The organism is Enterobacter sp. 198 (assembly GCF_009025585.1).
Lineage (GTDB): Bacteria > Pseudomonadota > Gammaproteobacteria > Enterobacterales > Enterobacteriaceae > Enterobacter > Enterobacter ludwigii.
In genome coordinates this window covers 173,015-229,947 of sequence record NZ_WCIM01000011.1, presented here as the reverse complement: position 1 = coordinate 229,947, position 56,933 = coordinate 173,015, and the positions used below count along the sequence as shown (strand labels likewise).

Below are 56,933 nucleotides of genomic sequence, written 5' to 3'. Positions count from 1 at the left end.
ATGTGTGTACGTGGCTATCGGCCAGAAAGCGTCCACCATTTCTAACGTGGTTCGTAAACTGGAAGAGCACGGCGCGCTGTCTAACACCATCGTTGTTGTGGCGACCGCTTCTGAATCTGCTGCACTGCAATACCTGGCACCATACGCCGGTTGCGCAATGGGCGAATACTTCCGTGACCGCGGTGAAGATGCGCTGATCGTATACGATGACCTGTCTAAACAGGCCGTTGCATATCGTCAGGTTTCCCTGCTGCTCCGTCGTCCACCTGGACGTGAAGCGTTCCCTGGCGACGTATTCTACCTCCACTCTCGTCTGCTGGAGCGTGCTTCCCGCGTTAACGCGGAATACGTCGAGAACTTCACCAAAGGTGAAGTGAAGGGTAAAACCGGCTCTCTGACCGCGCTGCCAATCATTGAAACCCAGGCGGGTGACGTTTCTGCGTTCGTTCCGACCAACGTAATCTCCATTACCGATGGTCAGATCTTCCTGGAAACCAACCTGTTTAACTCCGGTATTCGTCCGGCAGTTAACCCGGGTATCTCCGTATCCCGTGTGGGTGGTGCTGCTCAGACCAAGATCATCAAGAAACTGTCCGGTGGTATTCGTACCGCGCTGGCACAGTATCGTGAACTGGCTGCGTTCTCTCAGTTCGCATCCGATCTGGACGAAGCAACCCGTAAACAGCTGAGCCACGGTCAGAAAGTGACCGAGCTGCTGAAGCAAAAACAGTACGCACCAATGTCTGTTGCTCAGCAGGGCCTGGTTCTGTTCGCGGCTGAACGCGGTTACCTCGAAGATGTGGAACTGGCGAAAATCGGTAGCTTCGAAGCCGCTCTGCTGGCTTACGTCGACCGTGATCACGCTCCGCTGATGCAAGAGATCAACCAGACCGGTGGCTATAACGACGAAATCGAAGGTAAGCTGAAAGCTATCCTCGATTCCTTCAAAGCAACCCAATCCTGGTAATCGTCCGGCGGCTTGTCTCAGGACAAGCCGCCTGGCATTGAGGAGAAGCTCATGGCCGGCGCAAAAGAGATACGTAGTAAGATCGCAAGCGTCCAGAACACGCAAAAGATCACTAAAGCGATGGAGATGGTCGCCGCTTCCAAAATGCGTAAATCGCAGGATCGCATGGCGGCCAGCCGTCCTTATGCAGAAACCATGCGCAAAGTGATTGGTCACCTTGCAAACGGTAATCTGGAATATAAGCACCCTTACCTGGAAGAACGCGACGTTAAGCGCGTGGGCTACCTGGTGGTGTCGACCGACCGTGGTCTGTGTGGCGGCTTGAACATTAACCTGTTCAAAAAACTGCTGGCGGATATGAAAGCATGGTCTGAAAAAGGCGTTCAGTGCGATATCGCAATGATCGGCTCTAAAGGCGTCTCTTTCTTTAACTCCGTTGGTGGCAACATTGTCGCTCAGGTGACGGGTATGGGTGATAACCCTTCCCTGTCCGAGCTGATCGGCCCGGTTAAAGTGATGTTGCAGGCTTATGATGAAGGCCGTCTGGACAGACTGTACGTTGTCAGCAACAAATTTATTAACACCATGTCTCAGGTTCCAACGCTCACTCAGATGCTGCCTTTACCGGCATCAGAAGATGACGAGCTGAAGCAAAAATCCTGGGATTACCTGTATGAACCCGATCCGAAACCGCTGTTGGATACCCTGCTGCGTCGTTACGTTGAATCTCAGGTTTATCAGGGCGTTGTAGAAAACCTGGCCAGCGAGCAGGCCGCACGAATGGTGGCGATGAAAGCCGCGACCGATAATGGCGGCAGCCTGATTAAAGAGCTGCAGTTGGTTTACAACAAAGCTCGTCAGGCCAGCATTACTCAGGAACTCACCGAGATCGTCTCGGGGGCCGCCGCGGTTTAACCAGGTTTACGAATTACGTAGAGGATTCAAGATGGCTACTGGAAAGATTGTCCAGGTAATCGGCGCCGTGGTGGACGTCGAGTTCCCTCAGGACGCCGTACCACGCGTGTACGACGCGCTTGAGGTACAGAATGGTAACGAGAGCCTGGTGCTGGAAGTTCAGCAGCAGCTCGGCGGCGGTATCGTGCGTACCATCGCGATGGGTTCTTCCGACGGTCTGCGTCGTGGTCTGGAAGTTAAAGACCTTGAGCACCCGATCGAAGTCCCGGTAGGTAAAGCAACACTGGGTCGTATCATGAACGTATTGGGTCAACCAATCGACATGAAAGGCGACATCGGTGAAGAAGAGCGTTGGGCTATCCACCGCGCAGCACCTTCCTACGAAGAGCTGTCCAGCTCTCAGGAACTGCTGGAAACCGGCATCAAAGTTATCGACCTGATGTGTCCGTTTGCGAAGGGCGGTAAAGTTGGTCTGTTCGGTGGTGCGGGTGTAGGTAAAACCGTAAACATGATGGAGCTGATCCGTAACATCGCGATCGAGCACTCCGGTTACTCCGTATTTGCGGGCGTAGGTGAACGTACTCGTGAGGGTAACGACTTCTACCACGAAATGACCGACTCCAACGTTCTGGACAAAGTATCCCTGGTTTACGGTCAGATGAACGAGCCACCAGGAAACCGTCTGCGCGTTGCGCTGACTGGCCTGACTATGGCTGAGAAGTTCCGTGACGAAGGCCGTGACGTTCTGCTGTTCGTTGATAACATCTATCGTTACACCCTGGCCGGTACTGAAGTATCTGCACTGCTGGGTCGTATGCCTTCAGCGGTAGGTTATCAGCCGACGCTGGCGGAAGAGATGGGTGTTCTTCAGGAACGTATCACCTCTACCAAAACCGGTTCTATCACCTCCGTTCAGGCGGTATACGTACCTGCGGATGACTTGACTGACCCATCCCCAGCCACCACCTTTGCGCACCTTGACGCAACCGTGGTACTGAGCCGTCAGATCGCGTCTCTGGGTATCTACCCGGCCGTTGACCCGCTGGACTCCACCAGCCGTCAGCTGGATCCACTGGTTGTGGGTCAGGAACACTACGACACCGCGCGTGGCGTACAGTCCCTGCTGCAGCGTTACCAGGAACTGAAAGACATCATCGCCATCCTGGGTATGGATGAGCTGTCTGAAGAAGACAAACTGGTGGTAGCACGTGCGCGTAAGATCCAGCGCTTCCTGTCCCAGCCGTTCTTCGTTGCGGAAGTATTCACCGGTTCTCCGGGTAAATACGTTTCCCTGAAAGACACCATCCGTGGCTTTAAAGGCATCATGGAAGGCGAATACGATCACCTGCCGGAGCAGGCGTTCTACATGGTTGGTTCCATCGACGAAGCCGTGGAAAAAGCCAAAAAACTTTAACGCCTTAATCGGAGGGTGATATGGCAATGACTTACCACCTGGACGTCGTCAGCGCAGAGCAACAAATGTTCTCTGGTCTGGTCGAGAAAATCCAGGTAACGGGTAGTGAAGGTGAACTGGGTATTTTCCCGGGTCACGCACCGCTGCTCACCGCCATTAAGCCTGGTATGATCCGCATCGTTAAACAGTTCGGTCATGAAGAGTTTATCTATCTGTCCGGCGGCATTCTTGAAGTGCAGCCTGGCAGCGTGACCGTTCTGGCCGATACCGCTATTCGTGGCCAGGATCTCGACGAAGCACGAGCCCTGGAATCGAAGCGTAAGGCTGAAGAGCACATTAGCAGCTCTCATGGTGACGTGGATTACGCTCAGGCGTCTGCGGAGCTGGCCAAAGCGATCGCGAAACTGCGCGTTATCGAGTTGACCAAAAAAGCGATGTAACACCGGCTTGAAAAGCACAAAGCCAGTCTGGTTTCCAGGCTGGCTTTTTTTATGGTTTCGTATCACACCGATCTTTATTCATGATCCAAAAGAATAGCTAAGCTATTGTGTGTGCTAGCGACTTATCGCGAGAAGGCTATTTTCCAGAGAAAAAGGGGTTTACTCTGCCCCTAAAAATCGCCTCAAATAGCCATTATTGGCTGATGTTGAACGTTTTACCACCATTCCATTTTATGACGCAAAATATGTAGAATTTTCAACGTCAACGGGTTTAACTTCTTACTCAAATTACAGTCAGGACGCGTATGTTGAACAATACAATGAGCGTGGTCATCCTTGCCGCCGGTAAAGGTACCCGCATGTATTCCGATCTTCCAAAGGTACTGCACACGCTGGCAGGAAAGCCGATGGTGCAGCATGTCATTGATGCCGCTAATGAACTGGGTGCCCGTCAGGTCCATCTGGTCTATGGTCACGGCGGCGATCTGCTTAAAAAGACGCTGAACGATGACAAACTCAACTGGGTGCTTCAGGCAGAACAGTTGGGGACCGGACACGCCATGCAGCAGGCCGCCCCGTTCTTTGCGGATGACGAAGATATTCTGATGCTTTACGGCGACGTCCCGCTGATCTCTGTCGACACCCTTGCCCGCCTGCGTGAAGCTAAACCGCAGGGTGGCATCGGGTTGTTAACCGTCGTGCTTGACGATCCGACCGGCTATGGCCGCATTACCCGCGAAAACGGTAACGTAACGGGTATCGTTGAGCATAAAGATGCCAGCGACGCACAGCGTCAGATTCAGGAGATCAACACCGGTATCCTGATTGCCAATGGCGCGGACCTGAAGCGCTGGCTGTCGAAGCTCACCAACAATAATGCGCAGGGTGAGTACTACATCACCGACATCATCGCGATGGCCTATCAGGAAGGGCGTGAGATTGCGGCGGTTCATCCGGCACGCATTAGCGAAACCGAAGGGGTGAATAACCGCCTTCAGCTTTCCCGCCTGGAACGCGTTTATCAGTCCGAACAGGCTGAAAAACTGCTCCTGGCAGGCGTTATGCTGCGCGACCCGGCGCGTTTCGATCTGCGCGGGACCTTATCTCACGGGCGCGACGTTGAAATCGATACTAACGTTATCTTTGAAGGCAACGTCACGCTTGGCCACCGCGTCAAAATTGGTGCCGGTTGTGTTATCAAAAACAGCGTCATCGGTGATGACTGCGACATTAGCCCGTACAGTGTGGTTGAAGATGCACATCTGGACGCGGCATGCACCATTGGGCCGTTCGCACGTCTGCGCCCTGGCGCTGAATTGCTCGAAGGCGCCCATGTTGGCAACTTCGTTGAGATGAAAAAAGCGCGTCTGGGCAAAGGTTCCAAAGCCGGCCATTTAACCTACCTGGGCGATGCAGAAATTGGCGATAACGTGAACATTGGTGCAGGAACAATCACCTGCAACTATGACGGTGCCAACAAGTTTAAAACCATCATCGGTGATGATGTGTTTGTCGGTTCTGATACACAACTGGTGGCACCGGTGACGGTCGGGAACGGGGTAACCATTGCCGCCGGGACGACCGTGACGCGCGATGTTGCCGACAATGAGCTGGTGCTGAGCCGCGTGCCGCAGGTTCACAAGCAGGGCTGGAAACGCCCGGTGAAGAAAAAGTAACGACCTGCACCCTGCTCTCTCCCGCGAGGAGAGAGCTCGTTCGGTGCGGTGTTTTTTGCCCTCGCCCCTTTGGGGAGAGGGATGGGGTGAGGGGATAACATAATCCTCCCCCCAAAGGCAGTACTTATAACAATAACCCCACTCTCTACAAGGCTCGGGGTGCCCGGAAAGGGCAAATACAGGTCAGCGACAACGCATGGCATAACGCCATAATCAGGAAATTAAACTATGTGTGGAATTGTTGGCGCAGTTGCGCAGCGTGATATTGCTGAAATCCTTCTCGAAGGTTTACGTCGTCTGGAATACCGTGGTTACGACTCTGCCGGTCTGGCAGTTGTGGATGCAGAAGGGCATATGACCCGTCTGCGTCGTCTCGGTAAAGTGCAGATGCTGGCCCAGGCTGCGGAAGATCATCCGCTGCACGGTGGTACGGGTATTGCGCACACCCGCTGGGCGACCCACGGCGAACCGTCTGAAGGCAATGCGCACCCGCATGTGTCCGAACACATCGTGGTCGTGCATAACGGCATTATCGAAAACCACGAACCGCTGCGCGAAGAACTTAAAGCGCGCGGCTATACCTTCGTCTCTGAAACCGACACCGAAGTTATTGCTCACCTGGTTCACTGGGAGCTGGAGCAGGGCGGTACACTGCGTGAAGCGGTGCTGCGCGCGATCCCTCAGCTGCGCGGTGCGTACGGTACGGTAATCATGGATTCACGCGATCCGTCCACGCTGCTGGCCGCACGTTCCGGTAGCCCAATGGTTATCGGTCTGGGCATGGGCGAGAACTTTATCGCCTCTGACCAGCTGGCACTTCTGCCGGTTACCCGTCGCTTTATCTTCCTGGAAGAGGGTGATATCGCGGAAGTGACGCGTCGCAGCGTGACGGTATTCGATACCAAAGGCGAGCAGGTGAAACGCCCGGAGATCGAATCCAATCTGCAGTACGACGCAGGCGACAAAGGCGCTTACCGTCACTACATGCAGAAAGAAATTTACGAGCAGCCGAACGCCATCAAAAACACCCTGACCGGGCGCATCAGCCACGGCGAGGTGGACCTGAGCGAACTGGGTGCCAACGCCAATGAGCTGCTCGGTAAGGTTGAGCATATTCAGATCGTGGCCTGCGGTACCTCCTACAACTCCGGTATGGTCTCACGCTACTGGTTTGAATCCCTGGCCGGTGTTCCGTGTGACGTGGAAATCGCTTCAGAATTCCGCTACCGCAAATCCGCGGTGCGTCGTAATAGCCTGATGATCACCCTTTCCCAGTCTGGCGAAACGGCGGACACCCTGGCGGCGCTGCGTCTCTCTAAAGAGCTGGGTTATCTGGGCTCTCTGGCCATCTGTAACGTGCCGGGTTCTTCGCTGGTTCGTGAATCCGATCTGGCGCTGATGACCAACGCGGGTACGGAAATCGGCGTGGCCTCCACCAAAGCGTTTACCACTCAGCTGACCGTTCTGCTGATGCTGGTGGCGAAACTGGCGCGTCTGAAAGGTCAGGATGCGTCTGTTGAGCATGACATCGTTCATGGCCTGCAGGCGCTGCCAAGCCGTATTGAGCAGATGCTGTCTCAGGACAAACGCATTGAAGCGCTGGCGGAGGATTTCTCTGACAAACATCACGCCCTGTTCCTCGGCCGTGGCGATCAGTATCCAATTGCGCTGGAAGGCGCGTTGAAGCTGAAAGAGATCTCCTACATCCACGCGGAAGCTTACGCAGCAGGCGAGCTGAAACACGGCCCGCTGGCGCTGATTGACGCAGACATGCCGGTCATTGTTGTGGCACCTAACAACGAACTGCTGGAAAAACTGAAGTCCAATATCGAAGAAGTCCGCGCCCGCGGTGGTGTACTGTACGTCTTCGCCGATAAAGACGCCGGCTTTGCGAGCAGCGGCAATATGCACATCATCGAGATGCCGCATGTGGAAGAGGTGATTGCCCCTATCTTCTACACCGTTCCGCTGCAGTTGCTGGCCTATCACGTCGCGCTGATCAAAGGCACTGACGTTGACCAGCCACGTAACCTGGCGAAATCGGTCACCGTAGAATAATCCCCTCAGGCTCCACCTTCGGGTGGAGCTTTTTTACCCTTCCTGGTTTGTTTTTAATCAACCCATCCGCATTTTTATTTATGACAATCTGTCATCTTCAGCTACTTTTTTCAGTGTCACATAAAGAAAATATTTCTGAAAACTTGCTGTCACGTAAGTGGTTAACTAGATGATAATTAAATGAATTTTTATTGATATTTAAGTTAAATTTCCATTGTCATAAAACTGTCATAATTCGTACATTTATCTGTCACCTGTTTGTCCTATTTTGCTCATCGTAGCCACTAAACAACGATTTACGAAAATCTTGCAGGAGACATTATGAAAGTTATGCGTACCACTGTCGCAACTGTTGTCGCCGCGACCTTATCTCTGAGCGCGTTCTCTGTATTTGCAGAAGCAAGCCTGACTGGCGCTGGTGCAACCTTCCCTGCGCCGGTGTATGCCAAATGGGCGGATACCTACCAGAAAGAAACCGGTAACAAGGTTAACTATCAGGGTATCGGCTCCTCCGGTGGCGTAAAACAAATTACCGCGAATACCGTTGATTTCGGCGCATCAGACGCTCCACTGTCTGATGACAAACTGGCGCAGGAAGGCCTGTTCCAGTTCCCGACCGTTATCGGTGGTGTTGTGCTGGCCGTTAACATTCCAGGCCTGAAATCAGGCGAGCTGGTCCTGGACGGCAAAACCCTGGGTGACATCTACCTCGGTAAAATCAAAAAATGGGATGACGAAGCCATCACCAAACTGAACCCGGGTGTCAAACTGCCTTCGCAGAACATCGCAGTGGTTCGTCGTGCAGATGGTTCCGGTACCTCTTTCGTTTTCACCAGCTACCTGGCGAAAGTGAACGAAGAGTGGAAATCTAAAGTCGGTTCCGGCTCTACCGTTAACTGGCCAACCGGTCTGGGTGGTAAAGGCAACGACGGTATCGCCGCGTTCGTACAGCGTCTGCCTGGTTCTATCGGCTATGTAGAGTATGCGTATGCTAAGCAGAACAACCTGTCCTACACCAAACTGGTTTCTGCCGATGGCAAGCCAGTCAGCCCGACTGAAGAGAACTTTGCTAACGCTGCAAAAGGCGCTGACTGGAGCAAATCCTTCGCTCAGGATCTGACTAACCAGAAAGGCGATGGTGCGTGGCCAATCACCTCTACCACCTTCATTCTGGTTCACAAAGAGCAGAAGAAACCTGAGCAGGGCGCTGAAGTGTTGAAGTTCTTCGACTGGGCGTACAAAAACGGCGGCAAACAGGCTAACGCGCTGGATTACGCCACCCTGCCGGACAACGTGGTTGAGCAGATTCGCGCTGCATGGAAAACCAACGTGAAAGACAGCAGCGGTAAAGCATTGTATTAATTTAGTATTCTGACGAAAATGGCGGGTGGCGCTCGCGCTACCCGCCGATTTCGTAAACGCGTTTAACAGAAGAGTGATTTATGGCTGCAACAAAGCCTGCATTTAACCCTCCGGGTAAAAAAGGTGACATGATTTTCAGCGCGCTGGTCAAACTGGCTGCGCTGATTGTGCTATTGCTGCTGGGCGGCATTATCGTGTCCCTGATTTTCTCCTCCTGGCCGAGCATCCAGAAATTCGGTTTCTCCTTCCTGTGGACCAAAGAGTGGGATGCGCCGAACGATATCTACGGTGCGCTGGTGCCGATTTACGGCACGCTGGTGACGTCGTTTATCGCCCTGCTGATTGCGGTGCCGGTGAGCTTTGGTATTGCCCTGTTCCTGACGGAACTGGCGCCGGGCTGGCTGCGTCGTCCACTGGGTATCGCCATTGAACTGCTGGCCGCTATTCCAAGTATCGTGTACGGCATGTGGGGCCTGTTTATCTTTGCTCCCCTGTTCGCAACGTACTTCCAGGAACCGGTGGGGAATGTTCTCTCCGCCATTCCGTTTGTCGGCACCCTGTTCTCTGGCCCGGCTTTCGGTATCGGTATTCTGGCTGCGGGGGTGATCCTCGCCATTATGATTATTCCGTACATTGCGGCGGTAATGCGCGATGTCTTCGAACAAACGCCGGTGATGATGAAAGAGTCGGCCTACGGCATCGGCTGCACCACCTGGGAAGTTATCTGGCGCATCGTCCTTCCGTTCACCAAAAATGGGGTGATTGGCGGCGTCATGCTGGGGTTAGGCCGTGCTTTGGGTGAAACCATGGCGGTGACCTTTATTATCGGTAACACCTACCAGCTCGATAGCGCCTCCCTCTACATGCCGGGCAACAGTATTACTTCCGCACTGGCGAATGAATTTGCCGAAGCGGAATCCGGGCTGCACGTCGCGGCGCTGATGGAACTGGGCCTGATCCTGTTTGTGATTACCTTCATTGTGCTGGCGATCTCCAAGCTAATGATCCTGCGTCTCGCAAAAAATGAGGGGGCACGCTAATGGCAACTCTCGAAATGCAAAGCACCACTGCGCTGGCGGAATCCCGTCGCAAAATGCAGGCGAAGCGTCGTTTCAAAAACCGCGTTGCGTTGACGCTCTCAATGGCAACGATGGCGTTCGGTCTGTTCTGGCTGGTCTGGATCCTGTTCTCGACCGTTGTACGCGGCATCGACGGGATGTCGCTGTCACTGTTCACCGAGATGACGCCGCCGCCAAATACGGCGGGCGGCGGCCTGGCGAATGCCCTGGCGGGAAGCGGTTTGCTGATCCTCTGGGCGACGGTAGTTGGTACACCGCTTGGCATTATGGCGGGGATTTATCTGGCGGAGTACGGGCGTAAATCCTGGCTGGCAGAGGTGATTCGTTTCATTAACGACATCCTGCTGTCTGCGCCGTCTATCGTGGTCGGTCTGTTTGTTTACACCATTGTGGTGGCGCAAATGGAACACTTCTCCGGCTGGGCAGGTGTGATTGCGCTGGCGCTGCTGCAGGTACCTATCGTCATTCGTACCACCGAGAACATGCTGAAACTGGTGCCGGATAGCCTGCGTGAAGCGGCTTACGCGCTGGGCACGCCGAAGTGGAAAATGATCTCCGCGATTACGCTGAAAGCCTCCGTATCGGGGATCATGACCGGTATCCTGCTGGCCATTGCCCGTATTGCAGGCGAAACGGCACCGCTGCTGTTTACTGCCCTCTCCAACCAGTTCTGGAGTACGGACATGATGCAGCCGATCGCCAACCTGCCGGTGACGATTTTTAAATTTGCGATGAGCCCATTCGCGGAATGGCAGCAGCTGGCCTGGGCCGGGGTGCTGATCATTACCCTTTGCGTACTGTTGCTGAACATTCTGGCGCGCGTCATTTTCGCGAAGCAGAAACACGGTTAAATTTTTACGGCGCGGCAGATCGCGGCGCCGAATGAGGAAATGAGTCAATGAGTATGGTTGATACTGCCCCGGGTAAGATTCAGGTTCGTGATTTGAACTTCTACTACGGCAAATTCCATGCCCTGAAGAACATCAACCTGGATATCGCCAGGAACCAGGTCACGGCATTTATCGGTCCGTCTGGCTGTGGCAAATCCACGCTGCTGCGTACCTTTAACAAAATGTATTCGCTCTATCCGGAGCAGCGTGCCGAAGGTGAAATCATCCTGGATGGCGATAACATTCTGACCAACAGCCAGGATATCGCCCTGCTGCGTGCGAAAGTCGGGATGGTGTTCCAGAAACCGACGCCGTTCCCGATGTCCATCTATGACAACATCGCCTTTGGCGTACGTCTGTTTGAAAAGCTCTCCCGTACGGATATGGATGAGCGCGTTCAGTGGGCTTTGACCAAGGCCGCATTATGGAACGAAACCAAAGATAAGTTGCACCAGAGCGGTTACTCTCTCTCCGGTGGTCAGCAGCAGCGTCTGTGCATTGCGCGTGGTATCGCCATTCGCCCGGAAGTGTTGTTGCTGGATGAGCCGTGTTCAGCTCTGGACCCGATCTCAACCGGCCGTATTGAAGAGTTGATCACCGAGCTGAAGCAGGATTACACCGTGGTTATCGTGACCCACAACATGCAGCAGGCTGCGCGTTGTTCCGATTACACGGCGTTTATGTACCTGGGCGAGTTGATTGAGTTCAGTAATACGGACGATCTGTTCACCAAGCCCGCTAAAAAGCAAACAGAAGACTATATCACCGGTCGTTACGGTTGATTCAGGAGCGCGCTATGGACAATCTCAATCTTAACAAACACATTTCAGGCCAGTTCAACGCAGAGCTGGAAAGTATTCGCACTCAGGTGATGACCATGGGTGGCATGGTTGAGCAGCAGCTTTCCGATGCCATTACCGCGATGCACAACCAGGACAGCGAGCTGGCGAAGCGCGTTATCGAAGGTGATAAAAACGTCAATATGATGGAAGTCGCCATTGATGAAGCCTGCGTGCGTATTATCGCCAAGCGTCAGCCAACGGCGAGCGACCTGCGTCTGGTTATGGCGATCATCAAAACCATCGCCGAGCTGGAGCGTATTGGTGACGTTGCAGATAAAATCTGCCGCACCGCGCTGGAGAAATTCTCTCAGCAGCACCAGCCACTGCTGGTGAGCCTCGAGTCGCTGGGTCGTCATACCGTGCAGATGCTGCATGACGTACTGGATGCCTTTGCGCGTATGGATCTGGACGAAGCGGTACGTATCTACCGTGAAGACAAAAAGGTCGACCAGGAGTATGAAGGCATCGTGCGTCAGCTGATGACCTACATGATGGAAGACTCCCGTACGATCCCAAGCGTCCTGACCGCGCTGTTCTGCGCGCGCTCAATTGAGCGTATCGGTGACCGTTGCCAGAACATTTGCGAATACATCTTCTACTTCGTGAAAGGACAGGATTTCCGTCACGTTGGCGGCGATGAGCTGGACAAGCTGCTGGCGGGTAAAGATCCGAAAGAGTGATGCGCTAACATGCCCGGTGCTGCTGTGCTTACCGGGCCTGTGAACCTTATAGGCCGGATAAGCGTCAGTGCTATCCGGCTTTTTTTCAGCGAGTAATATTCCACCCGCGAGCCTTCCACAATTCTGGCAGCTGCGCCAGATCGGTGAAGGTCGTCACTTTTGGATGATCGATCGGTTTGTTGTGCGGATCGGCGCAGAAGTAAAACACCTCCATACCCGCATCAATCCCCGACTGCGCTCCCGCAGAAGAGTCATCCACCAGAATGCAGTTCGCCACGTTAACATTCATCGCTTTTGCTGCATGGAACATCAACGCCGGGTCTGGCTTCCAGCGCTGGATATCGTAGCCGCTGAACAGTTTTTCCGGGAAGTGGTGCAACATTTCAAGCTTACCCAGCGAGTGCTGCATTTTGCTGACCGGACCGTTCGAGACCACGCAGATGGGCACCGTCATCGCATCCAGAAGCGCATTCGCCCCGGCAATGACCTCCAGCTCGGAGTCGAAGAGGCGTGCGACCTCGGCGCGGTAGACCGGCTCCAGATCTGCTTTTGCCAGATCCACACCGTGCTCTTCGTTAATGATGTCGATGATCTCGTAGAGCTTCACGCCTTTAAAGCGTTTAAACACCTCTTCGAGATCCAGCGTAATGCCAAATTCCCTGAACATGGTCACATACGCGCGGGAACAAATGACCTCACTGTCGACCAGCGTACCGTCGCAGTCGAAAAATACCGCTTCAATTCCGGACATGCCTTTCCCTTTTTACAAGTTTAACGTTTACGTACGGCAGTTTAATGAGACGCAATCGTTGCCGTATAAGCAAAATCAATGAAAAAATGTCTCTCGTAACCGCCACTATTGTCGCATTTTGGTATAGGATAGCGACGAATTTTCCCTCCTTGTTCGGAAATTGATGATGAGTCAACAACACACTACCCAGACATCTGGTCAGGGTCTGCTTGAGCGCGTGTTTAAACTGCGTGAGCACGGCACAACGGCACGCACCGAAGTGATCGCCGGTTTCACCACCTTCCTGACGATGGTCTATATCGTTTTTGTTAACCCACAAATTCTGGGCGTTGCTGGCATGGACACCAGCGCCGTCTTCGTGACCACCTGTCTGATCGCTGCGCTGGGCAGTATCCTGATGGGTGTGTTCGCTAACCTGCCCGTGGCGCTGGCCCCGGCAATGGGTCTAAACGCTTTCTTCGCGTTCGTGGTCGTCCAGGCGATGGGTCTGCCATGGCAGGTCGGCATGGGCGCTATCTTCTGGGGCGCGGTTGGCCTGCTGTTGCTGACCATTTTCCGCGTACGTTACTGGATGATAGCCAATATTCCGGTGAGCCTGCGCGTGGGCATTACCAGCGGTATTGGTCTGTTTATCGGCATGATGGGTCTGAAAAACGCAGGCGTTATCGTGGCTAACCCGGACACGCTGGTGAGCATCGGTCACCTGACCTCGCACAACGTGCTGCTGGGCGTGCTGGGCTTCTTTATCATCGCTATCCTGGCTTCGCGCAATATTCATGCGGCCGTGCTGGTTTCCATCGTGGTCACCACGCTACTGGGCTGGATGCTGGGCGATGTGCAGTACAAAGGGATTGTCTCCGCGCCACCGAGCGTATCTACCGTCATTGGGCACGTCGATCTGGCAGGCTCCCTGAACCTGGGTCTGGCGGGCGTGATTTTCTCCTTCATGCTGGTTAACCTGTTTGACTCCTCCGGTACGCTGATTGGCGTGACCGACAAAGCCGGCCTGGCGGATGAGAATGGGAAATTCCCGCGCATGAAGCAGGCGCTGTTCGTTGACAGTGTCTCCTCTGTCACCGGCGCGTTTATCGGTACATCGTCTGTTACCGCTTACATTGAATCCTCTTCAGGTGTCTCTGTGGGTGGCCGTACCGGTCTGACGGCGGTTGTGGTGGGTATCCTGTTCCTGCTGGTGATCTTCCTGTCGCCGCTGGCGGGCATGGTGCCTCCGTATGCGGCAGCCGGCGCGCTGATCTACGTGGGGGTGTTAATGACCTCCAGCCTGTCGCGCGTGAAGTGGGATGATTTAACCGAAGCGGTGCCTGCGTTTATTACCGCGGTGATGATGCCGTTCAGCTTCTCGATCACCGAAGGTATCGCGCTGGGCTTTATCTCCTACTGCGTCATGAAGATTGGTACCGGTCGCTTCCGCGACCTCAGCCCGTGCGTCATCATTGTGGCGCTGCTGTTTGTGCTGAAGATTGTTTTTATTGATGCCAAATAAACAGAAAGCCCTTTTCGTCGAAAAGGGCTTTTGTGTTTGCGCCCTCTCCCTGTGGGAGAGGGCCAGAGTGAGGGTGTCAGGCTACGTTTAAGCTTTCACTCGCTTAATATAATCACCAAACGCGGTGAGCTGGCCAGAAAGATGGTCACGCGTACTTTGATCTACCACTTCACCCGTCTGCGGGTCGACCTTGTTCTGAATCACGCCCCCCATAAATTCCGGTTTGTTCATTACCATCGCATCCAGGAAGACCAGGATCTGACGCAGATGGTACTGGCAGCGTGCCCCGCCAATCGCGCCCATAGAGCTGGTCTGGATCAGCACCGGTTTACCCGACAGCGGTTGCTCCGGGAGACGGGATAACCAGTCAATGGCATTCTTCAGACCACCCGGGACGGAGTAGTTATATTCAGGCGTAACAATCACCACGCCGTCGGCCTGGCGGATCTGCTCTGCAAGCGCTTCTACGCTCTGTGGAAACCCTTCTTCCTGCTGCACATCCGCGTCGTAAAGCGGAATGTCGCCAATCGATGGCAGGGCGCTAATGTCCATACCTGCCGGTGCCAGCTGAGGCAGCGTGCGGGCAACCATCCCGTTAAATGAACCTTTGCGCAGGCTTCCCAGTAACGTAACAACTTTCAACGTATCAGACATGATTACTCCTGTTTCATCATGATGACCCTGAATGGATCAGCTAAGGGTATATGCTTTTTCTGCCGGTAAACTGGTTAATCTCATCAGGCGCGCGGCGGGTTCGTTGGCTCGCTCGGGCACATCCGGAAGGCTACTCCATCCGTGTTGACTGTCAAATTCCCAGATTTTCAATCGTTCGATGGCGGGGGTCACCGCGATGGACCAAATCAGTACGTCTTCGGCATCGCTGAGCGCCTCTACCAGCGTGGCTTTAGCGGAACGCAGACGTCCGGAGCCTGGAAGCAATTGCAGCAGGCTGGCGTCGTCTGATGCACAGCCACAGAGTTTTCGAATGCTCTGGCGTAAGGTAATGAGCTGAGCTCTGGCCTCGATGGGATCGTTCTGGTTACGCACCCACAGCTTTTCATTGCTGGAAAGCGGGTAGTCATCGTGCGGGTTCGCGCCGTGGAAGCCGCGGGTTGCGTGCTGAAGCTCCATGTCCAGGCCGCAATCCCCTTCAGTAGTGAGCGCGACGCCAATGATATTGCCCGTGTAGGCAATGGAGAAACGCGGCAGCTCCGGGTCGGCAAAGACCGGGCGGCCTTCAGGTTGGGTGAGGATATCCGGCAGTTCACTGGTGCCGTACAGCATGAACATCAGCTCAGCGAGAAGCGCGCGGGATGCCAAAAACCGCGTCCGGCGATGCTCCGGCAGTTTACGTGTTTCCTGGTGACACGCGGATGAAATTCTGGCCGATACGAGATGTCCCTCTGTCAGTATCCCTCTTGCAAAGTGCGTTGCCATTTTTCGCTCCTTGATAATGGTCGTATTCGGTTAAACGGTTACATGATTATCGCTTAACTTGCCTTCTGTTTTAATCAGTAAATGGGAGTAAGAGAAGCCTGAGGACCCAACTTTACATTTTCTTAGGCAAAAATAAGCGCTGGAGCGGCATATAGCGCTTTGATTGTCTCACGGAGCCAGAGGATTTTCGGATTATGGCTGTTTCGTTTATGCCAGATCAGCGTGAAAGGAACGGTCAGTTTTTCAGCCTGGGCTTCATCAATGGGAATGGGCAGGGCGATCAGCTTACGCTGGTGGAGTTGATTATAGTGATGGCAGTAGTGTGGCGCCGTGGCGATGTAGTTATGGCCGGGCTGCGCCGCCATAAACATCGACTGTTCGAAACCGGGCAGGCTCATGGCGATATTACGCTCACGTCCCATCTCTCTGAGCACCTCATCAAGCGCCCAGGTGTCGCTGCGCTCCCAGAAGATGCTGATATGCGGATAGCGCAGGAAAGTCTCCAGGTTCCACTCTTCCTGAAGAGCCGGATGATCTTCGCGCAAATAGACGCAGGGGCGGTCGCTGAACAGAATTTCGTAGTCGATAAACCACGGCATCAGCTTCAACAGCTCGCGGGAGCGCGGATGCGTTTCACGGCCCGTGAAGCCAAGATCGACTTCTCCGCGCGTAATGGCATCCACCGAGTCGTAATCCCAGTGGCGCATCTTTACCGTGGCCTGTGGATAGCGCTGATTGACCTGCTCGAGCAGGGCATTAAAGCGGATCAGCATCAGAGGCGTTTCCGCGGCCAGCACGAACGTCAGCCCGCCCGGGGAGTCATGATGGAATTTATCGAGGATCTGATTGCCAATCTGCATCCAGTCGGCCAGATCCTGCTCCAGGCTCATCGTCAGCGGTGTCGGCAGCAGGCCTAACGGTGTTTTCACAAACAGCGGATCGTCAAACCAGTCGCGCAACTTCGCCAGCGATTTACTTACCGCGGACGGGGTCACGTTCATCCGTTTCGCGGCTTTGGTTACGCTGCGCTCCTGCAGCAAAAGCTGCAGGCACAACAACAGGTTAAGATCGAGACTGCTGATTGGCTTCTTCATAATGGGCCGCGGGCTGGATGACCATAAGTAAGGTAATGCAGAGCATGCTACAACCAATCAGAATCCCGATCAGCATATTGAGCGCATTAAGGCCGATGACCGCCGCCAGCCATATCCACAGCGACGAACCGCAGACCTGCGCAATACCCAGTACCGAGCTTGCCACACCCGCGCGCAGCGAGAACGGGCCAAGCGCCTGACTCATCGCCACGCCAAAGCCGACGGAGAAGCCGGCGCAAATCAGCGTAATCCCTACCAGCATCAGCGCATGTGTGCTGGTGGTCGCCAGAATCCCCCCCGCAGCGAGGAACAGTACCTGCGAGGTTAGCATGAGCGTGCGCTGACGGAAGATATTCAGTGCGAACGGCGTCGAGAACGAGACGGCCATACTGACCATTGCGGTAAGTGCCATCACGGTGGAATACTCACCGCGATCAAACCCCATGGTCTCCATCAGCAACACCGGGGAAACGTTTACATACGTCAGGATCACCGCCACGCTCAGTGTGGTAATGGCCAGGCGACTCAGGAAAAAGCGGTTTAGCAGCGTCTCGGCCGGATGAAGGGTTGCCGTATGGCCTGCGTTTTGCGAGCCTGGATGGGTCTCTTTCAGCACCGTGATCGAGAGGATAAAGACCAGCGCACCCATGGCCGCCATCGTCCAGAACAGGCTCTGCCACGGGAATTTCAGCATGATCAGATAGCCCACCACCGGCGCCATCACCGGAATGATGCAGGTAATACCGTTGAGCATGGAAAGCACTTTGGCACGGCGCTGGGCGCTTAAGGTATCGCGTAGGATGGCGAAGGCCACCACATAACAGCCACCGGCACCTATCCCCTGAATAAAGCGTCCTGTCAGGAACAGGGTACTGTCCTGGGCCAGGGAGCAGAGCATTGACGCCAGAGCGAAGATGATGGCACAGGTAATGGCCACGGGCTGACGACCCGCTTTGTCCGCGATTTTCCCGGCAAATACCATCGATGATGCCATCCCGGCGAGATAGGCCGAAAACGCAATATGCAGCTGCGCCTCGCTGGCACCCAGATCGCGGGCAATGTGCGGCAGCCCCACCAGATACATATCAATACCCGATGGATAAAGCAGAACCAGCGCAAAACTACAAAACAGAAAACGAGCCATAAACCCCCCATAGATGCAGGCAAGCAGAATAGGGGGATAAAAGGGATTAGGCGAGTTGCCATTTGGACAAAGGTGATTTCCCGGGAGGAAATCACCCTTAATCAGCGGTAATTACTTGCCGATACAGAAGCTCGAGAAAATCCGTCCCAGCAGATCGTCCGAGGTAAATTCGCCGGTTATCTCACTCAGATTTTGCTGCGCCAGACGCAGCTCTTCCGCCAGCAGTTCACCAGCCCATGCGCCAAGCAGCTGCGCTTTCCCCTGATCGAGGTGGCGTGCCGCGTCTTCCAGCGCCTGAAGGTGACGACGGCGCGCAAGGAAGCCGCCTTCCATACTGGTATCAAAGCCCATGCTCTGTTTGAGATGGTTGCGCAGGTCGTCAACGCCTTCACCGGTACGGGCCGACAGGCGAATAAGTGAGTGGCCATTCACTTCACTAATACCCAGCGTTTCGCCGGTCACATCCGCTTTGTTACGCACCACGGTGATCGGCAGTTTTGCCGGCAGGCGGGCAATAAAGTCGGGCCAGATGTCCGCCGGATCAACGGCATCGGTCGTGGTACCGTCCACCATAAACAGCACGCGGTCAGCCTGCTCAATCTCCTGCCAGGCGCGTTCGATACCGATGCGCTCTACTTCGTCACTGGCGTCGCGAAGACCTGCCGTGTCGATGATGTGCAGCGGCATACCGTCGATATGAATATGTTCACGCAGCACGTCGCGGGTGGTACCGGCGATGTCGGTGACGATCGCCGCTTCACGGCCCGCCAGGGCGTTGAGCAGGCTCGATTTACCGGCGTTAGGGCGGCCCGCAATCACGACCTTCATCCCCTCGCGCAGCAGGCTACCCTGACGTGCTTCGGCACGCACCGCGTCGAGATCGGCCATCACGCTATTGAGCTGAGCTTCAATTTTACCATCTGAGAGGAAGTCGATCTCCTCATCCGGGAAATCGATAGCTGCTTCGACATAGATGCGCAGGTGAGTAAGTGCTTCCACAAGATGATTCACGCGCGCCGAGAACGCGCCCTGAAGCGAGTTCAGTGCGGAGCGGGCTGCCTGCTCGGAGCTGGCGTCGATCAGGTCAGCAATTGCTTCTGCCTGTGCGAGGTCGAGCTTGTCGTTCAGGAAGGCACGCTCGGAGAACTCACCAGGCTTTGCAATGCGCAGGCCCGGCAGCGTCAGAATGCGTTTTAACAGCAGGTCGAGAATGACCGGGCCACCGTGGCCCTGCAGCTCCAGTACGTCTTCTCCGGTAAAGGAGTTCGGGCCCGGGAACCACAGCGCAATGCCCTGGTCCAGCGGCGTGCCGTCAGTGTCTTTAAACGGCAGATAATCAGCGTAGCGCGGCTTTGGCAGTTTACCCAGCACCGCTTCGGCGACCTCGCGGGCCTTCAGGCCGGAGATACGCAGAATGCCTACACCACCGCGTCCCGGTGGGGTTGCCTGGGCGACGATAGTGTCGTTATGGCTCATGGTTGGTCTCGTTCAATACAAATAAAAAAGGCGGTCAATCGACCGCCCTTATTTTAGCGTTAACTTACCGAATCAGGACTTTTTCTTTTCGCGGCTATGCAGGCCACGTTTTTCCAGACCACGGTAAATCAGCTGCTGCTGGATAATGGTCACCAGGTTGCTGACGATATAGTACAGCACCAGACCTGACGGGAACCACAGGAAGAACACGGTGAAGATGACCGGCATAAAGGTCATGATCTTCTGCTGCATCGGGTCGGTCACGGTGGTCGGCGACATCTTCTGGATGAAGAACATCGTTACGCCCATCAGGATCGGCAGGATGTAGTACGGGTCCTGTGCAGACAGGTCATGGATCCACAGGGCGAACGGCGCGTGGCGCAGCTCAACGGAACCCATCAGCATGTAGTACAGTGCAAGGAAGATTGGCATCTGAATCAGCAGCGGGAAGCAACCACCCAGTGGGTTCACTTTCTCTGCTTTATACAGGGCCATCATCTCCTGGCTCTGACGCTGTTTGTCATCGCCCAGACGCTCACGCATTGCCTGAATCTTCGGCTGCAGCATACGCATCTTCGCCATGGAGGTGTACTGCGCTTTAGTCAGCGGGTACATGATGCCACGTACGATGAAGGTGATAACGATGATGGAGAAGCCCCAGTTACCCAGGAAGCTGTGGATGAACTTCAGCAGCTTAAACAGCGGCTGAGAGATGAACCACAACCAGCCGTAGTCCACGGTCAGATCCAGGTGCGGCGCAACGGCAGCCATTTTGTCCTGGATTTCCGGACCGACCCACAGGGTGCTTGCCATCTTACCGGTTTGACCCGGCTGTACCAGAACCGGCTGAGATTTGTAGCCAATGGCTGCAAGACCGTTACCCAGGTTCGCGGTATAGAAGTTGTTAGTACCGTCGTTCGTTGGCACCCACGCAGTGGCGAAATACTGCTGCAGCATTGCCACCCAACCGCCTTTAGCGCTGACGTTCAGGTTTTCGTTATCGGCAATGGTGTCGAATTTGTATTTCTCGTACTTCGCATCAGGCGTGGAGTACGCCGCGCCACGGAAGGTATGCAGCGCAAAGTTGCTGCTTCCGGTGTCACGGTGAGACGGCAGATTGATGGACTGCTTCAGCTGACCAAAGGTCGACAGTTCCAGCGGTTTAGCACCGGTGTTCTGAACGCTGTAGCCCACGTTCACCGCATATTCACCGCGTTTCAGGGTGAAGGTTTTGGTGAAGGTGTTGCCCGCGGCGTCGGTGTAGGTCATCGGGATAGCGATTTCGTTCTGACCATCAGCCAGCACGAAGGTCTCTTTCTCGACGTTGTACAGTGGACGCGCACCGTTAGCCGGGTTATCCGGGCCATCACGACCGGTCAGGCCGCTCTGAGCCTGGTAGATAAACTCAGGCGTGGTTTCCAGTAACTGGAACGGTTCGTTAGACTTCAGCTCTTTTGGGTAGGTCAACAGCAGCGCCTGCTCAACATCACCACCACGGGTGTTGATAGTCAGCTCAAGCACATCGGTCTTAACCGTAATCTGTTTCCCCTGGCCACTGGCCGGTACGCCCTGGTCGGCGGCGCTACCCGCTGCGGTGGTCGTAGTCTGCGTGGTCTGCTGCTGGGGTTGAGGATTTTTATCCTGCTCCCATGCCTGCCAGATCATGAAAGACACGAACAACAAAGCGATGATAAGAAGATTGCGTTGCGAATCCATCGTTAGTGTTCTCTGGTATCAAAGGGTCCTGGCGGGACGGGATCGTCTCCACCTGGGTGTAAAGGGTGGCATTTTAATACGCGTTTCACCGTCAACCAACTGCCTTTTATCACTCCAAACCTGCGCAATGCCTCAATTCCGTAGCTTGAGCATGTTGGCGTGAAACGGCAGTGCGGCCCGAGTAGCGGACTAATCAGGCGTTGATAGACCCGAATGAGGGCTATCAGGACCCGCGAGCCAGGCGACAATGGCGGCGCCATAATTTTTCCAACGCTTCCGAGAGAGCACGGTTATCGAGGTCGGCAACCCCTTTTTTAGCCACCACCACGAAATCCATTGAAGGCAGTTCGTGCTGACGTAAACGGAAGCTTTCACGCGTCAGACGTTTAATCCGATTGCGTTCATGCGCACGCTTAACGTTTTTCTTGGCGACAGTAAGACCGATGCGGGGATGCCCCAGCGAATTCAGGCGGCCGAGGATGGTGATTTGCGGCGTGCCAGCCCGTTGTGGCTGCTGGAAGACGAAAGTGAAATGAGTGGGAGTTAACAAACGTAACTCCCTGGGAAATGCTAGCTTAACCACTCAGGGGTTAGCTTTATTACTTGGAAACGGTCAGACGAGCGCGGCCTTTAGCACGACGACGTGCCAGAACCTGACGACCATTTTTAGTAGCCATACGAGCACGGAAGCCGTGAGAACGGTTGCGCTTCAGTACAGACGGTTGAAAAGTGCGTTTCATGGCGATTTCTACCTAAACTTGAATAAATTCACTGACTTTTGCGTATACCCGAACGAGTTTCGAACGACTAACGCCTCAGCGTGGGTGATTAAAGAGGCCGGATTGTAATAATTGTACACTCCGGAGTCAATTCTCTTTCCTTATTTCCCGCGTATTTCCGCACGTTTTCGCGTGGAAAATGAGCAACGGACGACGCAGGAAGATGAGCACCACGCGCCGGGTCGAGGATTATACGGCCTCCCAAACAAAGCGCAAGGATCGTCCCGGATCTTCGTTAGATCATTTAAGCAAGAAATTGTCTGTGCTCATTAATTTTTCCAATATGCGGGCTAAATCGTAGGGTACTCGCCCCAGGATCGTTTACACTTACCCGGTTTCCGATCTTCCTGTGGATAAATCGGGAAGAATCTGTGAGAAACAGAAGATCTCTGGCTCAGTTTAGGCTATGATCCGCGGTCCCGATCGGGATCCAGCGATCCTGGCCGGGTATAACCGCAGATAGCGGTTCGCACATCACCCTTTTGCACAGGGTCATGTCGATGTGCGCCAACAATCATGAATATTCAATAGTTTTCTTTTATTGTTCGAGTGGAGTCCGCCGTGTCACTTTCGCTTTGGCAGCAGTGTCTTGCCCGATTGCAGGATGAGTTACCAGCCACAGAATTCAGTATGTGGATCCGCCCCTTGCAGGCGGAACTGAGCGATAACACGCTGGCTTTGTATGCGCCAAACCGTTTTGTGCTCGATTGGGTAAGGGATAAATACCTTAATAACATCAATGGACTGCTGAATGATTTCTGCGGATCCGATGCGCCACAGCTACGCTTTGAAGTGGGAACAAAACCGGTCACGCAGACCGTGCGTGAAACGGTAAATGTGGCAATACCTGCTCAGGCAGCCCCCGCTCCGGCACCTCGCGCCCTTCCGGCGACCCGCTCGGGCTGGGACAACGTGCCTGCTCCGGCAGAGCAAACCTACCGTTCTAACGTCAATGTTAAACACACGTTCGATAACTTCGTTGAAGGTAAATCGAACCAGCTGGCGCGCGCGGCGGCACGCCAGGTTGCAGATAACCCCGGTGGTGCTTACAACCCGCTGTTCCTTTATGGCGGCACGGGTTTGGGTAAAACGCACCTTCTGCATGCGGTAGGCAACGGCATTATGGCGCGTAAGCCAAATGCGAAAGTGGTGTATATGCACTCCGAGCGCTTCGTTCAGGACATGGTAAAAGCCCTGCAAAACAATGCGATCGAAGAGTTTAAACGCTACTACCGTTCTGTTGACGCACTGCTTATCGATGACATCCAGTTCTTTGCCAACAAAGAACGATCCCAGGAAGAGTTTTTCCACACCTTTAATGCGCTGCTGGAAGGTAATCAGCAGATCATTTTGACGTCGGATCGTTATCCAAAAGAGATCAACGGCGTTGAAGATCGTCTGAAATCCCGTTTTGGCTGGGGCCTGACCGTGGCGATCGAGCCACCGGAACTGGAAACCCGCGTCGCGATCCTGATGAAGAAAGCCGATGAAAACGACATTCGCCTGCCGGGTGAAGTGGCGTTCTTTATTGCCAAGCGTCTGCGCTCCAACGTCCGTGAGCTTGAAGGGGCACTGAACCGCGTGATTGCCAATGCCAACTTCACCGGCCGTGCGATCACCATCGATTTTGTGCGTGAAGCGCTGCGCGATTTGCTGGCATTGCAGGAAAAATTGGTCACTATCGACAATATTCAAAAGACGGTGGCCGAGTACTACAAAATCAAAGTGGCAGATTTGCTGTCTAAACGTCGTTCCCGCTCGGTGGCGCGTCCGCGTCAGATGGCGATGGCGCTGGCAAAGGAGTTAACCAACCACAGTCTGCCGGAGATCGGCGATGCGTTTGGTGGCCGTGACCATACGACCGTGCTGCACGCTTGTCGTAAGATTGAGCAGTTACGCGAAGAAAGCCACGACATAAAAGAAGATTTTTCCAATTTAATCAGAACATTATCATCGTGACGCTATGAAATTTACCGTTGAACGTGAACATTTATTAAAACCGCTGCAACAGGTGAGTGGCCCATTAGGTGGCCGCCCAACGCTGCCAATTCTCGGAAACCTGCTGCTTCAGGTCGCGAACGGTACGCTGTCGCTGACCGGCACAGATCTGGAAATGGAAATGATCGCGCGCGTTACGCTGTCTCAGCCGCATGAAGCGGGCGCGACCACTGTTCCGGCACGTAAATTCTTTGATATCTGCCGCGGGCTGCCGGAAGGCGCTGAAATTGCCGTGCAGCTGGAAGGCGACCGTATGCTGGTGCGCTCTGGCCGTAGCCGTTTCTCGCTCTCCACGCTGCCTGCCGCGGACTTCCCGAACCTGGACGACTGGCAGAGTGAAGTTGAATTCACCCTGCCGCAGGCAACGATGAAGCGTCTGATTGAAGCCACGCAGTTCTCAATGGCGCATCAGGACGTTCGTTACTACTTAAACGGCATGCTGTTCGAAACCGAAGGTGAAGAGCTGCGTACCGTGGCTACCGACGGTCACCGACTGGCAGTCTGTTCCATGCCCATTGGCGACTCGCTGCCAAACCATTCGGTGATCGTACCGCGTAAAGGGGTGATTGAGCTGATGCGTATGCTCGACGGTGGTGATACGCCACTGCGCGTGCAGATCGGCAGCAATAACATCCGTGCTCACGTGGGTGATTTTGTCTTCACATCGAAGCTGGTTGACGGTCGTTTCCCGGATTATCGCCGCGTATTGCCGAAGAACCCGGACAAAACGCTGGAAGCCGGTTGCGACAGCCTCAAGCAGGCCTTTGCCCGCGCCGCGATTCTCTCTAACGAGAAATTCCGCGGGGTGCGTCTGTATGTGAGCGAAAATCAGATCAAAATCACCGCCAACAACCCGGAGCAGGAAGAGGCAGAAGAGATTCTGGACGTCACCTATGCCGGGACTGAGATGGAAATCGGCTTTAACGTCAGCTATGTGCTGGATGTGTTGAACGCGCTTAAATGCGAGAACGTTCGCATTCTGCTGACCGACTCCGTTTCGAGTGTACAGATTGAAGATGCGGCCAGCCAAAGTGCGGCTTATGTTGTCATGCCGATGAGGCTGTAGTGAACGCTATCGGGCTATCTTTCTTGCCTTTTTCAACCCGGGCTGTGCTCGCCCCTGTATCGTACTTCGTGTACGCACCAGGGTCTGCGTGCAGTCCGCGTTGAAACGGGCTGAGCCGATTACGCCCTGGCCCGAAGAAATCCAGATATGTCACTGACGCGCCTTTTAATTAAAGATTTCCGCAATATCGAAAACGCGGATCTCGCTTTATCCCCTGGCTTTAATTTCCTGGTTGGCGCGAACGGCAGCGGCAAAACCAGCGTGCTTGAGGCCATCTACACGCTCGGCCATGGCCGGGCGTTTCGCAGTCTGCAAATTGGCCGCGTCATTCGCCACGAACAGGAAGCCTTTGTTCTGCACGGGCGTTTGCAGGGCGAGGAGCGTGAAACGGCCATCGGTCTGACCAAAGACAAGCAGGGCGACAGCAAGGTTCGTATCGACGGTACTGACGGCCACAAAGTGGCTGAGCTCGCGCTGCTGATGCCGATGCAGCTGATTACGCCGGAGGGGTTTACTTTACTCAATGGCGGCCCCAAATACAGAAGAGCCTTCCTTGACTGGGGATGCTTTCACAACGAAGCCGGTTTCTTTAACGCCTGGAGCAACCTGAAGCGCCTGCTTAAGCAGCGTAACGCTGCACTGCGCCAGGTGACACGCTACGCCCAGCTGCGCCCGTGGGACAAGGAATTAATTCCCCTTGCGGAACAAATCAGCTACTGGCGTGCCGAATACAGCGCGGGTATCGCCGACGATATGGCCGACACCTGCAAACAGTTTTTACCTGAATTCTCTCTCACCTTCTCCTTCCAGCGCGGCTGGGAGAAAGAGACAGATTATGCCGAAGTGTTAGAGAGAAATTTCGAGCGCGACCGCATGCTGACCTACACCGCACATGGCCCGCACAAGGCGGATTTCCGCATTCGTGCCGACGGTGCGCCGGTGGAAGACACGCTGTCGCGTGGGCAGCTCAAGCTTTTGATGTGCGCGCTGCGCCTGGCGCAGGGAGAGTTTTTGACCCGCGAGAGCGGGCGACGCTGCCTGTACCTGATAGATGATTTTGCCTCGGAACTTGACGACGCGCGGCGCGGGCTGCTTGCCAGCCGCTTAAAAGCCACGCAGTCACAGGTTTTCGTCAGTGCGATTAGCGCTGAACACGTTATAGACATGTCGGACGAAAATTCGAAGATGTTTACCGTGGAAAAGGGTAAAATAACGGATTAACCCAAGTTGAAATGAGCGAGAAACGTTGATGTCGAATTCTTATGACTCCTCCAGTATCAAAGTCCTGAAAGGGCTGGATGCGGTGCGTAAGCGCCCGGGTATGTATATCGGCGACACGGATGACGGCACCGGTCTGCACCACATGGTATTCGAGGTGGTAGATAACGCTATCGACGAAGCGCTCGCGGGTCACTGTAAAGACATCGTGGTCACGATCCATGCGGACAACTCCGTCTCCGTCACCGATGACGGTCGTGGCATCCCAACCGGTATTCACCCGGAAGAGGGCGTATCGGCTGCGGAAGTTATCATGACCGTTCTGCACGCAGGCGGTAAGTTCGATGATAACTCCTATAAAGTTTCCGGCGGTCTGCACGGTGTAGGTGTGTCCGTGGTTAACGCCCTGTCGCAGAAACTGGAGCTGGTTATCCAGCGCGAAGGCAAAATTCACCGTCAGCTGTATACGCATGGCGTGCCGCAGGCACCGCTGGCTGTTACGGGTGACACCGACAAAACCGGTACCATGGTGCGTTTCTGGCCGAGCCTTGAAACGTTCACCAACGTTACCGAGTTCGAATATGAGATTCTGGCGAAACGCCTGCGTGAACTGTCGTTCCTGAACTCCGGCGTCTCGATTCGTCTGCGTGACAAACGCGACAACAGAGAAGACCACTTCCACTACGAAGGCGGTATCCGGGCGTTCGTTGAGTATCTGAACAAGAACAAAACGCCTATTCACCCGAATATCTTCTACTTCTCTACCGAAAAAGACGGTATTGGCGTGGAAGTGGCGCTGCAGTGGAACGACGGTTTCCAGGAAAACATCTACTGCTTCACCAACAACATTCCACAGCGTGACGGCGGTACTCACCTTGCGGGCTTCCGTGCGGCGATGACCCGTACCCTGAATGCCTACATGGACAAAGAAGGCTACAGCAAAAAAGCGAAAGTCAGCGCCACCGGTGATGATGCCCGTGAAGGCCTGATTGCGGTTGTCTCCGTGAAGGTACCGGATCCGAAGTTCTCCTCTCAGACTAAAGACAAGCTGGTCTCTTCTGAGGTGAAATCGGCGGTTGAACAGCAGATGAACGAACTGCTGAGCGAATACCTGCTGGAAAACCCGTCAGACGCGAAAATCGTGGTTGGCAAAATTATCGATGCGGCACGTGCCCGTGAAGCGGCGCGTAAAGCCCGTGAAATGACCCGTCGTAAAGGCGCGCTGGATTTAGCTGGCCTGCCAGGCAAACTGGCTGACTGCCAGGAACGCGATCCGGCGCTGTCTGAACTGTACCTTGTGGAAGGGGACTCCGCGGGCGGATCTGCGAAGCAGGGCCGTAACCGTAAGAATCAGGCTATCCTGCCGCTGAAGGGTAAAATCCTCAACGTAGAGAAGGCCCGTTTCGACAAGATGCTCTCTTCTCAGGAAGTGGCAACGCTGATCACCGCGCTCGGTTGCGGCATCGGCCGTGACGAGTACAACCCGGACAAACTGCGCTACCACAGCATCATCATCATGACCGATGCGGACGTCGACGGCTCGCACATCCGTACGCTGCTGTTGACCTTCTTCTATCGTCAGATGCCAGAAATTGTTGAACGTGGCCACGTCTACATTGCACAGCCACCGCTGTACAAAGTGAAGAAAGGCAAACAGGAACAGTACATCAAAGACGACGAAGCGATGGATCAGTACCAAATCGCGATCGCGCTTGATGGTGCGACCCTGCATGCGAACTCTCACGCCCCTGCACTGGCCGGTGAGCCGCTGGAGCGTCTGGTGTCCGAGTTTAACGCGGCACAGAAAATGATTGGTCGTATGGAGCGTCGTTATCCTAAATCGCTGCTGAAGGCGCTGATTTATCAGCCAACCCTGACGGAAGCCGATCTGAGCGATGAACAGGTTGTTACCCGCTGGGTGAACACCCTGGTAACCGAGCTGAACGAGAAAGAGCAGCACGGCAGCCAGTGGAAGTTTGATGTCCAGCAGAACGCTCAGCAGCAGTTCGAACCGATTGTGCGCGTGCGTACTCACGGCGTTGATACCGATTACCCCCTGGAGCACGAGTTTGTGACCGGTCCGGAATATCGCCGTATCTGTACGCTGGGTGAGAAGCTCCGTGGTCTTATTGAAGATGATGCGTTTATCGAACGTGGTGAACGTCGTCAGCCGGTAGCAAGCTTCGAGCAGGCGCTGGAATGGCTGGTGAAAGAGTCCCGTCGTGGTCTGTCTATTCAGCGTTATAAAGGTCTGGGTGAAATGAACCCGGATCAGCTGTGGGAAACCACCATGGATCCGGAAAGCCGTCGTATGCTGCGCGTGACCGTTAAAGACGCGATTGCAGCCGATCAGCTGTTTACAACCCTGATGGGCGATGCGGTTGAACCACGTCGTGCCTTTATCGAAGAGAACGCCCTGAAAGCGGCGAATATCGATATCTAAGGGTGGTTATACCGCAAGTCAGAGGCCGCGCATTTAGCGCGGCTTTTTTGTGGGCGCAGAATTATCAGCATCCAGTTCCAGTGACAGGACTGACGGTAACCGGCTGACCAGCATGTCGACCGCAATCCTGACTCGCAGGGGCAGATGCGGCGTCTGCTGCCAGACCGCGTGAACGTCGAAACGCACATCCGGCGCCTGTTTTAAGAGTGGGATGAGCCTTCCATTCTGCAGCTCTTTGCGCACCATCCAGCAGGGTAACCATGCAATACCATGCCCGGCCAGCGCTGCGTCGCAGATAGCCTGCAGATCGTCCATATTGAGGGATGAGCGGGGAATTAGGGTGTGCGATATTCCTTCGTGGTCCGCCAGTTCCCACGGTAACACCCTGCCGGCACGCAGGTAGTTAATGGCCTTATGCTGGCGTAAATCGGCAACGGTTTCAGGCTGGCCGTTATTTCTCAGGTATTCCGGCGCGGCGCACAGCACCATTCGGTGTTCCCCCAGGCGTCTGGCGACCAGCATGGTGCTGTCCGGCAGTGCGCCGTTTCGCACCGCCATATCAAACCCTTCCTCGACGATATCCACTACGCGATCGCTGAATGACATTTCCAGCTCAAGGGCAGGATGCTCCTGCGTCAAGGCTATCAGCAGCGGGGCGATGCACTGGCGACCAAACAGCACCGGCATGGCAACACGCAGACGGCCACTCACCTGATGTTTCCCTGTTTCCAGCAGCGACTCCGCGCCACGGATTTCCTGGAGTGCTCGCAGGCAGCGTTCATAAAAAAGGGCACCGTTATCGGTCAGGCTTTGGCTACGCGTTGTACGCTGAAACAGGCGTACTCCCAGCCGCGCTTCAAGGCGAGCAATGCTTTTCCCTACCGCCGAGCGCGACAAATGCAAACGCACCGCGGCCTGAGCAAAACTGCCTGCCTCTACGGCGGCGACAAAAACGGGAATATCCTTCAGCGTATCGGTCATGGATTGTCGTTATTCAGGAATCAATAGTGGGAAAAGGTATCGCCACTGGCGACCGTGAGTCAACGTTAGACTGTCAGTACTGAAGTGCATTTGATAACAGGAGAAAAAGATGACAGAGATGATGCAACGCTGGTCAATGGACGCCCTTGGGTGTGAAAACCTCAGACTCACTCAGGCGCCAGTACCCCAGCCGGGCCCGGGTGAAGTGCGCGTGCGGGTAAACGCTGTTGCGCTCAACTATCGCGATAAAATGGTCATCGAAGGCAACATGCCGATCGCGCTCACCTTCCCGTTTACTCCGGCATCTGACATGGCAGGCGTGGTGGACAGTACGGGTGAAGGCGTTACCCGCTTTAAACCCGGTGCTCGCGTCATCTCCACCTTCTCTCCGGAGTGGGTAGACGGTAAACCGAAAGGCGACGCCCGCAATTTGCCCTACCAGACGCTGGGCGGTTACTTTCAGGGGATGCTGTCTGAATACGTGATCATGCGTGAAAACTGGCTGGTGGCCGCCCCGGAAACGCTGGATGACGCAGAGGCCAGCACCTTACCCTGCGCGGGGCTTACCGCATGGTTTGCGCTGGTGGAGCGCGGACAGTTACGTGCCGGACAGTCGGTGCTGGTGCAAGGCACAGGCGGTGTCGCAATCTTCGCGTTGCAAATCGCCAAAGCACACGGTGCAGAAGTTTTTGTGACGTCGGGCAGTGATGAAAAACTGGCGCTGGCTAAAACGCTCGGTGCCGATCGGGGCATCAACCGGCTTAAAGGGAACTGGGCTGACGAGATTTACGCGCTGACGCAGGATCGCGGTATCGACCATATTATTGAAACCGTTGGCGGGGAGAACCTGAGACATTCCCTGCGGGCCGTTGCCGTTCACGGGCGCATATCCGTCATTGGCGTGTTGGCCGGGAGTGAAATCTCGCTGCCTGCCAGCGAACTCTTGCTGAAATCACCGGTGATTCAGGGGATTGGTGTCGGGCACCGCCGTGCGCTGGAAGACTTTGTCCGCGCGGTCGATGTCACGGGGCTGAAACCGGTGATTGAACACCGCTACCGTTTTAACCAGCTTGAAGAGGCGCTTGTACACCTCGACCGCGGTGCTTTTGGCAAAATAGTCCTCACCAGCGAGTAAGCCGTTATCCCCGGGACAGGCGTAAAAGGGGGCTTTTGTTGCGCAATGTAGCTCTATTTTTGTGGGCTTAATCGCGTTAGCATGAGGCAGCACTCATTTATCCCGGGGACCCTATGGCTATCAAACTTATTGCTATCGACATGGACGGCACGCTGTTGCTGCCAGACCACACTATTTCTCCAGCCGTTAAAAACGCGATTGCCGCTGCGCGCGCAAAAGGCGTGAATGTGGTACTGACCACCGGTCGTCCGTATGCGGGCGTGCACAGCTACCTGAAAGAGCTGCACATGAATCAGCCGGGCGATTACTGCATTACCTATAACGGTGCGCTGGTACAGAAGGCGGTGGATGGCAGCACGGTGGCGCAAACCGCGCTGAACTATGACGATTACCTATTCCTGGAAAAACTGTCCCGCGAGGTCGGTTCCCATTTCCACGCGCTCGATCGCAATACGCTCTATACCGCTAACCGTGATATCAGCTATTACACCGTACATGAATCCTATGTCGCGACGATCCCACTGGTGTTCTGCGAAGCTGAGAAAATGGATCCGAGCACCCAGTTCCTGAAAGTGATGATGATTGATGAGCCTGACATCCTGGATAAAGCGATAGCGCGCATTCCGGCTGAGGTAAAAGAGAAATACACCGTGCTGAAAAGTGCGCCGTACTTCCTCGAAATCCTGGATAAACGCGTCAATAAAGGCACCGGTGTGAAATCGCTGGCAGATACGCTGGGCATCAAACCGGACGAGATCATGGCGCTGGGCGATCAGGAAAACGACATTGCGATGATTGAATATGCGGGCATGGGTGTGGCAATGGACAATGCGATCCCGTCGGTGAAAGACGTGGCCAATTTCGTGACCAAATCTAACCTCGAAGACGGCGTTGCCTACGCGATCGAGAAATTTGTTCTGCAGTAACAGCGTTTCACGCTCATCAGCCTCGGTTATCAACCGGGGCTTTTTTTTGCGCTGAATTTATCAAATTGTTCTTTTTGTGATCTTGATTGTAGTACAACATTAATTGATTGTACTACATTACAGCCACGGTAATGACGAAAGGCGTCACGTTTGTACTGCAAAAGTGAGGCGAAATTCAGCGGTCGAGGTAAAGTAGTCCTGAACATACAGAGCATAAGGACTCTCCATGACTCTCAATAAAACCGATCGCATCGTCATCACGCTGGGCACCCAGATCGTGGGTGGAAAGTACGTTCCCGGTTCACCGCTGCCTGCTGAGGCAGAGCTGTGTGAGGAGTTTGAAACCTCGCGCAACATCATTCGGGAAGTGTTTCGCTCGCTCATGGCAAAGCGGCTGATTGAAATGAAACGCTACCGCGGCGCCTTTGTCGCCCCGCGTAATCAGTGGAACTACCTCGACACCGATGTCCTGCAGTGGGTGCTGGAAAACGACTACGATCCAAGGCTGATTGGCGCGATGAGTGAGGTACGAAACCTGGTAGAGCCGGCCATCGCCCGTTGGGCTGCGGAACGTGCAACGTCAGGAGACCTGGCTCAGATTGAGTCCGCCCTGAACGACATGATTGCCAATAACCAGAACCGGGATGCGTTCAACGAAGCGGACATCCGCTATCACGAAGCGGTGCTGCAGTCGGTCCATAACCCGGTATTACAGCAGCTTAGCGTTGCCATCAGCTCGCTACAGCGCGCGGTATTTGAACGAACCTGGATGGGCGATGAGGCCAACATGCCAAAAACGCTCCAGGAACATAAAGCGCTGTTCGATGCAATCCGGCATCAGGACGGCGATGCGGCAGAGCAGGCGGCACTCACGATGATCGCCAGCTCGACACGAAGGTTGAAGGAAATCACATGACATCTCGCTACATCGCTATTGACTGGGGATCGACCAATCTGCGCGCCTGGCTGTATCAGGGCGAGCAGTGCCTGGAAAGCAGGCAATCAGAAGCAGGCGTGACGCGCCTGAACGGTAAATCCCCCGAGGCGGTGTTAGCAGAGGTGACACACAACTGGCGCGAGGGCGCCACGCCGGTGGTCATGGCGGGCATGGTGGGCAGTAACGTGGGCTGGAAGGTCGCGCCTTATCTGCCCGTACCTGCCGCGTTCGCTGCCATTGGCGAGCAGTTAACGTCCGTTGGTGACAATATCTGGATTATTCCAGGATTGTGCGTTTCCCGGAACGATAACCACAATGTGATGCGCGGCGAAGAGACCCAGCTCCTTGGCGCGCGCACGCTCTCTCCTTCTTCTGTCTACGTCATGCCCGGCACGCACTGTAAATGGGTGCAGGCCGACGCTGAGCACATCCACGATTTTCGCACCGTGATGACCGGTGAGCTGCACCACTTGCTGCTGACGCACTCGCTGGTGGGCGCGGGGTTGCCGGAGCAGGACGCTTCGCCCGAGGCCTTTGCCGCCGGGCTGGAGCGGGGTATCGCCAGCCCTGCCGTTTTGCCGCAACTTTTTGAAGTTCGCGCTTCGCATGTACTGGGCACGCTTCCCCGTACGCAGGTCAGCGAATTTTTATCGGGCCTGTTGATTGGCGCGGAAGTCGCCAGCCTGAGCGAGCAGTTCGCCGGGCAACAGGCCATCACCCTCGTCGCGGGTTCATCGCTGACCTCTCGCTACCGCCAGGCGTTCAATGCCATCGGGCGGGACGTAGCAGCGGTAGAAGGCGACACGGCATTTCAGGCAGGAATAAGGAGCATCGCTCATGCAGTGGCAAACTAATCTTCCCCTCATCGCTATCCTGCGCGGCGTCACGCCCGACGAGGTATTAGCGCACGTAGGTGCGGCGATCGACGCCGGTTTTGACGCCGTGGAAATACCGCTTAATTCCCCTGAGTGGGAAAAGAGCATCCCGGCGGTTGTGGACGCGTTTGGTGATAAGGCGCTGATTGGCGCTGGCACCGTTCTGCAACCGGAGCAGGTGGACCAGCTTGCGCAGATGGGCTGCAGGCTGATTGTGACGCCGAATATTCACCCTGAGGTGATCCGTCGCGCAGTGGGCTACGGCATGACCGTCTGCCCGGGATGCGCAACGGCAACAGAAGCGTTCGCGGCTCTCGATGCGGGCGCGCAGTCGCTCAAAATTTTCCCGTCATCGGCTTTTGGTCCGGCCTATATCAGCGCGCTGAAAGCGGTATTGCCCGCCAGCGTACCGGTCTTTGCGGTGGGGGGCGTGACGCCAGAAAACCTGGCGCAGTGGATCAACGCAGGTTGTGTCGGGGCGGGTCTGGGCAGCGATCTCTATCGCGCCGGGCAATCCGTCGAACGTACCGCACAGCAGGCGGCCGCATTTGTGAAAGCGTATCGAGAGGCAGTGAAATGAAAATAACCAAACTCACCACGTACCGTTTACCGCCGCGTTGGCTGTTCCTGAAAATCGAAACCGATGAAGGCGTGGTCGGCTGGGGCGAACCGGTCATTGAAGGGCGTGCGCGTACCGTGGAAGCGGCGGTGCATGAGCTGGGCGAGTACCTGACAGGACAAGATCCTGCCCGCATCAACGACCTGTGGCAGGTGATGTACCGCGCGGGTTTCTACCGGGGCGGACCGGTTCTGATGAGCGCCATCGCCGGTATCGATCAGGCGTTATGGGACATCAAAGGCAAAGTGCTGAATGCGCCGGTCTGGCAACTGATGGGCGGCCTGGTGCGCGACAAAATCAAAGCCTACAGCTGGGTGGGCGGCGACCGTCCCGCGGAAGTGATCGACGGTATCAGGCAGTTGCGCAATATTGGTTTTGACACCTTTAAACTGAACGGCTGCGAAGAGATGGGCGTCATCGACAACGCACGGGCGGTAGACCGCGCGGTAAATACTGTGGCGCAGATCCGTGAAGCGTTCGGCAACGAGATTGAGTTTGGCCTGGACTTCCACGGTCGCGTCAGCGCGCCGATGGCCAAAGTGCTGATTAAAGAGCTGGAGCCGTACCGTCCGCTGTTTATCGAAGAGCCGGTGTTAGCCGAGCAGGCGGAGTACTACCCGAAACTGGCCGCACAGACGCATATCCCGATTGCCGCCGGTGAGCGCATGTTCTCGCGCTTCGAGTTCAAACGCGTGCTGGAAGCTGGCGGCCTGGCGATATTGCAGCCGGATCTGTCGCATGCCGGCGGCATCACGGAATGCTACAAAATCGCCGGGATGGCGGAAGCCTACGACGTGGCGCTGGCACCGCATTGTCCGCTGGGGCCGATCGCACTGGCAGCCTGTCTGCACGTCGACTTTGTCTCGCGCAACGCGGTGTTCCAGGAACAGAGCATGGGCATTCACTATAACAAGGGCGCGGAACTGCTCGACTTTGTGAAAAACAAAGATGATTTCAGCATGGAAGGCGGTTTCTTTAAACCGTTAACGAAGCCGGGCCTTGGCGTGGATATCGACGAAGCCAAAGTCATTGAGCTGAGTAAAAACGCGCCGGACTGGCGCAACCCGTTATGGCGTCATGAAGATGGCTCTGTCGCTGAGTGGTAATTCAGCCTTAGCACATCGCCACTAAAAAGTAATTTCAACAATAACAAACACACCCTCTGTAAATTACAGGGCATGGTGAGCGGCTTCGCTATGCCCAAAATCTGGAGACAGATTGCGATGGATATTCCCGTTACTGCTGCAAAAACCGGGCGTCGGCGCTACCTGACGCTGGTCATGATTTTTATTACTGTGGTCATCTGTTACGTTGACCGCGCCAACCTTGCCGTGGCTTCAGCCCATATTCAGGAGGAGTTTGGGATCAGCAAAGCGGAAATGGGCTACGTCTTTTCGGCGTTTGCCTGGCTGTATACGCTGTGCCAGATCCCCGGCGGCTGGTTCCTTGACCGCGTCGGCTCGCGCCTGACCTATTTCATTGCCATCTTCGGCTGGTCGGTGGCGACCCTGTTCCAGGGCTTTGCCACCGGGCTGATGTCGCTGATTGGCCTGCGTGCGATCACCGGGATTTTCGAAGCCCCGGCGTTTCCGACCAATAACCGCATGGTGACCAGCTGGTTCCCGGAGCATGAACGCGCCTCGGCCGTTGGGTTCTACACCTCCGGGCAGTTTGTCGGCCTGGCGTTCCTGACGCCGCTGCTGATCTGGATCCAGGAACTGCTGAGCTGGCACTGGGTCTTTATTGTGACCGGAGGGATCGGCATTATCTGGTCGTTGATCTGGTTCAAGGTCTATCAACCGCCGCGTCTCACCAAAAGTATCAGCAACGCTGAACTGGACTATATCCGCGACGGTGGCGGTCTGGTGGATGGCGATGCGCCGGTGAAAAAAGAGGCGCGTCAGCCGCTGACCAAAGCCGACTGGAAGCTGGTTTTCCACCGCAAGCTGGTGGGGGTTTATCTGGGGCAGTTCGCGGTGACCTCCACGCTGTGGTTCTTCCTGACCTGGTTCCCGAACTATCTGACCCAGGAAAAAGGCATCACCGCGCTGAAGGCGGGCTTTATGACCACCGTACCGTTCCTGGCGGCCTTCTTTGGTGTTCTGCTTTCCGGCTGGCTGGCGGACAGGCTGGTGAAAAAAGGGTTCTCGCTGGGTGTCGCGCGTAAAACGCCTATTATCTGCGGGCTGCTGATCTCCACCTGCATCATGGGTGCAAACTACACCAACGATCCGGTCTGGATTATGACGCTGATGGCGATTGCGTTCTTCGGGAACGGTTTTGCCTCCATCACCTGGTCGCTGGTCTCCTCGCTGGCCCCGATGCGCCTGATTGGTCTGACCGGTGGCGTGTTCAACTTTGTCGGCGGCCTGGGGGGGATCACGGTTCCGCTGGTCATCGGTTATCTGGCTCAGGACTATGGCTTTGGCCCGGCACTGATCTATATCTCCGCAGTGGCCTTGCTCGGTGCGCTCTCCTATATCCTGCTGGTAGGTGACGTCAAACGTGTAGGCTAATTCCCCGCAATGTTTTACCCTGATGCGATAACTGCGCATCAGGGTAACGCCATGAAACAAATCACCTTCGCCTCCCGTCATCACCAGCTTACCAATATCAATACCTGGACGCCGGACAGCCAGTGGCTGGCCTACGATGTGCGTCCGTCCGGCGCATCGTTCACCGGTGAAACCATTGAGCGGGTCAATGTTATTACGGGTGACGTCGAGGTGATCTATCTCGCCAGTCACGGTGCGCATGTTGGCGTGGTGACCATTCATCCGCAGCAGGACAAATATGTCTTTCTCCACGGCCCGGAAAACCCGGATGCAGACTGGCACTACGATTTTCATCATCGTCAGGGCGTGGTTGTACACAACGGTCAGGTGAGTAACCTGGATGCCATGGATATCACGCCGCCTTATACCGCAGGCGCGCTGCGTGGCGGCAGCCACGTGCACGTTTTTAGCCCTGACGGACAGTTCGTGAGCTTTACCTACAACGACCATGTATTGCATGAGCGTGACCCGAAGCTCGATTTACGCAACGTCGGCGTCGCAGCGCCTTTTGGCCCGGTGACGCCGCAAGGGACGCATCCACGTGAATATTCCGGCACCTTCTGGAGCGTGCTGGTGAGCCGCACGACGCCCGCGCCTCAGCCCGGCAGCGATGAGATCAACCGAGCCTATGAAGAGGGTTGGGTGGGCAATGACAGGCTGGCGTTTATCGGCGATACCGTGTCTGCGACAGGCGAGAAAGTGCCAGAACTGTTTATTGTGGATCTGCCCAACGACGAGCAGGGATGGAAACGCGCGGGCGATGCGCCGCTGCAGGGAACTCCTGAGACGCTGCCTGCGCCCCCGGCGGGTGTCATGCAGCGCCGGCTGACCTTTACCCACCAGCGGGCATTCCCGGGGCTGGTAAACGTGCCGCGTCACTGGGTGCGCTGTAACCCGCAGGGGACGCAGATTGCATTTCTGATGCGTGATGATAAGGGCATTGTGCAGCTGTGGCTTATCGCCCCTGAAGGCGGCGAACCACGCCAGTTGACGCATAACGAAAGTGATATTCAGTCGGCATTTACCTGGCACCCTGCCGGTCACCGTCTTGGATTTGTGCTGGAAGAGCGGATTGCCTGCTGTGATGCGCAAACCGGAGAGGTGACGTTTTTGACGTCCGATCACGGCAATCCACCGTCTGGTGATGCGGTCGTGTTTTCCCCGGACGGGCGTTTTATTGCATGGATGGAAGAGACAGAAGGTTTCCGTCAGCTTTGGCTAACGGAAACCGGGCAGCGTTAACGCGTTGGCGTTAAGCGGGTGGAATGACGGAATTGGTGGCCAGATTTTGTTGCTCGCTTTTCTCTACCCGCGAGCGCACGGAGCTGTCCTTACGGAACATATCCCACGGCAGCAAAAGCGTATCGGCCACAGCCGTAAACGGCATATCCAGGATGACCAGGGATTTTGTGCCCCAGTTGGTATCGTCATCGGAGATCATCTCAGCGCTGGCACGCGTCCCCGGATATGTTCCTTCTTTACCGCCGGTGTGAGACATCACGCTCGAACACCCGCAAAGTAAAACAACCCCGCTGAACGTCGTCAGCTTTATCAGAACATTTTTCATCATCACTCAGTCATCGTTAATGGCACTGCATAAACCTGCAACTCAGGGTTATAGCGAGCCTCGTTCAAAATGGATAGCCCGATAACCCCGCACTGTGGCAGCCATCGCAATTTAACCCTTTGTGCTGTTGTCCCAGTCTAAGCGAGATGCACGAAAGTGCAAAAAAAAGTGCCCCCGCTGCGCTTGAAAAGACCGGTTCCAGACCCATTTTAAGAATGTAACCCGATAACGAACACGCCTGCGGGGTGTTCAGGGGCACACTGGCCTGTCCATGGTGGAAGGCTACAATTTCTCGCTGATTTCAGGAGCTTTTATTTATGCGTAACTTCGATCTTTCCCCGCTATACCGTTCTGCAATTGGTTTTGACCGCCTGTTTAACCATTTAGAAAATAACCAAAGCCAGAGCAACGGCTACCCTCCATACAATGTTGAACTGGTGGATGAAAACCACTACCGCATCGCCATTGCCGTCGCCGGTTTTGCAGAGAACGAACTGGAGATCACCGCGCAGGACAACCTGCTGGTGGTGAAAGGTTCACATACGGCTGAGCAGAAAGAACGCACCTACCTTTATCAGGGTATCGCCGAGCGCAACTTTGAACGCAAGTTCCAGTTAGCCGAGAACATTCACGTGAAAGGCGCGAACCTGGTCAACGGCCTGCTGTTTATCGAACTGGAACGGGTGATTCCGGAAGAGAAAAAACCGCGCCGTATCGAGATCAACTGATTATGCGGGTCGCGCGAGCGGCCCACCCAGAATTGCTTGCCGTAATGGGAGCATATGTGAATCCATGAGGATTTGCAGGAACAACTGCGCACAAAAATAAACTGTGCCGAACTCGCTTCTCAGAAGGAGATTTAGTATGCGTAACTACGATTTATCCCCCCTGCTGCGTCAGTGGATTGGTTTTGACAAACTGGCTAATGCCCTGCAAAGCACCACCGAGCAACAGACGTTTCCGCCGTACAACATCGAAAAAAGCGATGACAACCACTATCGCATCACCCTTGCGCTGGCCGGGTTCCGCCAGGACGATCTGGATATTCAGCTCGAAGGCACGCGCCTGACCGTGAAAGGTACGCCGGAAAAACAAGAAACCGAGACCAAATGGCTGCACCAGGGCCTGGTTAATCAGCCGTTTAGCCTGAGCTTTACTCTGGCTGACCATATGGAAGTGTCCGGCGCGACATTTACCAACGGGCTGCTGCATATCGACCTGACCCGCAACGTGCCGGAAGCCATTGCACCGCAGCGTATCGCCATTAGCGAGCGTCCTGCGCTGAACAGTTAACCCTCTGCGGGTTGTTGCCTCTCCCACAGGGAGAGGATGAAAAGATAACGCCCTGCCCCGGCAGGGCTTTTTTGTGCGCCATCGCCCATACAACCGCGTGCGGCTCTGAGAGAATCCGTAGCATAACTAAGGTTATGCACAGGAAGTGGATCATGAGTGATATCGCGTTAACCGTTAGCGTGTTGGCCCTGGTCGCAGTGGTGGGTCTGTGGATTGGCAATGTTAAAATCCGCGGCGTCGGATTTGGGATAGGCGGGGTGCTGTTCGGCGGGATTTTTGTTGGCCATTTTGCCGACCAGCTTGGGCTGGTGCTCAGCGCCGAAATGCTCCATTTCATCCAGGAATTCGGTCTGATCCTCTTCGTCTACACCATCGGTATTCAGGTGGGGCCTGGCTTTTTCGCTTCCCTTCGGGTCTCCGGATTACGGCTGAACCTGTTTGCCTTCGGCATTGTGGTGATGGGAGGGCTGGTCACCGCCATTCTGCATAAGCTCTTCGATATTCCGCTGCCGGTGGTGCTGGGTATTTTCTCCGGGGCGGTCACCAATACGCCTGCACTGGGTGCAGGGCAGCAAATTTTGCGCGACCTTGGCATCTCTCCCGGTATTGTCGACCAGATGGGGATGAGCTACGCCATGGCCTATCCGTTTGGGATTTGCGGCATTCTGCTCTCCATGTGGCTGGTGCGGGTACTCTTTCGCATTAACGTCGAAAACGAGGCAAAAGACCACGAAACTACGCTCACCAACGGCCATATGCCGATCAAAACCATCAACATTCGCGTCGATAACCCCAACCTCAACAATATGGCGATTCAGGATGTGCCGATCCTGAACAGCGCCAATATTATCTGCTCGCGCCTTAAACGTGACGATATGCTGATGGTACCCGCGCCCGGGACCATTATTCAGCAGGGTGACCTGCTGCACCTGGTCGGACAGCCCGGGGATTTAAACAACGCGCGGCTGGTGATTGGTCAGGAGGTGGAGACCTCGCTTTCCACGCGCGGCACCGATATGCGTGTAGAACGTGTCGTGGTGACCAACGAGCACGTGCTTGGCAAGAAAATACGTGATTTGCAGGTTAAAGAGCGCTATGACGTCGTGATCTCCCGTCTTAACCGTGCTGGGGTGGAACTGGTCGCCAGCCCGGAAGCCAGCCTGCAGTTCGGCGATATCCTGAACCTGGTTGGGCGCCCGTCATCCATTGATGCGGTAGCGGACATGGTGGGTAACGCCCAGCAAAAACTGCAGCAGGTGCAGATGTTGCCGGTCTTTATCGGTATCGGGCTGGGGGTGCTGCTTGGCTCCATTCCGCTGTATGTCCCGGGTTTTCCGGTTGCGCTCAAGCTGGGCCTGGCGGGTGGACCGCTGATTATGGCACTGATCCTCGGGCGTATCGGCTGTATCGGTAAGCTCTACTGGTTTATGCCGCCGAGCGCCAACCTGGCGCTGCGCGAGCTGGGGATTGTGCTGTTTCTGGCGGTGGTCGGCCTGAAATCCGGGGGCGATTTTATCGATACCCTGGTGAAGGGCGAGGGTATGAGCTGGGTCGGCTACGGGATATTTATCACGGCGATTCCGCTCCTGACGATGGGGATCCTGGCGCGGATGTTCGCCAAAATGAACTATCTGACGCTCTGCGGCATGCTCGCCGGATCAATGACTGACCCACCCGCACTGGCCTTTGCCAACAACCTGCACGCCACCAGCGGCGCGGCGGCGCTGTCATACGCCACGGTCTACCCGCTGGTGATGTTCCTGCGTATTATTACCCCGCAGCTACTGGCGGTGCTGTTCTGGGGGATGAGTTAGCAGATCGTCCGGGTGGATGCGCCGCAGATGGTAGTCCACCTGGTAATCACGGGTATTACGGAACATCACGGAATAATTGAGAAATTCGCCGCTGTCGCTGTAGGAGAGAGACGTTATCCGCAGCAGCGGCGTCTGTTCCGGCAGGTTCAGGTAACCGGCGAGCTGTTTATCTGCCAGCACCGGCGTCAGGCTCTCATAGTTGCCGCTGATGGTTATTCCGCACTCCTTCTCGATGTAATCAAACTTCGACCCTTCCAGATGTGCCAGTGAAAGCGTGCGGAACAGCTTCACGGGCATAAAGCTGTCCTCCAGCATCAGGGGTTTTCCGTCGACATAACGCACCCGGCGCGAGAAGTAGATACGCTCATCCACCTGAATGCGGAGCTGGCTGGCGATAGCGGGCGGAGCGGGCATCACTTCGAACTGTAGCACCTTGCTCTGCACCTCTTTTCCCTGCTGGCGCAGCACCTCCACCAGCCCGGTCAGATTGGTGGTTTCGTGGTGGACATCTTTACGCGCCACGAATGTCCCGCTACCGTGTCGGCGTTCAACCAGCCCCCAGTTCACCAGCAGATCCAGCGCCTTCCGAATGGTCATCCGCGCCACGCCAAACTCCTGCGCCAGCGCTTTCTCACCCGGCAGCGGACTCCCGATATTGTAGTCCGACGAATTCAGCCGCAGCCGCAACCTGTCAGCGATAGATTTGTAGATCACCAGTAGACCTCTCTTCCCGTATTAACGCGTGGCTTGCGTCCTGACATGTCCATATTAACAACGAAAAGTAGACCTGACTGGTCAAAATAAAACCATGAATGCGATCACGAATCGCAGCGGCACGTCATGTTCGCCCATGGGTAAATTCTTATGCTCACTTCAGGCCCAGCAAAAAATCATAAAGGCCTCTACCCCCTACAGGTTGTTACGTGAGGATTTAAAAATGCTCAGTCAAATACAACGTTTTGGCGGCGCCATGTTTACCCCGGTGTTGTTATTTCCCTTTGCCGGGATCGTGGTCGGGATCGCCATCATGCTTCGCAACCCGCTGTTTGTGGGCGAGGCCTTAACCGCCCCCGATAATCTGTTCGCGCAAATTGTTCACATCATTGAAGAGGGCGGCTGGGCGGTGTTTCGCAATATGCCGCTGATTTTTGCCGTGGGTTTACCGATTGGTCTGGCGAAGCAGGCGCAGGGCCGCGCCTGCCTGGCGGTGCTGATCAGTTTTCTGACCTGGAACTACTTTATCAATGCGATGGGGATGACATGGGGTCATTTCTTTGGCGTCGACTTCGCCGCTGAGCCCACTGCCGGCAGCGGACTGGCCATGATTGCCGGTATCAAAACGCTCGATACCAGCATCATTGGGGCGATTGTGATTTCGGGGATTGTCACCGCCATCCACAACCGCTATTTCGACAAGCAGCTGCCTGTTTTCCTGGGGATTTTTCAGGGCACCTCGTTTGTCGTTATCCTCGCCTTCTTTGTGATGATCCCCTGCGCCTGGCTGACGTTGATGGGCTGGCCGAAAGTGCAGCTCGGCATTGAGTCCCTGCAGGCCTTTTTACGCTCTGCCGGTGCGCTGGGGGTGTGGGTTTATACCTTCCTGGAACGCATTCTGATCCCTACCGGATTACACCACTTTGTCTACGGTCCGTTTATCTTTGGCCCGGCAGCGGTCGAGGGCGGCATCCAGGTTTATTGGGCGCAGCATCTTCAGGAATTTAGCCAAAGCACGTTGCCGCTGAAAACCCTGTTCCCGGAAGGCGGTTTTGCGCTTCACGGCAACGCCAAAGTGTTTGGCTCTGTCGGGATTGCGCTGGCGCTCTGGTACACCGCATCACCGGAAAACCGCGTCAAAGTGGCAGGCCTGCTGATCCCGGCCACGCTGACCGCCGTGCTGGTGGGCATTACCGAGCCGCTGGAATTCACCTTCCTGTTCATTTCGCCGCTGCTGTTTGCCGTCCACGCCGTTCTGGCCGCCACGATGGCGACGGTGATGTACATCTTCGGCGTCGTGGGCAACATGGGCGGCGGACTGCTGGACCAGTTTCTGCCGCAAAACTGGATCCCCATGTTCCACAACCACGCCTCGACGGTATTCACCCAGATGGGTATCGGTCTTTGCTTCACCGGCCTCTATTTCGTGGTCTTCAAAACGCTGATTGAACGGCTGAACCTTAAAACCCCGGGCCGTGAAGAGAGCGAAGTCAAACTTTACAGCAAGGCGGATTATAAAGCGGCGCGCGGGCAAACCACCGCACCGGCTGCCGCCAGCCAGCAGGTTGGGCAAGCCGCCGGATTCCTGCAGGCGCTGGGCGGCGCGGCCAATATCGAAAGCATTAATAACTGCGCCACCCGCTTACGTATCGCGCTGGTCGACATGGCGCAAACCCAAAGCGACGACGTCTTTAAGGCCCTGGGCGCACATGGTGTGGTGCGACGCGGCAACGGCATTCAGGTGATTGTTGGACTGCACGTCCCTCAGGTGCGAGACCAGCTTGAATCGCTGATGAAAACCCCTTCAACAAACGAACAAACTACCCTGACAGAGGCTATATCATGAAAAAATTCTCAGTTGTCATTGCAGGTGGCGGCAGTACCTTCACGCCGGGTATCGTCCTGATGCTGTTAGCCAACCGCGACCGTTTTCCGCTGCGCGCGCTGAAATTCTATGACAACGACGGCGCACGTCAGGAGACCATCGCCGAGGCGTGCAAGATCATCCTTAAAGAGCAGGCTCCGGAGATTGAGTTTAGCTACACCACCGATCCTGAAGCGGCCTTTACCGACGTCGATTTTGTGATGGCACATATCCGCGTGGGGAAATACCCGATGCGTGAAAAAGACGAGAAAATCCCCCTGCGTCACGGTGTGCTGGGTCAGGAGACCTGCGGACCCGGCGGGATCGCCTACGGCATGCGCTCTATTGGCGGAGTGCTGGAGCTGGTCGATTACATGACGCAATACTCCCCGAATGCGTGGATGCTGAACTACTCCAACCCGGCGGCCATCGTGGCTGAAGCGACCCGTCGCCTGCGACCCAACGCCAAAATCCTCAACATCTGCGATATGCCCATCGGCATTGAAGGGCGTATGGCGCAGATAGTCGGCCTTAAAGACCGTAAAGAGATGCGCGTGCGTTACTACGGGCTGAACCACTTCGGATGGTGGACATCCATTGAAGATGCAAACGGCAATGATTTAATGCCGAAACTGCGCGAATATGTCGCGAAAAACGGCTATGTACCACCCTCTGACAATGCCCATACCGAAGCCAGCTGGAACGACACGTTCGCGAAGGCAAAAGATGTGCAGGCGCTGGATCCGGACACCATGCCAAACACCTATCTGAAATATTACCTGTTCCCGGACTACGTGGTCGCGCACTCCAATCCGGAACGCACGCGCGCTAACGAGGTGATGGATCACCGTGAGAAGCATGTGTTCAGCGCCTGCCGGGCGATTATCGAAGCCGGTGTATCGTCCGCCGGAGAGCTGGAAATCGACGAACATGCGTCGTACATCGTCGATCTGGCGACTGCGATTGCCTTCAACACTCAGGAGCGCATGCTGCTGATTGTGCCCAACAACGGTGCCATTCATAACTTTGATGCCGACGCGATGGTAGAAATTCCGTGCCTGGTCGGTCATAACGGGCCGGAGCCGTTAACGGTGGGCGATATTCCACACTTCCAGAAAGGGTTGATGAGCCAACAGGTAGCGGTGGAAAAACTGGTAGTGGATGCCTGGGAGCAGCGCTCGTACCAGAAATTGTGGCAGGCGATTACGCTGTCGAAAACGGTGCCGAGCGCCTCCGTTGCGAAAGCGATTCTGGATGACCTGATCGAGGCCAACAAAGCGTACTGGCCAGCGCTGCATTAATCGTCCTGACCGGCATCGCCCGATGCCGGTCTCCTTGTCCTTGTCGATTTACGCTATGCTGGAACCTGCCTGTAGCAGACAAGGAATCTTCATGAAAATTTCTCGCCTCGGTGAAGCCCCTGACTACCGCTTCTCGCTGGCTAATGAGCGTACGTTCCTCGCATGGATCCGCACCGCGTTGGGCTTTCTCGCAGCGGGTGTGGGGCTTGACCAGCTCGCGCCTGATTTTGCCACGCCGCTGATCCGCGAAGTGCTGGCGTTGCTGCTGTGCCTGTTTGCCGGTGTGCTGGCCATATACGGCTACCTGCGCTGGCTGCGTAACGAAAAGGCGATGCGGCTTAAGCAGGATCTCCCCTATACGCGTGGGTTACTCATCATCAGCATGATTTTGCTGGCGGTAGCGGGCGTGGTGATGGTGCTGGTGTTGTATGGTGGATAACCGCAAAGCGCGACGCGAAGCCGACCCCGGCCTGCAGCCGGAGCGGACGTCGCTGGCCTGGCTGCGTACGTTACTGGGGTATGGCGCGCTGATTGCCCTCGCCATCAAGCACAACTGGCATCGCACAGGCGTGCCATTCTGGGTCTCACTGGTCGTACTGGCGCTTGTAGCGATCGTTTTGTGGCGCTATACCCGCAGTCGCAACGTAATGGATGTGACGCAGGACGATTTTGTACAGCCGAAGGCGGTGCGCGATAAGTTCCTGATCGCCCTCGCGGTGCTGTCGTTGTCACTGCTGTTTGCGGTCACCCATCTGCAGTTTATTTTTTCCCTTTAGCCAGGTACTTCGCCATCTCGTCTTCCGGCACCATTCCGCCGCCGGTTGCCCAGACCAGATGGGTCGCGTTCGCGGATGCGACAGGAACACGCAGCGGCCCGGCCATGCCCGCCAGCGCCGACGGCTCAAGGCGAATGCCTTCTTCCTGCGCCAGCCAGCCGAGCATGTCGTACATGCTTTGATCGGAAAGAGTATAGAACCCGTCAAGCAGGCGCTCCATCGCCCGGCCCACAAAGCCAGACGCGCGTCCAACCGCCAGCCCGTCGGCGGCCGTCACGTTGTCGATACCCAGATCCTGCACGGCGATGGCATCATGCAGCCCGGTGTAGACGCCCAGCAGCATGCACGGGGAGTGCGTAGGCTCGGCGAAGAAACAGTGTACGTTATCGCCAAAGGCCAGCTTCAGGCCAAACGCCACGCCGCCAGGACCGCCACCGACGCCACAGGGCAAATAGACGTACAGCGGATGTTCCGCATCCACCACGCGGCCCTGCGCGGCAAACTGCGCTTTTAGCCGCTCGCCTGCCACCGCATAGCCGAGGAACAGCGTGCGGGAGTTCTCATCGTCGATAAAGAAACAGTTCGGATCGCTCTCCGCGGCCTTACGTCCTTGCTCCACCGCCACGCCGTAATCCTGCTCATATTCCACGACGATCACACCGTGGCTACGCAGTTTGGCTTTTTTCCACTCACGGGCATCGGCAGACATGTGCACCGTAACCTGAAAGCCGATGCGCGCGCTCATGATGCCAATGGACATCCCGAGGTTGCCGGTGGATCCCACCGCGATACTGTACTGGCTGAAGAACGTTTTAAAACGCGGCTCCAGCAGGATGCTGTAATCGTCTTCGACGCTCAGCAACCCTGCTTCCAGCGCCAGTTTTTCGGCGTGAGTCAGCACTTCATAGATGCCCCCGCGCGCTTTGATGGAGCCAGAGATAGGCAGATGACTGTCTTTTTTCAGCAGCAGCGTGCCGGGAATGGCTGTCCCCGATTCGTTCTCCAGCCTTTTCTGCATCGCCGGGATAGCCACCAGTTCGGACTCGATAATCCCCTGCGTGGCCGCCGTTTCGGGGAACGCTTTTGCCAGATACGGCGCAAAGCGGTTAAGGCGTGCATGCGCATCGTCCACATCGGCTTTGTTCAGCCCGACATACGGCAACCCTTCAGCAAGCGAGGTGGTGCGTGGGTTTAGCCAGGTGGTCTCTTTCAGGGCAATCAGATCCTCAATCAGAGGGAACTGTGCGGTTAAGGTGCTGATAGTTGCGTTTTCCATAGTACGTCTCTTCGCGCTCAGATAATGAAAGAAAGCAGGAATGTGCTGCCAAGTGCAAGTACCGAGGCGATAAACGTCGCCGTCGTATAGTACTTCAGGGTCTCGTTCAGGCTGGCACCGCAGTACTGCTTCACCAGCCAGAAGAGGGAATCGGTCACGATCGTGCAGCCAATGGCACCGGAACCGATGGCAATGGTGATAATCTCCGGACTGACGTTGGGATAGAGCGGCAGCATGGGTGCGACGATGGCAGTTGCGCCCATCATCGCCACCGTGGCCGACCCCACCGCCGCGTGCAGAACCAGCGCCACCAGCCACGCGAGCAGGATCGGGTGCATATTCAGGTTCGACAGAATGTGCGCCAGGGTATCGGCCAGGCCGCTGGTTTTAAGGATGGCGTTAAACGCGCCGCCCGCGCCGATTATCAACAGAATGTTGGCGATGGCGCCAAAGCCATGCTCGGTATGGGTCAGCATCGTACCCATCCCCATATGCTGGCGCAGCCCCAGCAGGTAATAGGCGACGAACACGGCGATGAACATGGCGGTGATCGGGTTACCGATAAATTCCAGCAGCGTATACAGCGTGCCTTCTCTTGCCATATTCAGCTCGGCGAGGGTCTTCACCAGCATCAGGCCGATGGGCAGCAGCACGGTAAACAGCGTGGCTCCCAGCGAGGGCAGCGTATGTTCTTCACGAACGTTGAGGTCAGAAAATTCAGCCGGAACGGCTTTGAAGGGCAGGCGATCGCCCAGCAATTTCAGGAACAGCGGGCCGCCAACCAGTGAGGCCAGCAGGCCAACCATCAGACCGTAGACAATAACCGTCCCCACGTCCGCCCCCAGCTTATTCGTGACAAACAGGGCAGCCGGGTGCGGCGGAACCACGCAGTGCACCGCCATCAGCGCGGTACAGAGGGGAATGGCCAGCTTCAGCAGCGAGGTATGGGTCTTTTTGGCGATGGAGAAGGCCAGCGGGATCAGCAGGACGACGCCGACTTCAACAAACAGCGTAATGCCGCAGATAAGCCCCACCAGTACCATGATGACATCGGCTGACAGCCAGCGGCAACGCTGAAGCGCTATCCCAATGCGTTCTGCCGCACCGGACACCTCCATCATCTTGCCGAGGATGGTGCCAAGCCCGATCACCGCCGCCAGGAAGCCGAGCGTGCCGCCAATACCGCTTTCAATGGCATTTACCATGTCCAGCGGGCGCATTCCCATCATGGCACCGACAAAAAAGCTCGCCAGCAGCAACGCCAGGAACGGGTGAAACTTCAGTTTTACGATAGTTAATACGATTAACGCGATGCTGATGAGCAGCGTCGCCACAACCCAGACCTGAGCACCCATATCTCACCTCACCCTTATGTTATTTACGGGTATTGGACGAAAAATCAGCGTGTGCTGACAAACGATATAAATTGCCTTTCAGGTGAGCCAGATTGGATCAAACGCGTGATTGGACTCAAAAAAGCGCACTTAATGCGTGTTTGGTTCACATAAATTCAACTTTGAGCGGTATCCTGAGCAGCAAAAGTCTGTGTGAGAAGTGCGATGAATGACGCAAATGAAGGCCGAAACAGGCTGTTAAACGGCTGGCAGCTGTCAAAAATGTATACGTTTGAAGTGGCCGCCCGCCACGAGTCCTTCGCGCTGGCGGCGGAGGAGCTGTCGCTCAGCCCCAGTGCGGTGAGTCACCGTATCAACCTGCTGGAAGAGGAGTTAGGGATAGCGCTGTTTGTCCGCTCCCACCGTAAAGTGGAGCTGACGCAGGAGGGTAAACGCGTCTACTGGACGCTGAAATCGTCGCTGGATACGTTGAACCAGGAGATCCTGGATATCAAGAACCAGGCGCTGTCCGGCACGTTGACGGTTTACTCTCGCCCGTCGATTGCCCAGTGCTGGCTGGTGCCTATGCTCGGAGATTTCACCCGGCGTTATCCCGCGATCTCGCTGACCATCCTGACCGGCAATGAAAACGTCAATATGCAGCGAACCGGTATCGATCTGGCGCTCTATTTCGACGATACGCCGCCAGCCAATTTGACGCATCACTTCCTGATGGACGAGGCGATTTTACCCGTCTGCTCGCCGGCGTATGCCCGGGAACATGACCTGCTGAAAAACCCCGCCCACCTCAGCCACTGTACGCTCCTGCACGATCGCCAGGCCTGGAGCAACGATTCCGGTACCGACGAATGGCTCAGCTGGGCGGCACATTTTGCAGTGAACATGCCATCATCATCGGGCATTGGCTTCGATCGTTCTGATTTAGCGATTGTCGCGGCAATGAACCATGTCGGGGTCGCGATGGGGCGAAAACGGCTGGTACAAAAGCGGCTCGAACGCGGTGAGTTGATTGCACCGTTTGGGGAGAAAACGCTTAAATGCCATCAGCATTACTACATGTCGACCCTGCCAGGACGACAGTGGCCGAAAATAGATGCCTTTATTAGCTGGCTGAGAGAACTGGCTGGCTGAAGAATTATTACGCTTTGGCGCTACACCAAATGTGAAAAAGCGTGCTAAATACAGGTAATGCTTTTGATTTCTCGCAAGGTACACCGTGTTAAAGCCTTTGATTGCCACTGCGTTACTGTTCTCTTCCGGCTGGGTGATTGCCGCTGAGCCACCGCTGACGGCTGTGCTTTATGCGCAAAAGCTGGGCGTGGGGATGGACGTAGACTGGGCGCGCACCGAGCGCGGCATTCGGGAGTTCGATCCGCTGGTGGTTCGCGATTTTCGTGCGAAGGGTATCAGCCATGTGCGTATCCGCGTGGCCGATGAACCGACGGAAGCGCGGCTGATTCATCTGCGTAAGCTGGTGGAAGCCTGCGAGCAATACGGGGTGATCCCGATTATCGCTTATCAGGCCGATGAATATAAAAACGACCCGAAAGCCGAGACGGAAAAAGAGGTGATTAACTGGTGGATTGCCGTGGCGCACTACTTCGGCCAAAGCTATCCCCTGCTGGGTTTTGACCTGATTTATGAACCGGCGGACAAGCTCAACCATAACGCCGCGTCGCTTAACCGGGTTTACGAGAAAACCGTCAAAGACATTCATGCAATTGATGCTAATCGCATGATCTTCATCGCGCCACGTCTGCGGGCTGCGCCAGAGGACCTCTCCAGCCTGAAACTCCCGGCGCACAGCCAAAATTATCTGCTGGCGGAGTGGCACATTTTCCCGTGGGGTCCGCTAAAGAGTAACGGTAAATATCCGTGGACGTCCGGGACGGTGGCGGAGAAAGCGGCTATCCATAATCGTATTGCGACCGCGCTGCACTGGCAGCAAAAAACCGGTCACGTCAGCTGGGTGGGCGGCTGGGGCGTGGGTGAATCAAATCACTTCACCCCAACCGCATCGCAAATGGCGTTTGCCTCGTTTATGGCCTGCGAACTGCAAAAGGCCAAAGTTCCCTACGCTATCAACGCGGATATTCAGTTTTACGACGGGGAAGAGGGCGCCTGGCGTCCTGCGCCAGAGCCGCTGCTGCAGGCCATGATCGCGCCTGTTTGTGAAAAGCCCGGCGAGAAGCCGGGCCATCATGCGGTTAAACCGGCTGCTCGTGATGGGGAACACGCGACGCCAGCGGCAGCCAGCACAGTAAAATCAGCAGCCCCATCAGCGTCATCAGCAACCCCAGACTAGCCTGGCCAGTTTGCGGCATCATCGCCGAGAGCCAGGCCAGCGCGCCGGAACCGATGTTCTGCAGTCCCCCCACCAGTGCGCCCGCCGTGCCTGCGAGGAACGGGAACGGCTCCATTGCGCCGCTGGTGGCGAGCGGGAACAGCATCCCCGCGCCGAAGAAGAACAGCGCCGCCGGGATCAGCAGCGTCCAGACGGTCATCACACCAAACAGCCCCGGGATCCACATCATCAGACCTGCCAGCAGGCAGCTGATCACCGACTGCCACATCAGCGTTGAGAAACGCTTGTTCTGACGGCCGGCAAACCAGGCACCAAAGAACGCGGCCGGGATGGGCAGAATAAACAGGATACTGACCACCATGCTGCTCAGGCCAAGCCCGGCACCCAGCAGCACGCCGGAGCAGGCTTCAAACACGGCAATACCCGCCAGGCCACCAACCAGCATCAGCAGATAACAGGTAAACGCGCCGTTGCCGAACAGCGTTTTATAGCTGGTGATAAGGCGGGTGCGTGGCGCGTCCGTTGGCCGGGTTTCCGGCATCCACCGCGCCATGCTGAAGGTCACAATTACGCACAGCACCAGCAGGAAAGCGTAGCAGGCACGCCAGGACCACATCGTATCGAGCAGGCCACCAATCAGCGGCGCCAGCAGCGGGCTCACCAGAATCCCCATATTTAACAAACTGTTGGCATGGCGGAGCTGGGTGCCCTGATAGAGATCGCGTGGCAGGGTTCGCGCCATCACCCCTCCGACGCCGGTGCCTACACCCTGCAGGGCGCTGGCGGCAATCAATATGGTCAGGTTATGGGTGGTAATGGCAATCACCGTCGCCACCATGAAAATGGACATACCCACCAGAATCACCGGGCGACGCCCGACGCGGTCAGACAGCGGTCCATAGAACAGCTGCGAAACGCCGTAGGTCAGCAGATAAGCTGCCATTACGCTCTGTACTGCGCCCTCGCGGACGTTAAGTTCCTTTGCCATATCGGCGATCGCCGGAATGTAGATGGTTTGCGCCATCTGACCGACGGCCACCAGTAACACCAGCATCAACAATAAGTTAACGTTCCTGTGTTTTTTCATGTCGCTGAATACTTTTGTCAAAAGAGAGAAATAAAGAATAAGTGACTACGCATTCCCATAAATGCGCGAGGAATCTACCACAAAGAGATGACAAATTAAGCATTTCTGTGATGAATGTCAGAAGGGGTAAAGGCAGGATTTGTAAACAAGATCGGCAACTAATGTTGCCAGTGATTTATGCCAGGCGCAGCAGGATCGCCCCGCCCGCAATTCCCACTGCGGCCGCGATACGCAGGCCCGCAACCTTCTCTTTTAACAGCACAAATGCGATCAGCGCCCCGAAGAGGATGGATGTTTCACGCAGGGCGGCGACCACGGCCAGCGGAGCCTGGGTCATCGCCCAGAGCGCCAGCCCGTAAGAGCCCATGGTGCCGATACCCCCGAGCAGCCCTTTTTTCCAGTGCGTACGCAGGTATCTGGAAGCTTCCCGTCGGCGTGCCATCATCGCCCACAAGAGCAGGCAGAAGCCATTCATAAAGAAGGTCCACAGCGTATAGCCCAGCGCGGTGTCTGATAACCGCACGCCGGTGCCGTCGACCAGCGTATATCCGGCGATAAAGCAGGCATTGAGCAGTGCAAGCCAGACCCCCTTACGCGACGTCATGCGGCCGTTCATGGCCATAGCCAGAATCGACAGGCAGATCACGGCGATGCCGGACCACGCGAGCCATGACAGGCTATCTCCCAGCACCAGCACGCTTATCAATGCCACCAGCAGCGGTGCCGTACCGCGCATCAGCGGATAGGTCTGGCTCATATCGGAGACCTGGTAGGTCTTTGCAACCAGCACCGTGTACACCACCTGCAGCGCGCAGGAGACCCCTAAAAACGGCCAGCTGGCAGCAGACGGCTGTGGGGAGAAGGGCAGTAATACCAGGGCGATAAACGCGGCGGAACCGCTAACGCTGATTGCTGAATAGAGCTTGTCTGTACCGGCTTTAACAATGGCGTTCCAGCTGGCATGCAGCAGCGCGGCGAACAGTAAAATGCAGAAGACGGTAATGGTCATGGCGTATCTGGCGGTGAATTGTCACTCAACTGTAACATTCACAACCTGATGCTGCCAGCCGGTCACACCGCGCAAAACAGACGGTGTGTGACCCGTGGTTCATCCGAGACCAGCGTAAAGCCCGCCTGATGATAAAACCCGTATGCAGCGTCCGGCGCGTGGGTGTTGAGAAAATCAAACCAGATGCTGGCATCGGCCATTACCACGGTCAGAAGCTGCTTACCAATGCCCAGCCCGCGGCACTTCTCGCTGACGTAGAGATGACGAATGCGGCCGGCGCGCGGCTGCTGGCTGAAGGGATCGCGGTTAAGACCGCATACGCCCACCAGCTTGCCGTTCAAAAAGGCGCCCAGCAGCTTTTCGCCCGGTGCGTTAAAACGGTTTTCACCGCGCTGCCAGTTCTCTTCCAGCCGGCGCAGCATGTTGAAATTCGATGCGATACTTTCGGCCTTTAAGGCGATATAGCCTGGTTCTTCTGGCGTGACAGGCTCAATTAACAGACGCGACATAGCATTCCCTCGTTATTAAAGAGGGGCGGTTGCCCGCCCCTCTCAGGTGCGACTTGAACCTGAATCACCGAAGGTATTTCAGGACAGCATCAAGTAGTTGCAGTACAGCAACAATGAGTTTGAGGATAAGTATCACCATATCCACTACGCTCATACGCGTCTCCTTTTGGTTAAAAGGAGCACGATGCTGGCGTACCTTTCCGCCGCCTGTGACCAGCACCTGGATTGACGTAACACAGTGTGCTCACTTCAGGGGGTTAAGGCACTGACGGCACCACCCGTTTCAGCCAGGACTTCGTTGCGCCGGTAGAACTGCGGCCCCCTCGCTCACTGCGAATACCCTCAGTATAGATAAATACTGTATGCATGAACAGTATTTTTTGGACAAAATTCAGAAGGCGGTCCATACTCAAAAACGTCAAAATCCGTGCCTGAATTGCGCGTTCGTCTTCGATCGCGTATACTTTTTGCGTTGACGTAACACAGTGTGTTCTGCGGCGACCAACCGCAAAACCTCTGAAAAAAAACCTCGCTCAGGCGAGGTTTTTTGTTTTCCGCACGCAACAAACGAAACGTGATCTTCGACGCATTTTTGCGCAGATGAAAATATTTCCATTGTCATGCCCGAAAAGCTGTGTTTGTATAAATTCTATCAATAGATTCCAAACACAGGTCCCCAATGACAGCATCCATGTTCACCTCGACCCTACTAGCAACTGCGCAACCAGCCGCAGTGGTCGTCGTGCGTGTGGTGGTGGTCGTCGGCAATGCGCCGTAGGGACTGGATCAACACACGAATCCAAAACCCCGCCGGCGCAAACCGGGCGGGGTTTTTCGTTTAAGGACCCTCCCCGGAAAGTCGGCTCAGAAGAAAAGGACTGGAGCATGGCAAGTTCGGGCACAACATCCACCAAAACGCGTTTCACGGGCGCGCAGTTAATCGTTCATTTGCTGGAACGACAGGGCATCACCACGGTTGCGGGGATCCCGGGCGGCACCGTGCTGCCGCTGTATGATGCGTTAAGCCAAAGCACGCAGATTCGTCACGTTCTGGCGCGTCACGAGCAGGGTGCGGGTTTCATCGCTCAGGGTATGGCGCGTACGCAGGGCAAACCTGCGGTCTGTATGGCCTGCAGTGGCCCGGGTGCGACTAACCTGGTCACCGCTATCGCCGACGCGCGCCTGGACTCAATTCCACTGATCTGCATCACCGGCCAGGTGCCGTCCTCCATGATCGGTACCGACGCGTTTCAGGAAGTGGATACCTACGGCATCTCTATCCCCATCACTAAACATAACTATTTAGTTCGCGATATCGCCGAGCTTCCTCAGGTTATCAGCGATGCGTTTCGTATTGCGCAATCCGGCCGTCCCGGCCCGGTGTGGATAGACATTCCTAAGGATGTTCAGACCGCAGAGATCGAGATTGACATGCTGCCGGAGCCGGGTGAACGCGCGCCTGCGCCGCAGTTCAGTGCAGAGAGCGTGCAGGCTGCAGCGGCGATGATTAACGCCGCCAGACGCCCGGTGCTTTATCTGGGTGGCGGGGCGATTAATGCCTCCGACGCGGTACGCCAGCTCGCAGAGAAAGCCAGCCTCCCCACCACCATGACCCTGATGGCGCTGGGTATGTTGCCAAAAGCGCACCCGCTGTCGCTGGGTATGCTGGGGATGCACGGCGCGCGCAGCACGAACTATATTCTGCAAGAAGCGGATTTGCTGATTGTTCTGGGTGCACGTTTTGATGACCGGGCGATTGGCAAGACCGAGCAGTTCTGCCCGAACGCCAAAATCATCCATGTGGATATCGACCGTGCCGAGCTGGGTAAAATCAAGCAGCCGCATGTGGCGATTCAGGGTGATGTTGCCGAGGTGCTGGCGCAGTTGATTCCGCAAACGGACGCTTCCGATCGCGCCGACTGGCGTCAGCTGGTTGCCGATCTGCAAAAAGAGTTCCCGGGCGCTATCCCAACCGAGGGGGACCCGCTGAGCCATTACGGGCTGATTAACGCCGTGGCCGCCTGCGTTGATGACAGCGCGATTATCACCACCGACGTGGGCCAGCACCAGATGTGGACCGCCCAGGCCTACCCGCTGAACCGTCCGCGTCAGTGGCTGACCTCGGGTGGGCTGGGGACCATGGGCTTTGGCCTGCCGGCGGCAGTGGGCGCGGCGCTGGCCAATCCCGATCGCAAGGTGATCTGCTTCTCCGGTGACGGTAGCCTGATGATGAACATTCAGGAAATGGCGACGGCAGCCGAAAACCAGTTAGACGTGAAAATCATCCTGATGAACAACCAGGCGCTGGGGCTGGTGCACCAGCAGCAGAGTCTGTTCTATACGCAGGGCGTGTTTGCCGCGACCTATCCAGGAACGATTAACTTTATGCAGATTGCCGCCGGTTTTGGTCTGCATACCTGCGATTTGAACGCCGAAGCGGACCCTCATGCGGCGCTGCAGGCGGCGATTTCTCGTCCTGGCCCGGCGCTGATCCACGTGCGTATCGATCCTGAACAAAAAGTGTACCCGATGGTGCCGCCAGGTGCGGCAAATACTGAGATGGTGGGGGAATAAGCCATGCAGAAACAACATGATAACGTCATTCTGGAACTCACCGTCCGCAACCACCCTGGCGTGATGACGCACGTCTGTGGGCTTTTTGCCCGCCGCGCGTTTAACGTGGAAGGTATCCTCTGTCTGCCCATTCAGGGCAGCGAGCACAGCCGCATCTGGCTACTGGTGAATGACGATCAGCGTCTGGAGCAGATGATTGCGCAGATCGACAAGCTGGAAGATGTCGAGAAAGTGGTGCGCAACCAGTCCGATCCCACCATGTTTAACAAAATTGCGGTGTTCTTCGAGTAAATAGCGCAAAGCTTGAACCCCCACGCGCTTATCGTTAAGGTAAGCGCGTTTTTTAACCCGCCAGGAACGCGCCATGACCACCATCGCCCTTATTGACGACCACCTCATCGTCCGCTCCGGATTTGCCCAGCTGCTGAACCTTGAGCCTGATTTTCAGGTGGTGGCGGAGTTCGGCTCCGGTCGCGAGGCGCTGGCAGGTTTGCCCGGGCGCGGTGTCCAGG

The 56,933-nt window shown here is 55.7% G+C and carries 56 protein-coding genes and 1 other annotated feature (2 of these 57 running past the window's edge); of the genes, 37 read left to right on the top strand and 19 right to left on the bottom strand.

Translation table 11 applies throughout. The annotated features are described in order from the left end of the window. The 11 genes from atpA to phoU form a co-directional block, all read left to right on the top strand. Positions 1-967 carry the 3' portion of a F0F1 ATP synthase subunit alpha gene (gene atpA / locus F8561_RS05590; RefSeq protein ID WP_006808751.1) on the top strand. 575 nt of this gene lie to the left of the window's left edge, so only the last 967 of its 1,542 coding nucleotides appear in the window; the start codon falls outside the window, past its left edge; the stop codon is at positions 965-967. Positions 968-1,018: 51 nt separating this feature from the next. Then, complete coding sequence (gene atpG / locus F8561_RS05585; protein WP_020882764.1) at positions 1,019-1,882, top strand: F0F1 ATP synthase subunit gamma; 864 nt, start codon at positions 1,019-1,021, stop codon at positions 1,880-1,882. Positions 1,883-1,913: 31 nt separating this feature from the next. Continuing rightward, a complete protein-coding gene (gene atpD, locus F8561_RS05580) occupies positions 1,914-3,296 on the top strand; it encodes a F0F1 ATP synthase subunit beta (RefSeq protein WP_006177559.1) in 1,383 nt (460 codons plus the stop codon). A gap of 20 nt (positions 3,297-3,316) precedes the next feature. After that, complete coding sequence (locus F8561_RS05575; RefSeq protein WP_006177560.1) at positions 3,317-3,736, top strand: F0F1 ATP synthase subunit epsilon; 420 nt, start codon at positions 3,317-3,319, stop codon at positions 3,734-3,736. A 305-nt stretch (positions 3,737-4,041) separates the two neighbouring features. Then, positions 4,042-5,412, top strand: a complete 1,371-nt coding sequence (glmU, locus tag F8561_RS05570; RefSeq protein WP_073397489.1) for a bifunctional UDP-N-acetylglucosamine diphosphorylase/glucosamine-1-phosphate N-acetyltransferase GlmU — start codon at positions 4,042-4,044, stop codon at positions 5,410-5,412. A 228-nt stretch (positions 5,413-5,640) separates the two neighbouring features. Continuing rightward, entirely contained in the window at positions 5,641-7,470 is a 1,830-nt protein-coding gene (glmS, locus tag F8561_RS05565; RefSeq protein ID WP_151887232.1) for a glutamine--fructose-6-phosphate transaminase (isomerizing), read from the top strand. A 321-nt stretch (positions 7,471-7,791) separates the two neighbouring features. Further along, on the top strand, positions 7,792-8,832 hold the full coding sequence (gene pstS / locus F8561_RS05560) for a phosphate ABC transporter substrate-binding protein PstS (protein WP_014172287.1): 1,041 nt from the start codon (positions 7,792-7,794) through the stop codon (positions 8,830-8,832). Between the two features lie 80 nt (positions 8,833-8,912). Further along, on the top strand, positions 8,913-9,872 hold the full coding sequence (gene pstC, locus F8561_RS05555; RefSeq protein ID WP_014172288.1) for a phosphate ABC transporter permease PstC: 960 nt from the start codon (positions 8,913-8,915) through the stop codon (positions 9,870-9,872). Then, a complete protein-coding gene (pstA, locus tag F8561_RS05550; protein WP_014172289.1) occupies positions 9,872-10,762 on the top strand; it encodes a phosphate ABC transporter permease PstA in 891 nt (296 codons plus the stop codon). Before pstC ends, pstA begins: the two co-directional genes overlap by 1 nt. 47 nt (positions 10,763-10,809) lie before the next feature. Further along, positions 10,810-11,583 (top strand): phosphate ABC transporter ATP-binding protein PstB, encoded by a 774-nt coding sequence (gene pstB, locus F8561_RS05545; protein ID WP_014172291.1) that lies wholly within the window; start codon positions 10,810-10,812, stop codon positions 11,581-11,583. 14 nt (positions 11,584-11,597) lie between these two features. After that, positions 11,598-12,323, top strand: coding sequence for a phosphate signaling complex protein PhoU (gene phoU / locus F8561_RS05540; protein WP_008500182.1), 726 nt, complete (start codon positions 11,598-11,600; stop codon positions 12,321-12,323). Between the two features lie 85 nt (positions 12,324-12,408). On the opposite strand, the gene yieH is transcribed toward phoU, so the two are convergent. Further along, positions 12,409-13,074 (bottom strand): 6-phosphogluconate phosphatase, encoded by a 666-nt coding sequence (yieH, locus tag F8561_RS05535; protein ID WP_014172293.1) that lies wholly within the window; start codon positions 13,072-13,074, stop codon positions 12,409-12,411. A gap of 166 nt (positions 13,075-13,240) precedes the next feature. Here yieH and F8561_RS05530 point away from each other — a divergent pair, with 166 nt between their 5' ends. Beyond that, entirely contained in the window at positions 13,241-14,578 is a 1,338-nt protein-coding gene (locus F8561_RS05530; RefSeq protein ID WP_138614807.1) for an NCS2 family permease, read from the top strand. Positions 14,579-14,665: 87 nt separating this feature from the next. Here F8561_RS05530 and F8561_RS05525 read toward each other — a convergent pair whose 3' ends face one another. The 9 genes from F8561_RS05525 to rpmH all read right to left on the bottom strand — a co-directional run bounded on the left by F8561_RS05525 (position 14,666) and on the right by rpmH (position 22,185). Continuing rightward, positions 14,666-15,232 carry an NADPH-dependent FMN reductase gene (locus F8561_RS05525; protein ID WP_020882759.1) on the bottom strand — a complete coding sequence of 189 codons (567 nt, stop codon included), beginning with the start codon at positions 15,230-15,232 and terminating at the stop codon, positions 14,666-14,668. Positions 15,233-15,268: 36 nt separating this feature from the next. Further along, complete coding sequence (locus F8561_RS05520) at positions 15,269-16,015, bottom strand: 4'-phosphopantetheinyl transferase family protein (RefSeq protein WP_151887231.1); 747 nt, start codon at positions 16,013-16,015, stop codon at positions 15,269-15,271. 122 nt (positions 16,016-16,137) lie between these two features. Next, the gene (gene yidZ / locus F8561_RS05515) at positions 16,138-17,109 is read right to left on the bottom strand and encodes an HTH-type transcriptional regulator YidZ (protein ID WP_040018322.1); all 972 of its coding nucleotides are present in this window, start codon (positions 17,107-17,109) and stop codon (positions 16,138-16,140) included. Next, positions 17,078-18,253, bottom strand: a complete 1,176-nt coding sequence (locus tag F8561_RS05510) for an MFS transporter (RefSeq protein ID WP_020882757.1) — start codon at positions 18,251-18,253, stop codon at positions 17,078-17,080. The genes yidZ and F8561_RS05510 overlap by 32 nt, the downstream gene beginning before the upstream one ends. A 111-nt stretch (positions 18,254-18,364) precedes the next feature. Then, positions 18,365-19,729, bottom strand: a complete 1,365-nt coding sequence (gene mnmE / locus F8561_RS05505; protein WP_014172299.1) for a tRNA uridine-5-carboxymethylaminomethyl(34) synthesis GTPase MnmE — start codon at positions 19,727-19,729, stop codon at positions 18,365-18,367. 72 nt (positions 19,730-19,801) lie between these two features. Next, the gene (gene yidC, locus F8561_RS05500; RefSeq protein WP_151887230.1) at positions 19,802-21,445 is read right to left on the bottom strand and encodes a membrane protein insertase YidC; all 1,644 of its coding nucleotides are present in this window, start codon (positions 21,443-21,445) and stop codon (positions 19,802-19,804) included. A 2-nt stretch (positions 21,446-21,447) separates the two neighbouring features. Next, positions 21,448-21,705: a membrane protein insertion efficiency factor YidD gene (yidD, locus tag F8561_RS05495; protein ID WP_001307474.1), complete on the bottom strand. Its 258-nt coding sequence runs from the start codon at positions 21,703-21,705 to the stop codon at positions 21,448-21,450. After that, positions 21,669-22,028 carry a ribonuclease P protein component gene (gene rnpA / locus F8561_RS05490; protein WP_014172301.1) on the bottom strand — a complete coding sequence of 120 codons (360 nt, stop codon included), beginning with the start codon at positions 22,026-22,028 and terminating at the stop codon, positions 21,669-21,671. Before rnpA ends, yidD begins: the two co-directional genes overlap by 37 nt. A gap of 16 nt (positions 22,029-22,044) precedes the next feature. Next, the gene (gene rpmH, locus F8561_RS05485; RefSeq protein ID WP_000831330.1) at positions 22,045-22,185 is read right to left on the bottom strand and encodes a 50S ribosomal protein L34; all 141 of its coding nucleotides are present in this window, start codon (positions 22,183-22,185) and stop codon (positions 22,045-22,047) included. Positions 22,186-22,785: 600 nt separating this feature from the next. Between rpmH and dnaA the strand changes: the two genes are divergently transcribed. The 4 genes from dnaA (at position 22,786) to gyrB (ending at position 28,949) form a co-directional block, all read left to right on the top strand. Then, entirely contained in the window at positions 22,786-24,183 is a 1,398-nt protein-coding gene (dnaA, locus tag F8561_RS05480) for a chromosomal replication initiator protein DnaA (RefSeq protein WP_020882755.1), read from the top strand. Between the two features lie 4 nt (positions 24,184-24,187). After that, positions 24,188-25,288, top strand: coding sequence for a DNA polymerase III subunit beta (dnaN, locus tag F8561_RS05475; RefSeq protein WP_151887229.1), 1,101 nt, complete (start codon positions 24,188-24,190; stop codon positions 25,286-25,288). A 147-nt stretch (positions 25,289-25,435) separates the two neighbouring features. Next, positions 25,436-26,509, top strand: coding sequence for a DNA replication/repair protein RecF (recF, locus tag F8561_RS05470; protein ID WP_151887228.1), 1,074 nt, complete (start codon positions 25,436-25,438; stop codon positions 26,507-26,509). 28 nt (positions 26,510-26,537) lie between these two features. Further along, positions 26,538-28,949 (top strand): DNA topoisomerase (ATP-hydrolyzing) subunit B, encoded by a 2,412-nt coding sequence (gene gyrB / locus F8561_RS05465; RefSeq protein ID WP_020882753.1) that lies wholly within the window; start codon positions 26,538-26,540, stop codon positions 28,947-28,949. A gap of 33 nt (positions 28,950-28,982) precedes the next feature. On the opposite strand, the gene F8561_RS05460 is transcribed toward gyrB, so the two are convergent. Beyond that, positions 28,983-29,930, bottom strand: coding sequence for a LysR family transcriptional regulator (locus F8561_RS05460; protein WP_049021953.1), 948 nt, complete (start codon positions 29,928-29,930; stop codon positions 28,983-28,985). A gap of 109 nt (positions 29,931-30,039) precedes the next feature. Here F8561_RS05460 and F8561_RS05455 point away from each other — a divergent pair, with 109 nt between their 5' ends. From F8561_RS05455 to F8561_RS05420, 8 genes are all read left to right on the top strand, one after another. Continuing rightward, entirely contained in the window at positions 30,040-31,065 is a 1,026-nt protein-coding gene (locus F8561_RS05455) for a zinc-dependent alcohol dehydrogenase family protein (protein ID WP_151887227.1), read from the top strand. Positions 31,066-31,178: 113 nt separating this feature from the next. Then, positions 31,179-31,991 (top strand): sugar-phosphatase, encoded by an 813-nt coding sequence (yidA, locus tag F8561_RS05450; RefSeq protein WP_151887226.1) that lies wholly within the window; start codon positions 31,179-31,181, stop codon positions 31,989-31,991. A gap of 226 nt (positions 31,992-32,217) precedes the next feature. After that, the gene (gene dgoR / locus F8561_RS05445; protein WP_006177594.1) at positions 32,218-32,907 is read left to right on the top strand and encodes a D-galactonate utilization transcriptional regulator DgoR; all 690 of its coding nucleotides are present in this window, start codon (positions 32,218-32,220) and stop codon (positions 32,905-32,907) included. Further along, positions 32,904-33,782 (top strand): 2-dehydro-3-deoxygalactonokinase, encoded by an 879-nt coding sequence (locus F8561_RS05440; protein ID WP_151887225.1) that lies wholly within the window; start codon positions 32,904-32,906, stop codon positions 33,780-33,782. The genes dgoR and F8561_RS05440 overlap by 4 nt, the downstream gene beginning before the upstream one ends. After that, entirely contained in the window at positions 33,766-34,383 is a 618-nt protein-coding gene (locus F8561_RS05435; RefSeq protein ID WP_014167963.1) for a 2-dehydro-3-deoxy-6-phosphogalactonate aldolase, read from the top strand. Before F8561_RS05440 ends, F8561_RS05435 begins: the two co-directional genes overlap by 17 nt. Further along, the gene (dgoD, locus tag F8561_RS05430; protein WP_014167964.1) at positions 34,380-35,528 is read left to right on the top strand and encodes a galactonate dehydratase; all 1,149 of its coding nucleotides are present in this window, start codon (positions 34,380-34,382) and stop codon (positions 35,526-35,528) included. Before F8561_RS05435 ends, dgoD begins: the two co-directional genes overlap by 4 nt. A gap of 72 nt (positions 35,529-35,600) precedes the next feature. Then, the gene (locus F8561_RS05425; protein ID WP_078775102.1) at positions 35,601-36,938 is read left to right on the top strand and encodes an MFS transporter; all 1,338 of its coding nucleotides are present in this window, start codon (positions 35,601-35,603) and stop codon (positions 36,936-36,938) included. Positions 36,939-36,989: 51 nt separating this feature from the next. Beyond that, positions 36,990-38,219 (top strand): DUF3748 domain-containing protein, encoded by a 1,230-nt coding sequence (locus F8561_RS05420; protein WP_192938249.1) that lies wholly within the window; start codon positions 36,990-36,992, stop codon positions 38,217-38,219. A 10-nt stretch (positions 38,220-38,229) separates the two neighbouring features. Here F8561_RS05420 and F8561_RS05415 read toward each other — a convergent pair whose 3' ends face one another. Further along, positions 38,230-38,547 carry a YceK/YidQ family lipoprotein gene (locus tag F8561_RS05415; RefSeq protein ID WP_025202651.1) on the bottom strand — a complete coding sequence of 106 codons (318 nt, stop codon included), beginning with the start codon at positions 38,545-38,547 and terminating at the stop codon, positions 38,230-38,232. Between the two features lie 248 nt (positions 38,548-38,795). After that, positions 38,796-38,868, top strand: a sequence feature (ROSE (Repression Of Heat Shock gene Expression) occurs in the 5'-region of heat shock genes and acts as an RNA thermometer to modulate expression.). Here F8561_RS05415 and ibpA point away from each other — a divergent pair. The 3 genes from ibpA to F8561_RS05400 all read left to right on the top strand — a co-directional run bounded on the left by ibpA (position 38,862) and on the right by F8561_RS05400 (position 41,651). After that, on the top strand, positions 38,862-39,272 hold the full coding sequence (gene ibpA, locus F8561_RS05410; protein WP_008500162.1) for a small heat shock chaperone IbpA: 411 nt from the start codon (positions 38,862-38,864) through the stop codon (positions 39,270-39,272). It overlaps the preceding feature by 7 nt. 136 nt (positions 39,273-39,408) lie before the next feature. Then, complete coding sequence (ibpB, locus tag F8561_RS05405) at positions 39,409-39,837, top strand: small heat shock chaperone IbpB (protein WP_025202652.1); 429 nt, start codon at positions 39,409-39,411, stop codon at positions 39,835-39,837. Between the two features lie 152 nt (positions 39,838-39,989). Then, positions 39,990-41,651 carry a putative transporter gene (locus F8561_RS05400; protein ID WP_020882744.1) on the top strand — a complete coding sequence of 554 codons (1,662 nt, stop codon included), beginning with the start codon at positions 39,990-39,992 and terminating at the stop codon, positions 41,649-41,651. Here the strand turns inward: F8561_RS05400 and F8561_RS05395 are convergent. After that, complete coding sequence (locus F8561_RS05395; protein WP_014167973.1) at positions 41,619-42,365, bottom strand: GntR family transcriptional regulator; 747 nt, start codon at positions 42,363-42,365, stop codon at positions 41,619-41,621. The two genes, F8561_RS05400 and F8561_RS05395, sit on opposite strands and share 33 nt — an antisense overlap. A gap of 223 nt (positions 42,366-42,588) precedes the next feature. Between F8561_RS05395 and F8561_RS05390 the strand changes: the two genes are divergently transcribed. The 4 genes from F8561_RS05390 (at position 42,589) to F8561_RS05375 (ending at position 46,306) form a co-directional block, all read left to right on the top strand. Next, positions 42,589-44,211, top strand: coding sequence for an alpha-glucoside-specific PTS transporter subunit IIBC (locus F8561_RS05390; protein WP_020882743.1), 1,623 nt, complete (start codon positions 42,589-42,591; stop codon positions 44,209-44,211). Further along, positions 44,208-45,530, top strand: coding sequence for a 6-phospho-alpha-glucosidase (locus tag F8561_RS05385; RefSeq protein WP_014167975.1), 1,323 nt, complete (start codon positions 44,208-44,210; stop codon positions 45,528-45,530). Before F8561_RS05390 ends, F8561_RS05385 begins: the two co-directional genes overlap by 4 nt. Positions 45,531-45,621: 91 nt before the next feature. Further along, the gene (locus F8561_RS05380) at positions 45,622-45,969 is read left to right on the top strand and encodes a YidH family protein (protein ID WP_020882741.1); all 348 of its coding nucleotides are present in this window, start codon (positions 45,622-45,624) and stop codon (positions 45,967-45,969) included. Beyond that, on the top strand, positions 45,959-46,306 hold the full coding sequence (locus tag F8561_RS05375) for a DUF202 domain-containing protein (protein WP_113656886.1): 348 nt from the start codon (positions 45,959-45,961) through the stop codon (positions 46,304-46,306). The genes F8561_RS05380 and F8561_RS05375 overlap by 11 nt, the downstream gene beginning before the upstream one ends. Here F8561_RS05375 and dsdA read toward each other — a convergent pair. Further along, entirely contained in the window at positions 46,290-47,582 is a 1,293-nt protein-coding gene (gene dsdA / locus F8561_RS05370; protein WP_151887223.1) for a D-serine ammonia-lyase, read from the bottom strand. The two genes, F8561_RS05375 and dsdA, sit on opposite strands and share 17 nt — an antisense overlap. Positions 47,583-47,599: 17 nt before the next feature. Further along, positions 47,600-48,937 carry a D-serine transporter DsdX gene (dsdX, locus tag F8561_RS05365; protein ID WP_014167979.1) on the bottom strand — a complete coding sequence of 446 codons (1,338 nt, stop codon included), beginning with the start codon at positions 48,935-48,937 and terminating at the stop codon, positions 47,600-47,602. Positions 48,938-49,141: 204 nt separating this feature from the next. Here dsdX and dsdC point away from each other — a divergent pair, with 204 nt between their 5' ends. Both dsdC and F8561_RS05355 read left to right on the top strand, forming a co-directional pair. Continuing rightward, the gene (dsdC, locus tag F8561_RS05360) at positions 49,142-50,068 is read left to right on the top strand and encodes a DNA-binding transcriptional regulator DsdC (RefSeq protein WP_025206531.1); all 927 of its coding nucleotides are present in this window, start codon (positions 49,142-49,144) and stop codon (positions 50,066-50,068) included. An 85-nt stretch (positions 50,069-50,153) separates the two neighbouring features. Next, entirely contained in the window at positions 50,154-51,242 is a 1,089-nt protein-coding gene (locus F8561_RS05355) for a cellulase family glycosylhydrolase (RefSeq protein ID WP_032679294.1), read from the top strand. On the opposite strand, the gene emrD is transcribed toward F8561_RS05355, so the two are convergent. The 4 genes from emrD to tisB form a co-directional block, all read right to left on the bottom strand. Continuing rightward, the gene (emrD, locus tag F8561_RS05350; protein ID WP_020882737.1) at positions 51,145-52,329 is read right to left on the bottom strand and encodes a multidrug efflux MFS transporter EmrD; all 1,185 of its coding nucleotides are present in this window, start codon (positions 52,327-52,329) and stop codon (positions 51,145-51,147) included. The genes F8561_RS05355 and emrD overlap by 98 nt on opposite strands. Before the next feature lie 175 nt (positions 52,330-52,504). Beyond that, complete coding sequence (locus F8561_RS05345) at positions 52,505-53,338, bottom strand: EamA family transporter (RefSeq protein ID WP_032680035.1); 834 nt, start codon at positions 53,336-53,338, stop codon at positions 52,505-52,507. Positions 53,339-53,400: 62 nt separating this feature from the next. Beyond that, on the bottom strand, positions 53,401-53,847 hold the full coding sequence (locus F8561_RS05340) for a GNAT family N-acetyltransferase (protein ID WP_014167984.1): 447 nt from the start codon (positions 53,845-53,847) through the stop codon (positions 53,401-53,403). 64 nt (positions 53,848-53,911) lie between these two features. Next, positions 53,912-54,001 (bottom strand): type I toxin-antitoxin system toxin TisB, encoded by a 90-nt coding sequence (gene tisB / locus F8561_RS05335; protein ID WP_020684667.1) that lies wholly within the window; start codon positions 53,999-54,001, stop codon positions 53,912-53,914. A gap of 525 nt (positions 54,002-54,526) precedes the next feature. Here tisB and ivbL point away from each other — a divergent pair. The 4 genes from ivbL to uhpA all read left to right on the top strand — a co-directional run. Further along, positions 54,527-54,625, top strand: a complete 99-nt coding sequence (gene ivbL / locus F8561_RS05325; RefSeq protein ID WP_071605430.1) for an ilvB operon leader peptide IvbL — start codon at positions 54,527-54,529, stop codon at positions 54,623-54,625. Between the two features lie 107 nt (positions 54,626-54,732). After that, a complete protein-coding gene (gene ilvB / locus F8561_RS05320; RefSeq protein ID WP_047742704.1) occupies positions 54,733-56,421 on the top strand; it encodes an acetolactate synthase large subunit in 1,689 nt (562 codons plus the stop codon). A 3-nt stretch (positions 56,422-56,424) separates the two neighbouring features. After that, positions 56,425-56,712 (top strand): acetolactate synthase small subunit, encoded by a 288-nt coding sequence (gene ilvN, locus F8561_RS05315; protein WP_014167986.1) that lies wholly within the window; start codon positions 56,425-56,427, stop codon positions 56,710-56,712. Positions 56,713-56,785: 73 nt separating this feature from the next. Continuing rightward, positions 56,786-56,933 carry the beginning of a transcriptional regulator UhpA gene (uhpA, locus tag F8561_RS05310; protein ID WP_014167987.1) on the top strand. Its footprint extends 446 nt past the window's final position, so 148 of the gene's 594 nt are visible here — the first part of the coding sequence; its start codon is at positions 56,786-56,788; the stop codon falls past the right edge of the window.

What these genes read in the sequence shown, in the direction of transcription:
- atpG (WP_020882764.1), top strand. Translation starts at nt 1,019, where the DNA reads ATGGCCGGCGCAAAAGAGATACGTAGTAAGATCGCAAGCGTCCAGAAC.
- atpD (WP_006177559.1), top strand. Translation starts at nt 1,914, where the DNA reads ATGGCTACTGGAAAGATTGTCCAGGTAATCGGCGCCGTGGTGGACGTC.
- F8561_RS05575 (WP_006177560.1), top strand. Translation starts at nt 3,317, where the DNA reads ATGGCAATGACTTACCACCTGGACGTCGTCAGCGCAGAGCAACAAATG.
- glmU (WP_073397489.1), top strand. Translation starts at nt 4,042, where the DNA reads ATGTTGAACAATACAATGAGCGTGGTCATCCTTGCCGCCGGTAAAGGT.
- glmS (WP_151887232.1), top strand. Translation starts at nt 5,641, where the DNA reads ATGTGTGGAATTGTTGGCGCAGTTGCGCAGCGTGATATTGCTGAAATC.
- pstS (WP_014172287.1), top strand. Translation starts at nt 7,792, where the DNA reads ATGAAAGTTATGCGTACCACTGTCGCAACTGTTGTCGCCGCGACCTTA.
- pstC (WP_014172288.1), top strand. Translation starts at nt 8,913, where the DNA reads ATGGCTGCAACAAAGCCTGCATTTAACCCTCCGGGTAAAAAAGGTGAC.
- pstA (WP_014172289.1), top strand. Translation starts at nt 9,872, where the DNA reads ATGGCAACTCTCGAAATGCAAAGCACCACTGCGCTGGCGGAATCCCGT.
- pstB (WP_014172291.1), top strand. Translation starts at nt 10,810, where the DNA reads ATGAGTATGGTTGATACTGCCCCGGGTAAGATTCAGGTTCGTGATTTG.
- phoU (WP_008500182.1), top strand. Translation starts at nt 11,598, where the DNA reads ATGGACAATCTCAATCTTAACAAACACATTTCAGGCCAGTTCAACGCA.
- yieH (WP_014172293.1), bottom strand. Translation starts at nt 13,074, where the DNA reads ATGTCCGGAATTGAAGCGGTATTTTTCGACTGCGACGGTACGCTGGTC.
- F8561_RS05530 (WP_138614807.1), top strand. Translation starts at nt 13,241, where the DNA reads ATGAGTCAACAACACACTACCCAGACATCTGGTCAGGGTCTGCTTGAG.
- F8561_RS05525 (WP_020882759.1), bottom strand. Translation starts at nt 15,232, where the DNA reads ATGTCTGATACGTTGAAAGTTGTTACGTTACTGGGAAGCCTGCGCAAA.
- F8561_RS05520 (WP_151887231.1), bottom strand. Translation starts at nt 16,015, where the DNA reads ATGGCAACGCACTTTGCAAGAGGGATACTGACAGAGGGACATCTCGTA.
- yidZ (WP_040018322.1), bottom strand. Translation starts at nt 17,109, where the DNA reads ATGAAGAAGCCAATCAGCAGTCTCGATCTTAACCTGTTGTTGTGCCTG.
- F8561_RS05510 (WP_020882757.1), bottom strand. Translation starts at nt 18,253, where the DNA reads ATGGCTCGTTTTCTGTTTTGTAGTTTTGCGCTGGTTCTGCTTTATCCA.
- mnmE (WP_014172299.1), bottom strand. Translation starts at nt 19,729, where the DNA reads ATGAGCCATAACGACACTATCGTCGCCCAGGCAACCCCACCGGGACGC.
- yidC (WP_151887230.1), bottom strand. Translation starts at nt 21,445, where the DNA reads ATGGATTCGCAACGCAATCTTCTTATCATCGCTTTGTTGTTCGTGTCT.
- yidD (WP_001307474.1), bottom strand. Translation starts at nt 21,705, where the DNA reads ATGGCGCCGCCATTGTCGCCTGGCTCGCGGGTCCTGATAGCCCTCATT.
- rpmH (WP_000831330.1), bottom strand. Translation starts at nt 22,185, where the DNA reads ATGAAACGCACTTTTCAACCGTCTGTACTGAAGCGCAACCGTTCTCAC.
- dnaN (WP_151887229.1), top strand. Translation starts at nt 24,188, where the DNA reads ATGAAATTTACCGTTGAACGTGAACATTTATTAAAACCGCTGCAACAG.
- recF (WP_151887228.1), top strand. Translation starts at nt 25,436, where the DNA reads ATGTCACTGACGCGCCTTTTAATTAAAGATTTCCGCAATATCGAAAAC.
- gyrB (WP_020882753.1), top strand. Translation starts at nt 26,538, where the DNA reads ATGTCGAATTCTTATGACTCCTCCAGTATCAAAGTCCTGAAAGGGCTG.
- F8561_RS05460 (WP_049021953.1), bottom strand. Translation starts at nt 29,930, where the DNA reads ATGACCGATACGCTGAAGGATATTCCCGTTTTTGTCGCCGCCGTAGAG.
- F8561_RS05455 (WP_151887227.1), top strand. Translation starts at nt 30,040, where the DNA reads ATGACAGAGATGATGCAACGCTGGTCAATGGACGCCCTTGGGTGTGAA.
- yidA (WP_151887226.1), top strand. Translation starts at nt 31,179, where the DNA reads ATGGCTATCAAACTTATTGCTATCGACATGGACGGCACGCTGTTGCTG.
- dgoR (WP_006177594.1), top strand. Translation starts at nt 32,218, where the DNA reads ATGACTCTCAATAAAACCGATCGCATCGTCATCACGCTGGGCACCCAG.
- F8561_RS05440 (WP_151887225.1), top strand. Translation starts at nt 32,904, where the DNA reads ATGACATCTCGCTACATCGCTATTGACTGGGGATCGACCAATCTGCGC.
- F8561_RS05435 (WP_014167963.1), top strand. Translation starts at nt 33,766, where the DNA reads ATGCAGTGGCAAACTAATCTTCCCCTCATCGCTATCCTGCGCGGCGTC.
- dgoD (WP_014167964.1), top strand. Translation starts at nt 34,380, where the DNA reads ATGAAAATAACCAAACTCACCACGTACCGTTTACCGCCGCGTTGGCTG.
- F8561_RS05425 (WP_078775102.1), top strand. Translation starts at nt 35,601, where the DNA reads ATGGTGAGCGGCTTCGCTATGCCCAAAATCTGGAGACAGATTGCGATG.
- F8561_RS05420 (WP_192938249.1), top strand. Translation starts at nt 36,990, where the DNA reads ATGAAACAAATCACCTTCGCCTCCCGTCATCACCAGCTTACCAATATC.
- F8561_RS05415 (WP_025202651.1), bottom strand. Translation starts at nt 38,547, where the DNA reads ATGATGAAAAATGTTCTGATAAAGCTGACGACGTTCAGCGGGGTTGTT.
- ibpA (WP_008500162.1), top strand. Translation starts at nt 38,862, where the DNA reads ATGCGTAACTTCGATCTTTCCCCGCTATACCGTTCTGCAATTGGTTTT.
- ibpB (WP_025202652.1), top strand. Translation starts at nt 39,409, where the DNA reads ATGCGTAACTACGATTTATCCCCCCTGCTGCGTCAGTGGATTGGTTTT.
- F8561_RS05400 (WP_020882744.1), top strand. Translation starts at nt 39,990, where the DNA reads ATGAGTGATATCGCGTTAACCGTTAGCGTGTTGGCCCTGGTCGCAGTG.
- F8561_RS05390 (WP_020882743.1), top strand. Translation starts at nt 42,589, where the DNA reads ATGCTCAGTCAAATACAACGTTTTGGCGGCGCCATGTTTACCCCGGTG.
- F8561_RS05385 (WP_014167975.1), top strand. Translation starts at nt 44,208, where the DNA reads ATGAAAAAATTCTCAGTTGTCATTGCAGGTGGCGGCAGTACCTTCACG.
- F8561_RS05380 (WP_020882741.1), top strand. Translation starts at nt 45,622, where the DNA reads ATGAAAATTTCTCGCCTCGGTGAAGCCCCTGACTACCGCTTCTCGCTG.
- F8561_RS05375 (WP_113656886.1), top strand. Translation starts at nt 45,959, where the DNA reads ATGGTGGATAACCGCAAAGCGCGACGCGAAGCCGACCCCGGCCTGCAG.
- dsdA (WP_151887223.1), bottom strand. Translation starts at nt 47,582, where the DNA reads ATGGAAAACGCAACTATCAGCACCTTAACCGCACAGTTCCCTCTGATT.
- dsdX (WP_014167979.1), bottom strand. Translation starts at nt 48,937, where the DNA reads ATGGGTGCTCAGGTCTGGGTTGTGGCGACGCTGCTCATCAGCATCGCG.
- dsdC (WP_025206531.1), top strand. Translation starts at nt 49,142, where the DNA reads ATGAATGACGCAAATGAAGGCCGAAACAGGCTGTTAAACGGCTGGCAG.
- emrD (WP_020882737.1), bottom strand. Translation starts at nt 52,329, where the DNA reads ATGAAAAAACACAGGAACGTTAACTTATTGTTGATGCTGGTGTTACTG.
- F8561_RS05345 (WP_032680035.1), bottom strand. Translation starts at nt 53,338, where the DNA reads ATGACCATTACCGTCTTCTGCATTTTACTGTTCGCCGCGCTGCTGCAT.
- F8561_RS05340 (WP_014167984.1), bottom strand. Translation starts at nt 53,847, where the DNA reads ATGTCGCGTCTGTTAATTGAGCCTGTCACGCCAGAAGAACCAGGCTAT.
- tisB (WP_020684667.1), bottom strand. Translation starts at nt 54,001, where the DNA reads ATGAGCGTAGTGGATATGGTGATACTTATCCTCAAACTCATTGTTGCT.
- ivbL (WP_071605430.1), top strand. Translation starts at nt 54,527, where the DNA reads ATGACAGCATCCATGTTCACCTCGACCCTACTAGCAACTGCGCAACCA.
- ilvB (WP_047742704.1), top strand. Translation starts at nt 54,733, where the DNA reads ATGGCAAGTTCGGGCACAACATCCACCAAAACGCGTTTCACGGGCGCG.
- ilvN (WP_014167986.1), top strand. Translation starts at nt 56,425, where the DNA reads ATGCAGAAACAACATGATAACGTCATTCTGGAACTCACCGTCCGCAAC.